Below are 57,671 nucleotides of genomic sequence, written 5' to 3' on the forward strand. Positions count from 1 at the left end.
ACGCATCCCATGCTCTCAATCGGCGGGGTGCATTCGCTCTGCGATGCGAATACATGTTCTTTCAATCCTGAGATGCAGTCTGGATGGGCCACCCCGAGAAATCAAGCCGACCGATCCGGCGTTCAATGGCCGGCCCTCACGGGCGCAAACGAATGTGCTGAGCAATCTGGGCCGAAAACCGCTCCTGCACGCTCGGCTGTCATCATCCGCGAAGGCGGATGATCCAGTATTCCAGAGACGTCCGTTGGATACGGAGAAGCCGCGGCGTACTGGATGCCCGCCCCCCGTGCGCAAGTGCGCACTAGGCGGGCATGACAGTATGCCTTATGATTTCGCCGGCGCCGGCGGCCCATACGCCTCGCCGTCCTTCGCCGCCTTCGGCTCCCGGTCTCCGCCCAGCACACGCTGCACGGAGACGAAAAACACCGGCACCATCAGCAGCGCCAGGATCACCACCGCGATCATGCCGCCCATCACGATGCTGCCGAGCGCCTGCTGGCTGGCGCCGCCCGCGCCGTGGGCGATGGCCATCGGCAGCACGCCGCAGATGAAGGCGAGACCGGTCATCAGGATCGGGCGGAAGCGCAGGCGGCAGGCCTCGATGGTGGCTTCCACCAGCGGCTTGCCTTCCTTGCGCAGATCCTTGGCGAACTCGATGATCAGGATCGCGTCTTTCGCGGCAAGGCCAATGATCGTGATCAGACCGACGGTGAAATAGACGTCGTTCGGCAGGCCGCGCAGCATCGCGGCGACCACGGCGCCGACGATGCCGAGCGGCACGGTGAGCAGCACCGCGAGCGGAATGGTCCAGCTCTCGTAGAGCGCGGCGAGACAGAGGAACACCACGAACACCGACAGCGCGAGCAGGAACGGCGCCTGCGAGCCCGACAGCTTTTCCTGGAGCGACTGTCCGGTCCATTCAAAGCCGAAGCCGCGCGGCAGCTTGCCGGAGAGCCGCTCCATCTCGGCGATGGCATCGCCCGAGGTGAAGCCGGGTCTGGCTTCGCCGGAGATGCGCACCGCCGGATAATAGTTGAAGCCGGCAATCTGCGTCGGCCCGCGCGCCCATTCCACCGTGGCGAAGGACGAGAACGGGACCAGCTGGCCGCGGCTGTTCTTGACGTTGTAGTTGAGGATGTCCTCGGTTCGCATGCGATCGCGGGCATCCGCCTGCACCACGACGCGCTGCATGCGGCCGCGGTTCGGGAAGTCGTTGATGTAGTTCGAGCCGAGATTGGTCGAGATCGTGTTGTTGATGTCCTCGAAGGTCACGCCGAAGGCGCCGGCCTTCTCACGGTCGATCATGAGATTGACCACGCCCGCCTCGGGCAGGCCTTCGACATAGACCTTCTGGAGCACCGGACTTGCATTGGCTTGCGCGATCAGCTGGTCGGCCGCGCGCATCAGGGCCGGGTAGCCCTTCTGGCCGCGGTCCTGGAGCCGGAACGAGAAGCCCGAGGAGTTGCCGAGATTGTCGATCGGCGGCGGCTGCAACGCTGAGATCTTGGCGTCGCGGACCGATGACCCCAGATCGCGGTTGATGTCGGCGACGATGGCGGCGGCCGAATCCTTCGGCCCGCGCTCCGACCAATCCTTCAAGGTGATGAAGGCCTGCGCGGTGTTCATGCCCTGGCCGGAGAAGCTGAAGCCGGTGAGGAAGGTGACGTTGTCGACGCCCGGCCGCTGCGCCAGGTATTTTTCGACCTTCTCGATCACGGCCTCGGTGCGGCCGTAGGACGAATCCGACGGCGTCTGCACGTCGGTGGTGACGAAGCCCTGGTCGTCGACGGGCAGGAAGCCGCCGGGCAGGCTGACGAAGGCCCAGGAGAGACCGACCAGCAGCGCCACATAGACCATCATCAGGCGGCCGGTGCGTTTCAGCGAGAAGCCAACGGTGCGGGAATAACCTTCCTTGCTGCCGTCGAGCATGCGGTTGAACCAGCCGAACACGCCCCTCTTCGCATGGCCGTGGCCGGCCGCGACGGGCTTGAGCAAGGTCGCGCACAGCGCCGGCGTCAGCGACAGCGCGAGGAAGGCGGAGAAGCCGATCGCGGCCACCATGGTCACCGAGAACTGGCGGTAGATGATGCCGACCGAGCCCGGGAAGAACGCCATCGGCACGAACACCGCCATCAGCACCAGCGTGATGCCGATGATGGCGCTGGTGATCTGCGACATCGCCTTGCGCGTCGCTTCCTTCGGCGACAGGCCCTCCTCGGCCATGATGCGCTCGACGTTCTCGACCACGACGATCGCATCGTCGACGAGGATGCCGACCGCGAGCACCATGCCGAACATCGAGAGCATGTTGATGGAGTAGCCGGCGAGCAGCAATATGGTGCAGGCGCCGAGCAGCGCCACCGGCACGACGATGGTCGGGATGATGGTGTAGCGGATGTTCTGAAGGAACAGGAACATCACCACGAACACCAGCACCACGGCCTCCAACAGCGTCATCAGCACCTTCTTGATCGAGGCCTCGACCACGGGCGTGATGTTGTAGGGGATCTCGTAGGAGATGTTGGCCGGGAAGAAGCGCGACAGCTCCTTCATCTTTTCCTCGACCGCGCTGGCGGTCGCCAGCGCATTGCCGGTCGGCGACATCAGCACGGAGAGGCCGGCGGTCGGCTTGCCGTCGAGGCGCGTGTTGAACTGATAGCTGAGGCCGCCGACCTCGATGCGCGCGACGTCGCGCAGGCGCACGGTCGAGCCGTCGGCGTTGGCGCGCAGAATGATGGCACCGAATTCGTCCGGCGAGGAGAGCTGGCCCTTGACCAGCACCAGCGCGGAGGTGCGCTGGGTCGACGTCGACGGCTCGGCGCCGATGCTGCCCGAGGCGACCTGCGCGTTCTGCGCGGCGATCGCCTTGTTGACGTCGTCGGCGGTCAATCCGTAGCCGACGAGTTTCGCAGGATCGACCCAGACGCGCAGCGAACGCTCGGTCGAATAGAGCGTGGCGCGACCGACGCCGGGAATGCGGCGGACTTCGCCGAGCACGTTGCGGATCATGAAGTCGCCGAGGCCGACCTCGTCGAGGCTGCCGTCGGTCGAGTTGAGCGTGATGATCTGCAGCACCGCGCTGGAGGCTTCCTCGATCAGGATGCCCTGCTGGATCACGGCGCGCGGCAGGCGTGCTTCGACGCGCTTGATGCGGTTCTGCACCTCGACCGAAGCCGCGTTCGTGTCCGTGCCGGGCACGAAATTGGCGATGATCTCGACCTGGCCGAGCGAGTCGCTGGTCGATTCGAAATTGAGGATGCCGGAGGCGCCGTTGAGCTCCTCCTCGATCAGACGCGTGACGCTGTTGTAGAGGTTTTCAGGCGAGGCGCCGGGATAGCTGGTCGAAATCGAGATCGATGGCGGCGCGATGATCGGATATTGCGCGATCGGCAGCAGCGGCACCGCGATCGCGCCGATCAAGCAGATGAACAGCGCGACCACCCAGGCGAAGATCGGCCTGTCGATGAAGAAATTCGGCATGTGCCGCTTTACCCTCGTTGTTTCGTTGGTTCCTCATGGTGAGGAGCGCGGAACGCGCGCTCCGGACGATGCTGCGCATCGCCTCGAGACCCATGAAGGCCGGACTTTCTCCCGCGGCCATCCTTCGAGACGTCCGCTTTCAGCGGGCTCCTCAGGATGAGGGGCCAGCGCCGTTGCGAGTTACCGCGTGAGCTTCTGGGCGTGCCGGTTGTCGGCGGTGGCATCCGCCTCCGACCAGGATTGCGGCTTGACCCTGTCGCCGGCCGCGAATTTCTGGAACCCTTCGACCACGACCTTGTCGCCGGCCTTCAGGCCTTCGGTGACGAACCAGATGCCGTCCTGCACCGAGCCGGTGCGCACCGGCTGGACCGCGATGTGGTTGTCGTCCTTGACGACGAACACCTCGCTGCCGCCGCCGCCATTGCGCTGGATCGCCTGCTGCGGCACCGCGATCGCGTCGCTGTCGAGGCCCTGGTCGATGCGGACGCGGACATACATGCCCGGCAAAAGCTCGCGCTTGGGGTTGCCGAACTCGCCGCGCAAGGTGACCTGGCCGGTATGGGCGTCGACCTTGGCATCCGAGAACAGCAGCTTGCCGTCGAGCGAATAAAGGGTGTTGTCGTCGAGCACGAGGCGCACCTTGGCGGCATCGGCCGCGATGCGATCGAGATCGCCGCTCTCGAAAGCGCGGCGGAGCTGGTTGAGCTCGTTCACCGACTGGGTGAAGTCGGCATAGATCGGATCGAGCTGCTGGATGGTGGCGAGATTGGTTTCGTTCTGCACGACCAGCGCGCCCTCGCTGACGAGGGCGGCACCGACCACGCCGTGGATCGGCGCGCGCACGGTGGCATAATCGAGATTGAGTTTCGCGCGCGCGAGATCGGCCTTGCGGCCTTCAACCTCGGCATGGGCCTGGCGCTCGCCCGCAATGGCCTTCTCGTTCTCCGCTTCCGGCGCGGCACGCTGATTGGTCAGGGTGGCGATACGGTGCGCTTGCTGTTTGGCCTGCATCAATGCGGCCTCGGCCTTGGCGAGCCCGGCCTCGTTGGCCATCACCTCGACCTCGAACGGACGCGGATCGATGCGGTAAAGCGGATCGCCGGCCTTCACCTCGCTGCCCTGGCGGAACAGGCGCTCGACCACGATGCCGGAAATGCGCGGCCGCACGTCGGAGACGCGGGTGGGCGAGATGCGGCCGGGCAGCTCGCGCACAACGGCGCGGGCTTGCGGCTTCACGATGACGATGCTGACGTCAGGATCGACAGGCTGCGCGGCGGAGATGGCGGAGCTGGATTCGTCGCAAGCACCGAGCAGCGGCGTAAGGGCCGCGAGCATGATTGCAACGCATGCCGATCGCGCGCGAAGTCCTGACATGAAGTTAAGTGCCCCGATTTGTTGAAACTGATCACGCTCCGCGCGAGGCCCTTTCTGGGCGATTCCACGTCGCTGACGCCCTCAAAATAGAATGGACGTGCTGCGACGCAACGCATGTTGCGGGCGGCTCAATGTCACACGGCCTATCCTACTGACGTATTAAGGCTTTTGGGGGCTCACTGGATTGTGAGTCGGGTTCCATCGCGGCGTGCTGCGACGGAACATCGCAATTACCCCGCGGCCTTCATCCGGTAGCGGCTGACGCCCCATTCGGTTCCATCGGCGTAGCCGAACAGGCCCGAGGCCGCGAGGAAGAACCAGCGCCAGCGCCGCATCCAGACAGCAGTCTCCTCGCCATGGACTTGGCGCAGGGAGGATTCGATCGTGTCGCGATGCGCGTCGAAATTGGCGAGCCAGTCGTTGGCGGTCCGCTGATAATGCGTCCCGCTCCAACACCATTCCTTCTCGATCGTGAAGATGTCGCCGAATTGCCTGACGAGGTGATGGCTCGGCATCAGCCCTTCCGTGAAGACGTGCTGGGCGATCCAGTCGTCGCGATCGGTCCGGTTGCACAGATGGGAGCCGGAGCGATGGGTGACGATGTGCATGAAGAAGCGCCCGTCCGGGGTCAGCCATGATCGCACGCGCGTCATCAGCTTGCGCCAGTTCATGATCTGCTCGAACATCTCGATCGAGATGATGCGATCGAATTGCCCGTCGGGGGCGAACACGTTCATGTCCGCGGTGACCACGCGCAAATTGAGCAACCCGCGCCGTTGCGCCATGTCTTCGACATAGGCGCGCTGGGCCTGCGAGTTCGACACCGCCGTGATCCTGGCGTGCGGAAACTGCCGCGCCATCCACAGCGACAGCGAGCCCCAGCCGCAGCCGAGCTCGAGGATGGTCTGGCCGTCGGCAAGGCCGGCATGCTCGACCGACTGGCGCAGCGCCTCCTCCTCCGCCTCCTGGAGGGTGCTCGCATCGGTCTTGTAGAAGCAGGACGAGTATTTGAGGTTGGGGCCGAGCACCTGCGCAAAGAACGAAGCGGGCACCTCGTGGTGCCCATCATCCGCGTCGCCAGCGATCGGCCGCAAGATCATCCGCCCGGCAAAGGCGGCATCGTCGGCCGCGCCCAGCGTGGACAGGCGCGTCGCTGAGCGCGAGCACAGGCGCTGGATCCCGGCGCGGATCACCACGTCAGGCAGCGGCACCCGTTCGGCAGTCCCGATGATGGCGGAAACGACGCTCATGCGACCACTCCGTCTCCGGGCGGCAAGGGCCAAAAATCCGGGCTAAGCCTGTGAAATGCCGAAGTTCGGCAAGATACGCAGGTATCAAAGCGCGGTTTCAGCATTGGGTTCCGCATCGCCCCCCGAAATCGGCGCATCCGGCGCTTTTTTTGGGCTGGCGCTGTGCCATAGTGCGCGCCGCAAGCAAGTTCGTAACGGATGATACCGGCCATGCCGTCTGGCGCCTCGCCCCGCTCTTCCATGGACATCGAATACACCAAGCTGTCCTCGCCCAGCGTCTTCCTGGTGCGCATGCTGGTCTTCCTGGTGCTCTGCACCCTGGTGGGCGTGGTGCTCTACAAGCAGATCATCCAGGCCTTCTTCGCCAATCCCGGGCTCAATGCCCTGATCGGCGGCGTGCTGTTCATCGGCATCATCCTGGCCTTCCGGCAGGTGATCCGGCTCTATCCCGAAGTCTCCTGGGTCAACAATTTCCGCATCGCCGATCCCGGCCTCGCGCCCGCCCGGCACCCCAAACTGCTGGCGCCGATGGCGATGATCTTGGGCGGCGAGCGCACCGGGCGGATGTCGATCACCCAGACCACCATGCGGCATCTGCTCGATTCGATCGCGACCCGCCTGGATGAAGCCCGCGACATCTCCCGCTACATGACCGGCCTGCTGGTGTTCCTCGGCCTGCTCGGCACCTTCTGGGGCCTGATCGAGACGGTGGGCTCGGTCGGCAAGGTGATCGACGGGCTCAAGGTCGGCGGCGATTCCGGCGCGCTGTTCGACACGCTGAAGGAGGGCCTCGCCGCCCCGCTCGGCGGCATGGGCATCTCGTTCTCGAGCTCGCTGTTCGGCCTCGCCGGATCGCTGGTCCTCGGCTTCCTCGATCTGCAATCGAGCCAGGCGCAAAACCGCTTCTACACTGATCTGGAAGACTGGCTCGCGACCACCGTGCGCGAATACGGTCACGGCGAAGTGGCGGTCGCGTCGGGCGGCGGAAGCGGGGTCGCCAGCGGCGAGCTTCAGGCCGCGGTCGAACGCTTACGCATCGTGCTGGAGGAAGGCACCGCCAGCCGCAGCACCACCGCGTCGATGGCGAGCCTTGCCGAGGCCATCCAGGCGCTGGTCTCACACATGCGGACCGAGCAGCAGATGATCCGCGAATGGGCCGACGGCCAGGGTGAGCAGAACCGCGAGATCCGGCGCCTGCTGGAGCGCATCGCGCGTCAACCCGAGAAGGGTTAGCAGCATGGCCTTAGCGCGCGGCCGCCGCGGCGATACCTCCTTCAATTACTGGCCCGGCTTCGTCGACGCGCTGTCGACGCTGGTGCTGTCGATCGTGTTCCTGCTGTCGGTGTTCCTGGTCGTGCAGTTCTTCCTGTCGCAGGAGGTCACCGGCAAGGACAAGGCGCTCGAGCAGCTCAATGCCAAGATCGCCCAGCTCAACGAGCTGCTGTCGCTGGAGAAGCTCGGCAAGCTCACGCTCGACGACCAGGTCTCGTCGCTGAAGGCCGGCCTCGCCTCGGCCGAGACCGAGCGCGATCGCATCAAGGGCCTCTATGACGGGCTCGCCGCCGCCGGGAACGACGCGCAGGGCAAGACCTCCGAGCTCGGCAAGGCGCTGGACTCGGAAAAGGCGGTCTCGGCGCGGGCGCTGGCGCAGATCGAGGTGCTGAACCAGCAGATCAGCGCGCTGCGCCGGCAACTGGCGGCGCTCGAAGAGGCGCTCGACGCCAGCGAGAAGCGCGACAAGGAATCGCAGAACCGCATCGCCGACCTGGGTTCTCGCTTGAACGTAGCCTTGGCGCAGCGCGTGCAGGAATTGTCGCGCTATCGTTCGGAATTCTTCGGCCGGCTGCGCGCCATCCTCGGCAACCGCCCCGACATTCGCATCGTCGGCGACCGCTTCGTGTTCCAGTCGGAAGTGTTCTTCGACACCGGACAGGCGATGCTGCTGCCGGAGGGCCGCGCCGAGCTCGAAACCCTCGCGACTGCGCTGATCGAGCTCGACAAGAAAATCCCGAACGAGATCCCCTGGGTGCTGCGCGTCGACGGCCACACCGATGTGCGTCCGGTCAACGGCCCGAACTTCAAGTCGAACTGGGACCTCTCCGCGGCCCGCTCGATCTCGGTGGTGCAGTATCTGGTCTCGCTCGGCGTGCCCGCCCAGCGCCTCGTCGCCGCCGGTTTTGGTGAATTCCAGCCGCTCGACACCGCCAACACCGAAGAAGCCTACAAGCGCAACCGCCGCATCGAGCTGAAGCTGACGGAGCGGTAGTGAGCGCGCTCCACCTCCGCCCCTACCGGCCCGAGGACGAAGCTGCCTCGATCGACCTCTGGCATCGCACCTGGCAACAGGCCTATCCGCAGATCGATTTTGCCGCGCGGCTGGACTGGTGGCGCGAGCGCTGGCGCGAGGATCTGGTGCCGAACGCGGCGATCGTCGTCTCCGAGCAGGATGGCGCCCTCACCGGCTTCGTCACCATCGACGGCGACGGCTATCTCGACCAGCTCGTGGTCGATCCCGATCGCTGGGGTTCGGATGCAGCGCGGCTGCTGGTGGATGAGGCCAAGCGCCTGTCACCGTCGGGCATCACGCTGCTCGTCAACAAGGACAATTCCCGCGCCATCCGCTTCTACGAGCGCAACGGCTTTGCCCATGAGGGCGAGGACGTGAACCCGACCTCGGGACGCCCTGTGCTGAAGATGGGTTGGCGGGCGTGATTCCGGCGGGCGTGATTCCTGTCACGCCGGGATCCTCTCGCGTCCGTTATTCGTTGTCGCCAGAGTAGCGATGGCAAACGGATGGAGACGGTCAATGCGGCTGAGCGATCTGGCCAAGGGATCTTCGGTCTTTCTGAGCGTCATCGTCGCAGGGTATCTGTCGACGGCCTATGTCAACCAGCGTCTTGCCGCGCCGGCGAGTCCGCCTGCTTCGACGAGCAATCCCGATCCAACGATCGGCCCGGCGTCATCGGCCTGCGTCAGTGAGGACGGCAGCTGGAAGAACTGGCTGTGGCCGAACGTGCCGGCGCTGTCGCCGAAGTGCAAATGATATCGGCAAGGCAAAATGCACGGAGGCGACGCCCGACCGGCGTCCTGGGGACCCGCCTTCATCGGCGTGGGCATCGCAACGGGGACATTTGACGAAGGGACTTTCACGATCGCCAACGGCGGCACCGTTTCAGGCCGTGACGACGACCATTGGCGTGCCCCTATTTGTTGGCCGCCGATCAACGACAGCTGCAATTGGGACAACCTTTCGATCTTCCGCTCTCACCCTAGCGGCGTTCCGAGCCGATCGGCTGTTCGGGGGAACCTTGTCCTGAACCGGGGGCGCCGATCGGCTGACCGTTTGCACTATGGCCGACACCGACGCCCGGCGCACTCACGGCGCCCGGGGCTGTGCCGGCGGGGGCGGTGTTGGCCCCGGTCACAGCATTCGTTGTCGCGCTGCTGTTATTGGCGTTCGTCTGAGATTGTCGAGAGTTATTGGCATTCGGATCCGATGGCGCCGGGGATGTTCCAGTGCTTGATATCCCGCCGCTCGATCCGTTTGGGTTGAAGTAGTTCGTCGGATGATTTGGCGTCGCCTGCGGCTGGCTCGAATTGGACGTCGATGAGTTCGCGGAACTGGCACCGGCAGACGTACCAGCCGAGCTGCCTCCCGACCCCGTAGCAGCACTGCCTGCCGATGAGCTACTGCCGCCTGCGCCGGCCGCTGCTCCCCCACCCGCGCCGCCGGCTCCACCTCCAGCCCCTTGGGCGAACGCAGATGATGAGAAGGCAGCGCAGGAAAGCGCAACAATGAGAATTTTACGGTTCATGACAGTCTCCCTGGAACAGAGAAACAATTTGCGTGCTGGCCTGGTGGTTCCTCCGCAGCGAAAGTTAGACCGCGCTTTGGCAGATCCGCTCGCTGCGTAACCGTCCACCTCATCGTTGACGGCGATCCCGGATGGGCGAGGCAGAATTGGAGAATCTTCGAGGCAGGTCTGAACCTACAAAAGTAACCAGTTGATCACCTGCCAACCGACCCACACCATAGCGGTGATCCACCCCATCATGGCGATGCCGACCAAACCGAAGAAGGTGATCGGAAGAAGCGATTCGCCCAGCCGCCTGCCCTCACCAATCGAAGCCAATTCCCCGGTTCTCTCGAGCATGTCGATTCGATCCTGTCTTTTGGCGGAGAAGCAATAGCTGCGGGGCAAGGCGGGCGACCAGTCCCTGCGATTAACCTCACGGGTCAATCTCAAGGTACGTCACGTGAGGATTGGTCGGAGGTCTTCTCGTCAGATCGCGGCTGACGCGCGAAAGATCGGACCGTCCGTACGGCGACCACGCCCGCCGACTTCAAGTAATTCGGATCCGATAATGTCGTGGAGGCCGTTGTCGAAATCCAGCAGCCGCTTGCTCATACTCTGGGCGGTATCAGGCTGTGACGCGCGATGATGTTCCGAGGGTAGCTTCGCGCGCGTGCTTCTCGCTATTTCGATGGAACCAGTGGCGTTTGCTCCGCGGTAGATGGACGAAGCCCAAAACTGGTTCGGGCATCTTCGGTATGCCACGGTCGCCAAGCCGGCTCAGCAGCGACGCGCCGCGCATCTTCAACCCGTTCCGCCGCGATCTTTTCGCGATGAGTCAAACCGGTCAAAGAATCTCGTTCTTCAACTTCGGCCGCGAAGCTGGAACTGGTCGCTATGGCAAGTAGCGCGAAGGCCAATCTAAGTCTCTTCATTGCAGGAGCATATACGAGTTGCCGCGATAAAGGCCGCCTTTGTTCAACCGCAATTGAACCTACTCCCCGGCACGGGCGCGCAAGGCGGAGAATGACACGGTCATCACGACGACCACCTCAGAACCTCACCCTCCCCCTCGAAGCGCCTTACTGGATCGTTCGTGAGCGTCAACAATTCTTGACGCGTTTTCGCGGTTTCGTGACGACAGCGCGCCAAGCAGGTGGCCGTATGCGTCACCTTGGCGCGGCTCCTGGCAAGCGGTCGCGCGGCCGAGAGCAATCAACAAATCAAACTCAGAGACGGAGAGGTGTCCCCGATCAAATGCAAATCGAAGCTGGCCGGCCTGAGGAAACGAAAAGCAGAACGATCAATGTTGGCTCAGATTCGGCGGAGAAGCCAAGTGCTCCGCTGCAACTCCATGTCTGCAATTTCATGGACTGAGCCGAACCAGGATCGCCTGAGAATTGCGGCCTCGTCTCCCTCAATTTACGCCCCCTCGAACTGCAACCTCGCCAACCGCGCATAGAGCCCGTTCGCAGCCACCAGCTCCGTATGCGTGCCCTGCTCGACGATTTTGCCCTGGTCCATCACCAGGATGCGGTCGCACGACAGCACGGTGGCGAGGCGGTGGGCGATGACGAGCGTGGTGCGGTGGCGCATCAGCTCTTCCAGTGCGGTCTGCACCAGCGTTTCGCTTTCGGCATCGAGCGCGGAGGTGGCTTCATCGAGCAGCAGCAGCGGCGCGTCGCGCAGGATGGCGCGGGCGATGGCGATGCGCTGGCGCTGGCCGCCGGACAAGGTCACGCCGCGCTCGCCGAGCGGAGTGTCGAAACCTTCGGGCAGGCGGCGGATGAACTCGGCGGCGTGCGCGAGCTCGGCGGCGCGCTCGACCTCGGCATCGGTCGCATCGGGCCGGCCGAAGCGGATGTTCTCGCGGGCGCTGGCGGCAAACACGTTGGAGTCCTGCGGCACCAGCGCGATGCGGGACCGGAAATCGCGCGGATCGGCAGATTTGACCGGCACGCCATCGAGCGAGATCGCGCCGTTGCGCGGATCGTAGAAGCGCAACAGCAGATGGAAGATCGTGCTCTTGCCGGCGCCGGACGGACCGACGATCGCAACCTTCTCGCCGGGGCGCACGGTGAACGACACGGTGTCGAGCACGTTGACGTCGGGACGCGCGGGATAGGAGAAGCTGACGTGGTCGAAGCCGACCTCGCCGCGCGCCGGCACCGGCAGCGCGCGCGGCGATGCCGGCGCCTTGATCTCGGGCTGCACGTGCAGGATCTCGAACAGGCGCTCGGCCGCGCCTGAGGCCGCGGACACCTCGCCCCAGACTTCGCTGAGCTGGCCGAGGCCCGCCGCGGCGAAGGCGGCGTAGAGCACGAACTGGCCGAGCCGGCCCGGCGAGATCGTGCCGATCAGGACGTCATGCGAGCCGATCCAGAGGATTCCGACCACGCTGGCGAACACGATGAAGATGACGATCGCGGTGAGCACCGCACGCGCCTGGGTCGAGGTGCGCGCGGCTTCATAGGCCTGCTCGACCTCGCCGCCAAAACGCTTCGCGGCCAACCCTTCGCTGGTATAGGCCTGCACGGTGCGGATCGCGCCGACGAGCTCGCCGGCATAGGCGGAGGCTTCGGCGAGCGTATCCTGCGCATTGCGCGACAGGCGCCGCACCCAGCGCCCGAACGCGACCAGCGGCAGCACGATCAGGGGAATGGCGAGCAGCACGAAGCCTGATAGCCGCGGGCTGGTGATCACCATCATCGCGGCCGCGCCGAAGAACATCATCAGATTGCGCAGCGCGATCGAGACGGACGCGCCGACCGCGGACTTGATCTGCGTGGTGTCGGCGGTGAGCCGCGACACCAGCTCGCCGCTGCGCGCGGAATCGAAGAAGGCCGGCGAGAGCGAGAGCAGATGGGCGAACACGTCACGGCGCAAATCGGCGACAATGCGCTCGCCGATCGTCATTACGAGGTAGTAGCGCGCGGCACTTGCGAGCGCGAGCACGGCGACCACCGCGATCATCACCGAGAAGTAACTGTTGATCAGCGCGATGCCTTCAGGCGTCAGGCCGAAATCGATCATCCGGCGCACCGCGATCGGCACCAGCAGCGTCGTCAAAGCCGCTACCGTCAGCGCGACGAAGGCCAGCGCCGCGCGGCCGCGATAGCGGGCCACATAGGGCGCGAGCGCCAGCAGCGGCCGCAGTTTGGCGCGGCCCTTGGCGGGCTGCTCGATCAGTTCGGCTTCGATCGACGGGGCTTCTGCTGGCCCGGTTTCAAGCCGTTCTACTGCGCTCATGGGATCCGACCGTAAGAGAGGAGTCCGTTCCAAATAGGCCGGAGGAGCGGGAGTGGCAAATCCGGGATGTCCCTTAGGGGACGGCCCGGTTCTCCTGTCCCCACAATGGCTTGTTTTAAAGGGGCCTGTGGGTTATAGAGCCGCCAAATCCGTCATTCGATAGCCACTCAAGCAAGGCGCCGGGCGCCCTAGGAATTGCCATGAAAGCCGAAATTCATCCGGATTATCATACGATTAAGGTCGTGATGACCGACGGGACCGAGTACCTGACCCGCTCCACCTGGGGCAAGGAAGGCGACACGCTGAACCTCGACATCGACCCGAAGTCGCACCCGGCCTGGACCGGCGGCAACGCCCAGATGCTCGATCGCGGCGGCCGCGTCTCGCGCTTCCAGAAGAAGTTTTCGGGCTTCCTCAAAAAGGATTGATCCTGCCCGCAAGGCTGGAGACGAAAAACGCCCCTGGGAAACCAGGGGCGTTTTTGTTTTCGGGGGCTGCCGTCGCGCCGCTACCAGACCCGTCATCCTGAGGTGCGAGTGGCGCGATGCAAAGCATCGCGCCGGGAGCCTCGAAGGATGAACGGCCGAGATGCAGCCGGGCCGTCGCCCTTCGAGGGCCGCTGAAGAAGCGGCCACCTCAGGGTGACGGTGTCAGAGTTGCTTGAAACTTACCGCTCGAACGCGGCCTTCAGCGCGTTGAGATGCGGCACCAGCGGGTTGCCGATCGCGGGCACCTCGGCCGGCGGAGTGTGGATGGTGGTGTCGAGCCGGCGGACGCGGGTCTGAAGGCTCATCGAGCGATGGATCAAATCCTGGAGCTGCGAGGGCAGCTTGTCGATGGTGTCGGACGCGCCGGGATCGGCGGCGGTGAGCTTGACCTTGGTCTTCTCGCGGTTGGCCTGGACCAGCGTCATCTCGCCTTCCTTCACCGCGCGGTGCAGCAACAGCCACGAGGCGAGCTGCATCAGGCGGGTGGTGAGGCGCATGCTCTCGGTCGCGTAGGTGAGACTGACGGCGCGGTCGAGCGCCTTGGCTTCGGTGCGGCCGGCGCCGTCGAGATAGGCGGCGGTCTCTTCGACGAGGTCCATGCCCTCGCGGAACAGGACGCCGAACGCCGCAGAATTGGTGAACCGCTCACTGAGTTGAACGAGAGCACCTTCGGCTTGCAAACGTTCCATGGTTAACGCCCCTTACGCAACTGTTTACCTGTCCGGCTTGGCACCGGCTTTATGATGAACAAATCATTGCGCGCCGGAAGCGCCGAGTCCAGCGGCAAGCGCGGATATGGTTTCCACGGGTCTTTCCTCGAAATTCAACCGGAGTGAGAAGCAAAAAAAGAGCCGCCGGAAAACCGGCGGCTTTGAAAGTTGATAACAGGGAGGCGTCAAACAGAGTGGACAGGAGCCACTCGGTGTCCAAACAAGGACAGTTCCAAGTCATAAAGCGAAAAGCTTAATGGCGAGTAAACGAACGAATTCCTTGAGGGTTCATTAGCCATGTCGGCCAGAGGCCGAGTGAGGCTCATGCCCCGGACGCAGTGCGGCGCGCAGCGATGCACTGCTGAGCCGGGGCCCATCTCACCGCGTACCGTGTGGCTTTCTGGGTCCCGGTTCTGCGCAGCAGCGCTTACGCGCTGCGGCGCGCCCGGGACACGAGAGTTCGTTACTTCTTGAAAAAACTGTCCGCCGCATTGCGCGAGGCGCGTTTTTTGGTGGCGGCTTCTTCGAGCCTGGCGATCTCGGTGTTCAGCAGGGTCACGCGCTCGGTCAGCTCCTCCACCGACAACAGTGAGAGATCCTGTCCGATGTCATGGCTGATCTTCCTGCGCGGGCGATCGTCGTCTTCCGTCGGCATTGTCGTTCCTCCTGCGTTCGCATCACAAGCGGCTGAGGCGGTTGCCAGTCCGGATCGCGCTGGCTAAGCAATGGCCTCGTTTCCTCCCGCACCTTTGCTCAAGGACACATCATGGACAAGCTGCCCGCGCAAATGACCGTGGTCGCCATCTCCAAGCCCGGCGGACCGGAGGTGCTGGTGCCGGAACAACGGGCGCTGCCGCAGCCCGGCCCCGACGAGATCCTGGTCAAGGTGCAGGCCGCGGGCGTCAACCGCCCCGACGTGGCGCAGCGCTCCGGCGCCTATCCGCCGCCGCCCGGCGCCAGCGACCTGCCCGGCCTGGAGATCGCCGGCGAAGTGGTCGCCGTCGGCAGCAACGCCAAGCGGCACAAGATTGGCGACAAGGTGATGTCGCTGGTCGCCGGCGGCGGTTACGCGCAATATTGCATTGCCCAGGACGGCCAGGCGATGAGCGTGCCGCCGTCGCTGTCGATCAAGGAAGCCGGCGCCCTGCCGGAAACCCTGATGACGGTCTGGCACAACGTGTTCGAGCGCGGCGGCCTGAAGGCCGGCGAGACGCTGCTGATCCATGGCGGCTCCTCCGGCATCGGCACCATGGCGATCCAGCTCGCAAAGGCGTTCGGCGCAAAAGTGTTCGTCACCGTGGGATCGCAGGACAAGTGTGATGCCTGCCTCAAGCTCGGGGCCGACCGCGCCATCAACTACAAGACCGAAGACTTCGTCGCCGTGGTCAAGGAAGAGACCAACAAGGCCGGCGTCAACCTGATCCTCGACATGGTCGCCGGCGAGTATGTCGACCGCAACTATGACGCCGCCGCGGTCGACGGCCGCATCGTGCAGATCGCGACCCTCAACGGCCCCAAGATCACGGTGAACATTGCCAAGGTGATGGTGAAGCGCCTCACCCATACCGGCTCGACGCTGCGCCCCCGTAGTAATGCGGACAAGGCGGCGATGGTGGCCGCAATCGAGGCGAAAGTGATGCCGCTTCTGCGCGAAGGCCGCGTCAAACCGCTGATGGACAGCACTTTCCCGCTGGAAAAGGCAGCCGACGCGCACCGGCGCATGGAAACCTCCGCACATATTGGCAAAATTGTGTTGGAGGTCTAGGCCGCTGACCCACCCGACAAGCCGGAAACCCTTTGATTTTCCTTGCTTTCGTGGCATCTATCGCGGTGCGCCGAACCATGTCTGTCCGGCCTGAAATCGTCTTCACCTGAAGAGTTTGCGTCGAACGCGGAGAACTGACCTTGCGTCTGATCAGGTGCCTCGCGCCCATAGCGCTGGGCCTCATGATTCTCGTCGCCGCGCATCCCGCGCGCGCGCTCGACGCCGTCAGCGTCCGCGGTGACGCGCCCGCGATCGACCTCACCGGCGTGCTCGAGCATCAGCGCAGCGACGCCGACCGCATCCAGGTTTCGACCGCGCCCGGCACCGACGGCATCGTCCGCCGCATCGAGGTGCGCGCCCGTGAAGGCGGCCAGAACTGGGTGGTGTTCGCGCTCGCCAACAACACCGACGACCAACTCGACCGCCTGATCGTCGCCCCGCATTACCGCATCGTCTCCTCGGGGCTGCTGTGGCCCGACCTCGGCCTGTCGCGCATCGCGACCATCACGCCCTCCACCGGCGACCGGCCGGAGCGGCAGGAAAGCCCGACCGCCGACGTGTTCCGCATCACGCTCGACCCCGGCGCGGTCATCACCTTCGTCGCGGAGCTGCGCACCGACAAGCTGCCGCAGCTCTATCTGTGGGAGCCGGAAGCCTACAAGGACAAGGTCAACTCGTTCACGCTCTACCAGGGCATCGTGATCGGCATCTCCGGACTGTTGGCGCTCGTTCTCACCATTCTGTTCGTGGTGAAGGGCAGCATCATGTTCCCGGCCGCCGCAGCGCTGGCCTGGGCGGTGCTGGTCTATATCGGCGTCGACTTCGGCTTCTGGGGCAAGGTGCTCGACATGTCGAACAACGCCGAGCGCATCTGGCGCGCGGCGGGTGAAGCGATCCTGGCGGCGACGCTGCTGGTGTTCCTGTTCGCCTATCTGAATTTGAGTCGATGGCATGTGCGCTATTCGCACATCACGGTGGGCTGGCTCGCGTTCCTCGGCTCCCTCGTCGCGCTCGCTCTGTTCGATCCGGCCGTCGCCTCCGGCATCGCGCGCATCTCGCTGGTGCTGATCGCCTTCGCCGGCTTCGCGCTGATCGTCTATCTCTCCACCCACGGCTTCGACCGCGCGGTGCTGCTGATCCCGACCTGGTTCCTGCTGGTGGTCTGGGTGGTCGCGGCCGGCATGACGGTCGCCGGCTCCGTCACCAACGACATCGTCGGCCCGGCCCTGCTCGGCGGCCTCGTGCTGATCGTGATGCTGATCGGCTTCACGGTCATGCAGCACGCCTTCGCCGGCGGCGGCGCCACCACCGGCGTCGTCTCCGACATCGAGCGGCGCGCGCTGGCGCTGGCAGGCTCCGGCGATCTGATCTGGGACTGGGACGTCTCCGCCGACAAGGTCTTCACCAGCCCCGAGACCGAGGCCCTGCTCGGCCTCAAGCGCGGCACGCTGGAAGGCCCCGCGGCCTCCTGGCTCGAAGTGCTGCATCCGCTCGACCAAGACCGTTTCCGCGCCGCGCTCGACAGCGTGCTCGACCAGCGCCGCGGCCGCCTCGTGCAGGATTTCCGCCTGCGCACCCCCGACGGCCACTTCATGTGGTTCGCGCTGAAGGCGCGCCCGGTGGTCGGCTCCGACGGCGAGGTCTCGCGCGTCGTCGGCACGCTCACCGACGTCACCGAGCTGCGCAACGCCGAGGAACGTCTGCTGCACGATTCCGTGCATGACAACCTCACCGGCCTGCCCAACCGCAAGCTGTTCATGGACCGGCTGGGTGCGGTGGCACATTTCGCCAAGACCATGCCGACGCTGCGGCCGACGCTGATGGTGATCGATCTCGACCGCTTCAAGCAGGTCAACGATTCCGTCGGCATCGCGGTCGGCGATTCCATCCTGTTGACGCTGGCCCGCCGCCTCACCCGCATCCTGAAGCCGCAGGACACGCTGGCCCGGCTTGCCGGCGACCAGTTCGGCCTGATCCTGCTGTCAGAGCAGGATCCGGCCCGCATCACCGCCTTCGCCGAGACCATCCGCAAGACCATCCGCGCCCCGATCGCCTTCAACGAGCGCGAGATTTTCCTGACCGCCTCGATCGGCCTCGCCTTGTCTGATCCGCAGACGCAATTGACGGACGAGATCATCAAGGACGCCGAGCTGGCGATGTATCATTCCAAGCGCATCGGCGGCGACCGCATCGACGTCTACAAGCCGGCGATGCGCGCGCGGAAGACCGACCGGCTGACGCTGGAGAGCGAGCTGCGCCGCGCCATCGAGCGGCAGGAGCTCACGATCCTGTACCAGCCGATCGTGCGGCTGGAGGATCGTTCGGTCGCGGGCTTCGAGGCGCTGGTGCGCTGGGATCATCCGAAGCTCGGGCGCATGGCGCCGTCGGAATTCATCATGATTGCGGAAGAGACCGGCCTGATCGTCGATCTCGGCATGTTCGTGCTCGACCAGACCGCCAAGCAGCTCTCGATCTGGCAGCGCGCGATGCGCTCGCGCGAGCCGATCTTCGCGAGCGTCAACGTGTCGTCACGGCAATTGCTGCGCCACGATTTGATCCATGACATCCGCACCGTGCTGTCGCGCTCCTCGGTGGCGCGCGGCACGCTGAAGCTGGAATTGACGGAATCGCTGGTGATGGAGAACCCGGAGCACGCAGCCCAGATGCTGACGCGCATCCGCGAGCTCGGCACGGGATTGTCGCTCGACGATTTCGGCACCGGGCATTCGTCGCTGGCCTATCTCCAGCGCTTCCCGTTCGACACCATCAAGATCGACCAGTCCTTCGTGCGCACCACCAACCGCGGCACACGGCCGGTGATCCTGAAGTCGATCATCGCGCTGGCGCACGACCTCGGCATGGACGTGGTGGCCGAAGGCGCCGAGACGGATTCCGACGCGGTCGAGCTCTACCAGATGGGCTGCGAATACGCGCAGGGCTTTGCATTTGGCGAACCGATGGACGCCGATGCCGCGATGCGGCTGCTGACCGAAGTGCGGCTGGAAGCGGCGAGCTGATCGTCCACGAGTCCGGTCTCGTAGGGTGGGCAAAGGCGCACTTGCGCCGTGCCCACCAATCTTTCCGATTACGACGAGATGGTGGGCACGCTTTGCTTTGCCCACCCTACGAGACCACGACGCCCTATCCCGGCCTGCGCCCGTCCTTCCTCAGCTTCGTGAACCGCACGCTCGCGCCGTCCGGCATTCGCATCGCCTTGAAACCCGCGGCGATGCAGGCTTCGCGCTGCGGCATCTGGATGTCGGGGCTGCGCTGGGTGTCCCACCATGAGGCACGGTTGGCCGCGCGCGGCAGCGCCGCGCCGATGATCTCCTCGATCTGCTCATAGGTCAGCACGAATTCCGCCTGCTTGTGCCGCATCAAATAGTCGCGCAGTGCGTCGTAGTCGTTCACGATCGTCCTCTCGTTCGATACCCAAATTCGCTCAATGGGGTCTGCCAAAAAGCGTCAGCTGAATACACTCTTTCTTAACTCATTGCGGCAGCGCCGTCCCGGCTTAAACACTACGCAAGATTTCGGGCGCATCCACTAGTGTCGGGAGCAAACGATGCTGTCTGGATGGCGCGACGTCACGGCCCGCCGGCCTTGGCGCATTTCGGCGAAGCTGCTGATCATATCGTCCATCGTGACGGTGATCGGCTTTTCCGCCATTTGCGTCAACGTCATGCTCGACATGCGCCGCGGCGAGGAGGCGCTCGCCCGCCAGACGCTGGAGAATCTCGCGACCTCCATCGACTCCGACATCAGCCGCAACATCGAGATCTACGACCTGTCCCTGAAGGCGGTCGCCAGCAACATGCTGCTGCCCGAGGTCAACACGGTCTCCAAGGCGATCCGTCACCTGATCCTGTTCGACCACGCCACGACGGCGAAGCACTTCGGCGCCATCCAGGTGTTCGACGCCGAGGGCAATCTGACCATCGATGCCTCCACGCTGGATCCGGTTCCGCAGAACCGCGGCAGCGAGGACTATTTCTCGGTTCACCGCGACAATCCCGGCGCCGGCCTGTTCATCAGCCGTCCGAGGCTGTTTCGCGGCGCCTATTCGATCGTGCTGAGCCGGCGCATCAGCGACACCGACGGCGGCTTCCTGGGCGTCGTCGCCGGCTCGATCCGCTTCAGCTATTTCCACGAATTGTTCGAACGGTTGACCCTCGACCCCGAAGACACCATCACCGTGCTCAAGCGCGACCGCACCATCATGATGCGGCGGCCCTTCGACCTTGACGTCATCGGCAAGAATTTGAACGAGCATCGGGTCTGGAAGGCCGACAATCTCAGGGTCGGCTCGGCCTTCTCGGGCCAGGGCCCGGTCGATCCGACGCCGCGCCTCTATGCGCGCAGCGGCGACAGCGGCCCGTTGTTCGTGGTGGCGGGCAAGCCGCTGAGCGCCGTGTTCGCGCTGTGGCAGCGGGAGGCTTTTCGCATCGGCGCGGTGGTGCTGACGCTTGCACTGTTCGTGCTGGGATCGACGCTCGTGCTCGCGCGCGAGATCCGCCGGCGCGCCGAGGCCGAAAACAAGCTCGAGGAGATGGCGACGACGGATGCACTCACCGGCCTGAAGAACCGCCGCAAGTTCGATTCCGTCATCGAGGTGGAATGGCGGCGCGCGATGCGCCAGAAGACGCCGGTCGCGCTGTTAATGATCGATGCCGACCACTTCAAGGCCTATAACGACACGTTCGGCCACCAGGCCGGCGACCAGGTGCTGGTCGGCATCGCCATCTGCATTTCCGATTCCGTGAGCCGCGCCGGCGATTGCGCCGCGCGTTATGGCGGCGAGGAATTCGCCGTGCTGCTGCCGGACACCTCGGCCACCGACGCGTTCAAGGTCGCTGAGGCGATCCGCGGCAAGGTGCAGGGCTGGTCCGACGACCAGACGGCCTCGACGGTGTCCTGCGGCATCGCGAGCTTCGTGCCCGCAACCGGCATGGACTGGGCGATCCTGGTCGCCGCCGCCGACAAGGCGTTGTATGCGGCGAAAGCCGGCGGGCGGAATCAGTCGGTCGTCGCGAGCCTGCCGAAGCTGTCGCTGGTGGCGTGAGGGGCCTCCTCCGTCATTGCGAGCGAAGCGAAGCAATCCAGACTGTCTCCGTAGAAACAGTCTGGATTGCTTCGTCGCTTCGCTCCTCGCAATGACGAGCGGGGGAAAGGCGAGACCTACTGCCCCAGATACTTCTTCATCTCCGCAATCAGCCCGTCACGCAGCTCCGGCCGCTTCAGGCCGTAGGCGATGTTGGCACGGAGGAAGCCGGGCTTGGAGCCGCAATCGTGGCGCTCGCCCTCGAACTCGACGCCGTAGAATTTCTGCGATTTGGCCAACCCGATCATGGCGTCGGTGAGCTGGATCTCGCCGCCGGCGCCGCGCTCCTGGGTCTCCAGGATCTTGAAGATCTCGGGCTGCAGGATGTAGCGGCCGGTGATGGAGAGGTTGGAGGGCGCGGTGCCCTTGGCCGGCTTCTCGATCATGCCGTCGACCTCGAACATCTTGCCGGTGCGCTTGCCCACGCCGCAGATGCCGTATTGATGGGTGAGATGGTCGGGCACCGCCTCGACCGCGATGACGTTGGATTTTTCGCCGAGCGACGACGCCGTCTCGATCATCTGCTTCAGACAGCCGGTCGGGTTGAGCACGAGCTCGTCGGGCAGCACGACCGCGAACGGCTCGTTGCCGACGATGTCGCGCGCGCACCAGACCGCGTGACCGAGGCCGAGCGGCGCCTGCTGACGGGTGAAGCTGACGGCGCCGGCTTCCGGCTGGTTCGCCGCCAGGATTTCCTGCTCGGCCTTCTTGCCGCGCTGGCTCAGCGTCGCGTCGAGCTCGAACATCTTGTCGAAATGATCTTCGATGACGTTCTTGTTGCGGCCGGTGACGAAGATGAAGTGCTCGATGCCGGCTTCCCGCGCCTCGTCATAGACGTACTGGATCAGCGGCTTGTCGACGATGGTCAGCATTTCCTTCGGCATCGCCTTGGTGGCGGGCAGGACGCGGGTACCGAGGCCGGCGACGGGGAATACGGCTTTGCGAATTTTCATGGGATCGATCGAATACCTGAGGACGTGAAGGGAGCAATGGTCTCTTGCTAGCTTGTTTGCAGCCGCTAACAAAGGCGGATGTGGGGCCTCCCGATCACAGAGTTAAGAAAAAAGCAGCCACTAAAATTTCACCTTTGTTAAGCTATTGGCAACGGGTCCCGGGCCTCCTGATGGCGGATATTTGGCCGGACGGGTGAGGTATGATGCAATCAGTGGCAGCGCTGGCGAAACGTGCTGGATTTGTGACCAACGTAACAATCGTTGCGGTCGCCTTGCTGTTGCCTGCCGCCGCGCACGCACAGGCGCAGAACGGCCTGTCGAACCTGTTCGGCGGCATTTTCTCCGGCCCCAATGCCGCGCCCGCGCAAGCCCCGTCCAGCCCCGGCGGCCCCCTGCCCTGGACCGGCGAGGACGGCGCCTCCGGCCATCCGCTGATGACGGCGGCTGCGATCCGCGAGGCCGCCTCCAATTTCAACAATTGCGTTGCAGGGATGTGGCCCGATGCCGCACGCCGCAACATCACGCAGGAGAATTTCCAGCGCTTCACGACCGGGCTGTCGCCTGACCTGCGCATCATGGACCTGATGGATTCGCAGCCGGAATTCACCAAGTCGATCTGGGACTATCTCGACATCCTCGTGAACGACAACCGCCTCGCCAAGGGCCGCGAGGTGCTCGCCAAATACAAGGCGCAGTTCGAGGCCACCGAAAAGGCCACTGGCGTCGACCGCTACATCATCGCCTCGATCTGGGGCATCGAGTCCAATTACTCGACGCAGATGGGCGACCGCAGCGTGCTGCAATCGACCGCGACGCTCGCCTGCATCGGCCGCCGCCAGGCCTATTTCAAGGACGAATTCCTCTCCGCGCTGGAGATCGTCAATCGCGGCGATCTCAGGCCGGAGCAGATGCGCGGCTCCTGGGCCGGCGCGTTCGGGCCGACCCAGTTCATGCCGACCGCGTTCAAGCGCTTCGCCGTCGATGGCGACGGCGACGGACGCCGCGACGTCGTCGACAATCCGACCGATCTGATTGCGTCGACTGCCAACAATCTGAAGAAGGACGGTTGGCAGGCCGGCCAGACCTGGGGCTACGAGGTCGTGGTGCCCAAGGGCTTCAACTACATGCTGGCCGACCGCGCCAAGGCGATGACGATGGCGCAGTGGGAGAAGCTCGGGCTGAAGCGGCCGGCCAACCAGCCCTTCCCGCATCCGGCGGAGAAAGCCTATCTGCTGGCGCCGGCCGGCGCGCAGGGACCGGGCTTCCTGATGCTCCAGAACTACCGCGTCATCATGAAGTACAACCCGGCCGAGGCCTACGCGCTGGCGATCGGCCATTTCGCCGACCGGCTGCGCGGCGGCCAGCCCTTCGTGCAGCCCTGGCCGCGGCAGGAGCGCGAGCTGTCCCGCACCGAGCGACTGGAACTCCAGCAGCTGCTGGCCCAGCGCGGCTTCTACAAGGGCACCCCGGACGGCCAGTTCGGCGGCCAGACAAGGGAAGCGCTGCGCAATTTCCAGGCCTCGATCGGGGTGCCCGCCGACGGGTTTGCCTCGTCAGACGCGCTGGACCGGCTACGCGGGCGGTAAAATCGCGCCGAAAGTAACCCTGAACAGGGATTTTGGCAGCCAGCCTTGACGGAGGCGGCTGTTCCCCGGCGTATGGGTCAGGAATCTTCAAGAGAACAAGAATCTTCAAGAGAATCTGCCACGGAGTTTGCCCGTTTGGCGCCCGATTCCGTTAGTATATCGAGCCTGTTCCGATCCCCATTGCGCGTGCCCGAGATCGCATGTCGAAGCATAAGTCCTTCTTCAAGGTGCTGACCGAGACCGGCCCGTTGATCGCGCTGGGGACGGCGCTCGCGATTCTGGTCTCGATCGCGGGACCAGCCTCGGCGCAGTTCTTCAACTTCCCCGGCTTCGGCGGTCCGCCGCAGCGCCAAGCCCCGCCACAACGCGGCGGCGGACGCGACGGCGGGTGGTTCGGCGGCGACTTCTTCGCACCGTTCCAGCAGCAACAGCCGCAGGCACCGCGCCAGGACTTTTCCCGCGCCCCGGCGCCGGCCAAGCGCGACACCATTCCGGACAAGAACGTGCTGGTGATCGGCGACGCCATGGCCGACTGGCTCGCCTACGGTCTCGAAGACGCCTACAGCGATCAGCCCGACATGGGTGTGATCCGCAAGCACAAGACCAATTCGGGCCTGATCAAGTACCAGCCGCGCGGCGAGCCCTCGGATTGGGTGGCGGCGGCAAAGGGTATCCTCGAGACCGAAAAGCCTGACGCCATCGTCGTCATGCTCGGCCTCAACGACCGCATGGCGATCCGCGAAGCCGCGCCCGACAAGCCTTCCGACAAGGACAAAAAGAACGACAAGGGCGCGCGCGGCAAGCCGCCGGCGAAGCCCGGCGACGCCAAGCCCGGCGATACCGCGGCGAAGCCGGACGACAAACCGGCCGACACCGACCTGCCGCAGGACGATGCCGACAACGCCGATACGCCGGCGGGCGGCGCGCCCGAGAAGACCGCGCGCAATCCGAACGGCCTCACTGAATTCCGTGACGAGCGCTGGGTCGAGCTTTACGGCAAGAAGATCGAGGAGCTTGCCAATGTCCTCAAGGCCAAGGGCGTGCCCGTGCTCTGGGTCGGCCTGCCCGCGATCCGCGGCCCCAAGGGCACGGCGGACATGCTGTTCCTGGATTCGCTCTATCGCGAAGGCGCGGCCAAGGCCGGTATCACCTATGTCGACGTCTGGGACGGCTTTGTCGACGAAGCCGGCCGCTTCCTTCAGAAGGGTCCGGATTTCGAAGGCCAGATCCGTCAGCTGCGCAGCGGGGACGGCGTCTATTTCACCAAGCCCGGCGCGCGCAAGCTTGCGCACTATGTCGAGCGCGAGATTACGCGCCTGCTTGCGGGGCGCTCCGGCCCGATCGCGCTGCCGAGCGAACCGGCGACGCCCGACACCAGCGCCGAGCCCGGCAAGCCCGCGCCGCGGCCGCTCGCCGGCCCGATCGTGCCGCTGGTTGCGGCCTCGATCTCGACCGATCAATTGCTGGGTGGACCGGGCTCCCGGCCGGCCTCCGTCGATGCGCTCGCTGCGAGGACGATGGTGAAGGGCGAACCGCTGGCCGCTCCGGCCGGCCGTGCCGACGACTATGCCTGGCCGCGCCGCGAAGTCGGCCGCGAGCAAGCCAAGGGCGATACGCCGATGGCCACGACCACGCCTGACGGCAATGTTGCTCCGGGCACTGCCGCAGCGATCGCGCCGCCAAAGCTGGCGCCGAAGAAGCCGCCGGTCGTGCAGCAACCGGCACAGGCCCAGCCGTCGTTGCGTGATTTCTTCGGCTTCGGTTCGCCGCAGCCGGCGCCGCGTCAACTCGCGCCCGCGCCGGGTCCGCGCAGCCCGAATCCGAACCCCGGGATCCCGCGTCCGCCGGGTAACGTCGGACGGGCGGCGGAAGTCCGGTAGTTGATCTCATGTCCCGGACGCGTCGCAGCACGTCTTAGTGATGCGATGCAGAGCCGAGACCCAGCACTTGCGGCAATCATAAAAGAACGGGCCCCGGCTCTGCGCAGCAGCGCTCTAGCGCTGCAGCGCGTCCGGGGCACGAGAGATGTGGCTTTGACTCAGCCGTAATTAATAACGCCAGCGCGGCGGCGGGCGGCGGGCGGGGCGCGACATCAGCAGCGCGAGTGCGAAGCCGATGCCGCCGGCGATCAGGAGTGATCCGAGCGGATTGTCCTGCACCTTCTGGGCAATCGCCTGCGAACCGTCGCGCAGGGTTTCGGCCGGCTTGTCGTAGGCGTCCTTGGCGTAGCTCGCCGCAGTATCCGTGGCGTCACGCACGGCGTCCTTGGCCTGGCCGTAGAGATTCTGCACGGTGCCTGCCGCTTCGCGGGCCTTGCCTGACGCCTGTGTCTGCGCATCGCCAGCGAGATCACCGACGGCGCCTTCTGCGCGTCCAGCGAATTCCTTGGCCGATCCAACGATCCGATCTTTATCCATGATGCTCCTCCTCGGGGGTCTGCCCAAGTAACCGATCAGGAGCGACGCGGTTCCAAGTCGGATTGAAAGTGTGTAGCCCGCCTACAGGATCAGCCCGCCATCGACGACCAGCGTCTGGCCGATGATGTAGGACGACAGCGGCGAGGCCAGGAACAGGGCCGCGCCCGCCATGTCGGCCGGCGTGCCCAATCGCCGCAGCGGAATGCGCGACAATGCGCCTTCGAGCCGCTTGGGATTGTCGGTGGTCACCTTGGTCATCTTGGTGTCGACCAGACCGGGCGCGATGCCGTTGACGCGGATGCCGTCCTCGGCCCAGGCCTCGCCGAGCGTCCGCGTCAATCCGACCGCGCCAGTCTTCGAGGCGTTGTAGCCGGGATTGCCCATGGTGGAGTGATAGGCCGCGGTCGAGGACACCATGATCAGCGCGCCCCTGGCATCCCGCAACATGGAATGAAATCGCGTCGCGCACGCCATCAGGCTCATCAGGTTGACTTCGACGACCTTGCGGAAGCCGCTCATCTCGAACTCGCCGCGGCGATAGAGCACGGCGCCTTGCGCGAGCACGAGGACATCGAGCCGGTCGAACGACGGCTTGAAGGCTTCGATCGCAGCGGGGTTGCTAACATCGAGCTGCGCGTAAGAAAGCCCCGCGAGATCGGAACCTTCATCGGCCGAATATTCCGCTGCATGAGCACGCGTGCCGCACACCGCAACATGCGCGCCTCTGGTGCGAAAGGCTTGCGCGATGCCGTTGCCGATACCGCTGGAGCCGCCGACGACCAGCACCTGCCTGCCCGAGAAATCCAGCTCGTTCGCCATCGCGGCCTCCCCTTTTGTTTTGCTTGTTTGACCTGTCTGCGGATCGGTGCCAGCCTTGTCAATCATAACAACAAACAAGACGCCGCGAGGAAACGCCATGTCCGACTTCAAGCAGCTCAGCCGCTCCGTAAAGGGCCTGACCGTTCTCGTCACGGGCGCTGCGAGCGGCATGGGGCGTGCGACTGCGCGCGTGTTTGCGTCCGAGGGCGCGAACGTCGCCGTCACTGATTATGACGAGCAAGGCGCGCACGCCGTTGCGAAGGAGATCGCAGCAAGCGGCGGCTCGGCGAAGGCGTGGAAGCTCGATGTCGCCGACGGCGGCGAGATCAAGCGGGTGGTTGGTGATGTCGCCGCGCATTTCGGCGGGCTCGACATCATCGTCAACAATGCCGGCATCTCCGTGCGCGTCGCGATCGATGACGAGGCCTATGAAGACGCCTGGGCCAGGGGCATCGCGGTGATGCTGACAGCGCATCCGCGCATCATCCGCGCCGCGCTGCCGCATCTGCGCAAGTCGCAATCCCCGCGCATTGTCAACATCGCGTCCACCGAAGCGCTTGGCGCCACCGGATTGCACAGCCCCTATTCGGCGGCGAAGGGCGGCGTGGCCAGCCTCACACGCTCGCTCGCCGTCGAGCTCGGCCGCGAGGGCATCACCGTCAATTGCATCTGCCCGGGGCCGATCCGCACCGCCATCACCGACCGCATCTCGGAAGAGCACAAGACGATCTATGCCAAGCGCCGCACGGCCCTCGACCGCTACGGCGACCCCGAAGAGGTCGCGCATATGACGCTGAGCCTGTGCCTGCCGGCCGCGTCGTTTCTCACCGGTGCGGTGATCCCGGTGGATGGCGGGTTGATGGCGAGAAACGCGTGAGAGCCATGCGCGGCCAGCGTTGACAACCACGAGTGCGGGAGTAGCTTTTTTACCGGCAGAGCGGGACCAACCGCTCGCGGTTCGCGGGAGAGACGCCATGACGATCGCCATCCGGCAGCTTCAGACGCATTTTGTCGGCGAGGTGTCCGGCCTCGATCTGCGAAAGCCGCTCACACCGGACGAGGCGCGCGAGGTCGAGGCCGCCATGGACAAATATGCGGTGCTCGTCTTTCACGACCAGGACATCGACGACGAGCAGCAGATGGCTTTTGCGCTGAACTTTGGCCAGCGCGAGGATGCACGTGGCGGCACGGTCACGAAAGAAAAGGACTACCGGCTCCAGTCGGGCCTGAACGACGTCTCCAATCTCGGCAAGGACGGCAAGCCGCTGGCGAAGGACAGCCGCGCGCATCTGTTCAATCTCGGTAACTGCCTGTGGCATTCCGACAGCTCGTTCCGTCCCATCCCGGCCAAGTTCTCGCTGCTGTCGGCGCGCGTGGTGAACCCGAAGGGCGGCAACACCGAATTCGCCGACATGCGCGCGGCCTATGACGCGCTCGACGACGACACCAAGACGGAGATCGAGGATCTCGTCTGCGAACACTCGCTGATGTATTCGCGGGGATCGCTCGGCTTCACCGAATACACCGACGACGAGAAGGCGATGTTCAAGCCGGTGCTGCAACGGCTGGTGCGGACCCATCCGGTGCATCGCCGCAAGTCGCTGTATCTGTCATCGCATGCCGGCAAGATCGTCAGCATGAGCGTGCCGGAGGGGCGGCTGCTGCTGCGCGATCTCAACGAGCACGCGACCAACGCGGACTTCGTCTACGTCCATAAATGGAAGCTGCATGACCTCGTGATGTGGGACAACCGCCAGACCATGCACCGCGTCCGCCGTTACGACCAATCCCAGCCGCGGGACATGCGCAGGGCGACGGTGGCGGGGACGGAGCCGACAGTGCAGCAGCAGGCGGCGGAGTAATATCTACTCAGCAACCGGTGTCATCGCCCGGCTTGACCGGGCGATCCAGTACTCCGAGACCGTTGCAATTCAATCGATGGGCCGCGGCGTACTGGATGCCCCGCCCCCCGTGCGCAATTGCGCACTAGGCGGGGCATGACAGCGAGAGAGACGCTACGCGTGCCCCGCCTCGTTCGAGAGCATGCCGGGGTCGATACCGATCTTCCGCAACGCACGTCCGTACTTCTCGTCGACATCGTCGCCGAAGATCAAATCCGAATCGGCGTCGCAATGCAGCCAGCCGTTGCTCTGGATTTCGGTCTCGAGCTGGCCCGGCGCCCAGCCGGCATAGCCGAGCGCGAGGATGGCGTGCTTGGGGCCGGAGCCGTTGGCGATCGCGCGCAGGATGTCGACGGTCGCGGTCAGGCAGACGCCGTCGTCGATCCGGAGCGTCGCGTTCTCGATGTAGAAATCGCTGGAGTGCAGCACGAAGCCGCGGCCCGTGTCGACCGGGCCGCCGCGCAGCACCTTCATGCTCTCGGCATTCTCCGGCAGCTTGATTTGCTCGCCCTTCCTGATGATGCCGAGCTGCTGCAACAGCTCGGGGAAGTCGATGCTGCCCGCAGGATGATTGACGATGATGCCCATCGCGCCTTCGGCGGAATGGGCGCAGAGGTAGATCACCGAGCGCTCGAAGCGTTCATCGCCCATCACGGGCATTGCGATCAGGAGCTGGCCATCGAGATATCCAGCAGAACTGGGGAGCGCGGGGCCCGGCTTGCGGGTGCTTTCGCCCGTCCTCTTGCCTGTGGGAGCCATCGGTGAAGCACTCCGGTTTCAATTCCTATCCTGATGTCGGGCCGGGCTGCTGTCAAATCAAGGGTTGCACGGACGTGATTCAAGTGCATCCATCACAAGCAATTCAATGGTTTGCCCCGGGGTGACCCTGTAAAGACGTGCCATGCTGACAAGAGTTCCCCTGCATGCGGCGATTGGCGTCGCGACAACCCTGCTTGCGTCGTCATTGGCGTTGGGGGCCTATGCCGACGATTCTTCGCCGTGGCAGCGCGACGGACATTCCGCGGTGCGGCTGCTCGCGGGATCACGCAGCGGTGCCGTGCTGCTCGGTGGTATCGCCTTCCAGATCCAGCCGGGGTGGAAGACTTATTGGCGCATGCCGGGCGATTCCGGCGTGCCGCCACGGTTCGACTTCTCGAAGTCGGACAATGTCGAAGCCGTGACAGTGATGTGGCCGGCGCCGCAAAAATTCCCCGACGGCGCGGGCGGTCATTCGATCGGCTATCACGACCAGATCGTGCTGCCGCTCCGCATTGTCGCCAAGGCGGCCGACAAGCCGGTGACGCTGCGCGCCGAGATCAATTACGCGGTGTGCGAAAAGCTCTGCATCCCCGTCGAGGCCAGTGCCGAGCTCGGCTTCAACAACGTCGCCTCGACCGAGGACGCGAATCTGCGTGCCGCGCTGGATACGGTGCCGAAGCCCGCTAATGTCGGCGATCCGAATCCGCTGACCATTCGCGACATCAAGCGCGACGGACCCAGGAATGTGGTTGTCGACGTGGTCGTGCCTGACAACCGCAACGTCAATCTGTTCGTGGAAGGGCCGACACTGGATTGGGCACTGCCGATTCCGGAGCCGGCCCAGCAAAGCCCGGCAGGCGTAAAGCGATTTTCGTTCGAGCTCGACGGATTGCCGCCGGGCGCCAAGCCCGATGGCGCCGCGTTGAAGTTCACGCTGGTCGGGCCGGAGAAGTCGTACGAGTTCAATACGAACCTGGAATAGGTCAGGACGCGGGGCAGACCTTCGAGGCCTGCTTTTCCTGCAATTTTTTCGTGCAATACAGGCTGCATCGCTGACCGCCGACTTTGGCGCAGGCGGCCAGGCACTTCTCGTACGAGCATCCCCACGTGTCCGCCCGCGCCGGAGCCGCGGAAGTGAGATTGACGCTAGCGATGGCAGCGAGAGCAGTCAGACACATCAGAAATCGACGCATAATTCGCTCCTCTTGAAAACCGGTGATCAACGCAAGCATGCCGCCGGGAGTCGAATATCGCCAAGATCTGGAAGTCAACAAATGTTGGAGACGATCCTCGACCAATCCGGCACCGGGCCGAAATGAGTGCGCATGCGGTCGGCAGCGCAAATTCCAAATGAACCCAATATGCGCGTATCCTAGCAGCGCGGCTGCGCTTCGCAAGACGGAGCGTGCTTCCGCGTGCAGGCCGCCGCCGGCAATGACGCGACGATCCAACCGAATCTTAACGAATGGTTGCTAAGCCCCAAGGCTGCAAAGCGCGGCTGCTGAAGCAAGCCTGCCGCAACATTCGGGATGCCCGGGGACTTTTCGAATTGGCCGTGATGGATGCAGAACCCGCAACGACCGCTCCGGCCGGCCTCATTGCACGGCTGCGCGCAAAACTGACGGGCGGGTCGAGCGAGGCGTCGCTGACGCGGCGGCTTGCGGGCACCATCTTCATCATCCGCGTCATCAGCGCAGGCCTTGCCTATTTCTCGCAGGTTCTGCTGGCGCGCTGGATGGGCACGTCGGACTACGGCGTCTATGTCTATGTCTGGACCTGGGTGCTGCTGCTCGGCAGCATGATGGATTTCGGCATCGCGGCCTCCGCGCAAAAGATCATTCCGGAGTACCGCACCAGCGGCGACCAGGCGCTGCTGCGCGGCTTTCTCTCCGGTAGCCGCTGGCTCGTCTTTGCGGTCTCCATGATGATGTCACTCGGGCTTGCCGGCATGGTCCGGCTGCTGTCGCCCTGGATCGAACCGGCCGAGGTGCTGCCGCTCTATATCGGCTGCATGACGCTGCCCGCCTTCGTCGTCGCCAACACCCAGGACGGCATCGCGCGCTCGCATGACTGGATGCAGCTCGGCCTGATGCCGCAATTCATCATCCGCCAGGGACTGATCATCGGCATCACGGCCTGCGCCTTCCTGCTCGGCTATCATCTCGGCGCCGTCGCCGCGATGGTCGCGAGCGCCGGCGCGGTGTGGATCGCGATGACCGGGCAGATGGTGGTGCTGAACCGCAAGCTCGCCGATCACATGGAGCCCGGGCCGAAGGCCTACGACGTCCGCGGCTGGCTCGCGGTGTCGCTGCCGATCCTGCTGGTCGAGAGCTTTTACCTGCTGCTGTCCTACACCGACGTGCTGGTGCTTCAGCAATTCCGCCCCTCCGACGAGGTCGGCGTCTATTTCGCCGTGGTGAAGACGCTGGCGCTGGTCTCCTTCATCCACTACGCGATGTCGGCGACGACGGCGCATCGCTTCGCCGAATACAACGCGCTCGGCGACAAGGCGCGCCTGTCGGCCTATGTCGCGCATGCCATCAACTGGACGTTCTGGCCGTCGCTGGCCGCGACCATCGTGCTGCTTGCGCTCGGCAAGCCGTTGCTGTGGCTGTTCGGGCCGCAATTCACGGTCGGCTACGACATCATGTTCGTCGCCGCGATCGGCCTCGTGGTGCGCTCTGCGATCGGCCCGGTCGAGCGCCTGCTCAACATGCTCGGCCAGCAGAAGATCTGCGCGCTGGCCTACGCACTCGCCTTCGTGATGAACCTCGTGCTCTGCATCGCCCTGGTGCCGCGCTACGGCGGCCACGGCGCCGCAGCCGCGACCTCGATCTCGCTCAGCTTCGAGACCGTGCTGCTGTTCTGGATCGTGCGGCAGCGGCTGGGGCTGCACGTGCTGGCGTTCGGTAAGTAGGTACTACGCACCTGCTCTTGCTCGCTTACCTTTGCTCGCTCCCTCAGGGAACGACTGTTTCACAGCGCACCCGAGAACAAGCTGAAACAGCTGCCCATCGCCGGCCGGCAGCATGATTTTTCTTATTGCGCTCAATCGGTTGCACGCCAGGGGAAACTTATTCTACGTCGTATTGCCCCACCGACGAGATAAACCTAAGATTCCGCAGACATGATCGATCCGCTTTATGTCGCCTCCGGTTTCGGCGTTGGCCTCCTTGTCGGGATGACCGGCGTCGGCGGCGGCTCGTTGATGACGCCGCTGCTGATCCTGCTGTTCGGCGTCCATCCCTCCACTGCCGTCGGCACCGACCTGCTCTATGCCGCCGCGACCAAGACCGGCGGCAGCGTGGTGCACGGCTGGTCGCGCAGCGTGCACTGGCCGGCGGTGCTGCGGCTCGCCTGCGGCAGCATTCCAGCGAGCGCGCTGACGCTGCTCGTGCTGTGGAAGCTCGACCTCAAAAGCGCTTCCGAGCGCAATCTCGTCAACCTGGTGCTGTGCTTCGCGCTGCTGCTCACCGCGACCTCGCTGATCTTCCGCAAGTCGATCATGGAGCGCTATCGCAAGCGCCTCGAGCAGGTCGATGAACGCACCACGGCGATTGCGACCGTCGTCACCGGCATCGTGCTCGGCGTACTGGTGTCGATTTCATCCGTCGGCGCCGGCGCGGTCGGCGTCACCGTGCTGCTGCTGCTCTACCCGCGCCTGCCGATGGCAACCATCGTCGGCTCCGACATCGCGCATGCGGTGCCGCTGACGCTGGTGGCGGGTATCGGGCACTGGCTGCTCGGCTCGGTCGACTGGACCCTGATGGGCGTGCTGCTGCTGGGCTCGCTGCCCGGCATCATCCTCGGCAGCTACAGCGCGACGCGTGTGCCGGAGACGGTGCTGCGCGTGGCACTCGCCTGCGTGCTGATGGTGGTTGCAGGCAAGATCCTGTTCGCGGAGTTGAACTTGTCATCCGCGATCGTGACGGCGCTGGCGTGGGGGCATTGAGCGAAGACCGCGCGGAAATCTCGTGGGGTGGGCAAAGCGAAGCGTGCCCATCACCTTTTCGATCGAGAGAGATGGTGGGCACGGCGCTTTCGCGCCTTTGCCCACCCTACGGATCGAACCCTTACTCCGCCGTCCAGCCGCCGTCGATCGACAGGTTGGTGCCCGTGATCTGCGCGGCATCGTCGCCGCAGAGGAACAGTGCCAATGCTGCGACCTGCTCGGAGGTGACGAACTCCTTGGTCGGCTGGGCGTCGAGCAGCACGTCGTTGATGACCTGCTCCCGCGTGAGGCTGCGCGCCTTCATGGTGTCGGGGATCTGCTTCTCGACCAGCGGCGTCCAGACATAGCCGGGGCTGATGCAGTTGCAGGTGATCTTGTGGGTCGCAACTTCGAGCGCCACGGTCTTGGTGAGACCGGCAATGCCGTGCTTGGCCGACACATAGGCCGACTTGAAGGGCGAGGCGACCAGCGAATGCGCCGAGGCCGTGTTGATGATGCGGCCCCAGCCCTTCTTCTTCATGCCGGGGACGGCGGCGCGAATGGCATGGAAGGCCGAGGACAAATTGATTGCGATGATCTGGTCCCACTTCTCGGGCGGGAATTCCTCGATCGGGGAGACGAACTGGATGCCGGCATTGTTGACGAGGATGTCGACCGACCCGAAGCTCTTCTCGCCGAGCGCGATCATGCCGGCGATCTCCGCCGGCTTGGTCATGTCGGCGGGCGAATAGACCGCCTTCACGCCGAAATCGGACTCGATCTTGGCACGCTCCTTCTCGATGTCCTCCGGCGAACCGAAGCCATTGATGACGACATTTGCGCCCGCGGCCGCGAAAGCGCGCGCATAGGCAAGGCCGATGCCGCTGGTCGAACCCGTGACGACGGCGTTCTTGCCTGACAGACTACCCATTTTATTCGCTCCTTTTTGGCGGGGGCGCGGTGACGTCCCCCGTGAGATCGTAGGTCACCATGGTCTCGCCGGACTGCGGCTTCTCGAGCCAGTCCTTGTGGCGCATCGACAGATGCACGTCGCGCACGCCGGCTTCCCAATGCTCGACCATGGCGACATGCGAGAAGTCGTAATCCTTGGACGAGGATTCGTAGTTCTTGCTGCGGTAGATCAGGTGCACCACGGTGACGGTGCTTTCACGCGATACCTTCGCAAGGAATTCCACGGAAGGATCGTTCTTGAGATAATCGGGCAATTTCGAAATCAGGTCGCGCACCGCCCTGCGGGCGTTGTGGATCTGCTTGTTCTTGTCGGTGTTCATCCGGGTGCGGCTGGAGAAGCGGATGTCCTTCTCGCGCTCGGTGGCCTCGAGCAGCGAATTCGGCAGATCGCCGCGCGCGGAAAACAGATCGACCTGGAAAATCAGCATGTCGCGATCGAGTTCGGCATCGAGCACGTAGTCAAGCGGTGTGTTGGAGGCGATGCCGCCGTCCCAATAATGCTCGCCGTCGATCACGACGGACGGAAAGCCCGGCGGCAGCGCGCCGGAGGCCATGATGTGCTCGGGGCCGAGCTTCTTGCCGAGCTTCTTGAACTCGAAATTATCGAAATATTTGAAGTTGCCCGAGGTGACGCCGACCGCACCGACCGACAGGCGCGTCTTCAGATCGTTGATGCGGTCGAAATCGACCAGACGCTCCAGCGTCTTCTTCAGTGGCGCGGTGTCGTAGTAGCTCTCGGCCTGCGGGCTGCCGGGCGGCCACAGCGGCGCAGGCGGAACGCGCGGAATGAAAAAGCCGGGCACGCCGAAGGTCGCGATCAACGCGGCGCTGGTCGAGTTGAACAGCTCGCGGCTGTGATCGCTGGTGCCGAACGGCTTCCACGGCACCGGCGCGGAGACCATCTCCCAGAATTCCTTCAGCCGCTTGACGCGGGTATGGCCCTCGTTGCCGGCGATGATGGCGGCGTTGACCGCGCCGATGGAGATGCCGGCAACCCATTCCGGCTCGAAGTCGAAATGGCACAGCGCCTGGTAGGCGCCGGCCTGATAGGAGCCGAGCGCACCGCCGCCCTGGAGCACCAGGACGCGTTGCGCCTTCGCGGGGACTGTTGCGATTTCCGGGCTATGATCGGTCATGTGGGAACATTAACAAAAGACGGGCCACCGTGGCGACAGTCCGCCGCGGCGTCAATGCATCCCGGGATCAAGTCTGGCTTATCGGTCCGTCGAGGCCAGGATCATGGTCCAGAACACCTTGTATTTGGTGCCCGGAGCATAGCCCGCCGCAATGCCCAATTTTGTGACACCGTTCTTGAGCATGTTGGCGCGGTGGGGCGGCGAGTCGCGCCAGCCGGAAAACGCTTCCGCCAGCGTATGATAGCCGGCCGAGACGTTCTCGACGGCGACCGTGGCCGGATATCCGCCGGTGGCAAGACGCTTGGCCAGCGGCGCGCGGACGTCGTGGTCCATCTTGTTGGCCGCGGCCATGGCCTGGGACTGGGATTCGGCAAGCCGCATCAGATCGGGGTCGACCGCAACGGTGCCGAGCCCGTTGTTCTGGCGGTATTGCGAGATCATGATCGCGGCCGCCTGCGCGTCGAGCTTGGCGCCCGGAACGGCCATGTCGGTGTACATCGACGGCTGCTGGACCGGCGCTTCGTTGCCGGCGCAGCCGGCGAGAAGCAAAGTGATAGCTATCGCGGCCGCAGCGCGCATGAATCGGAGCCCCCAGAGGAAGGGCCGTTGTTGCATACCAACCGTGGCTGAAAGGTGAATTTTGAGGAAAATTCGACCTGTCGGAGGCGGCTCAGGCGCCCGCAAATACCCGGTAGCGGCGGGGTTCGAGGCCGATCGTGTCCCCTGCCCGCAATTCCCTGTCGCGGGGGGCGTCGATCTCGATGGTCTCGCCGCCTGACAGCACGACCTCGGCCCGCTGCACGGGGCCGAAATTGCGGACATGTTGAACCGCGCCCTCGAAAGCACCGCTGCCGGGCGGGCCGACCAGCATGTCATGTCGCCGCACGAACAGCTTTGACGCACCAGGCGCAAGCCCGTCCGCCGCAAGGCGAAGCGGCTGCTCGCCGAGCCGGATCACGCCGCCCTCGACCTGGACCGGGAGCTCGATGGATTCGCCGATGAAGCTGTGAACGAAGGCGGTCGCCGGGGTCTCATAGACATCGTTGGGCGAGCCGATCTGCTCGATCCTGCCCTTGTCCATCACCACGACGCGGTTGGCGACTTCCAGTGCCTCTTCCTGGTCATGGGTGACGAAGATCGAGGTGACGTTGATCTCGTGATGAAGCGAGCGCAGCCATCTCCGCAGCTCCTTGCGCACCTTGGCATCGAGCGCGCCGAAGGGTTCGTCGAGTAGCAGGATGCGCGGCTCGATCGCGAGCGCACGGGCGAGTGCGATGCGCTGGCGCTGGCCACCGGAGAGCTGGCTCGGATAGCGGTCGGCCAACCAGTCGAGTTGCACGAGATCGAGCAGCTCCTTGACGCGTGCGCGAATGGTCGCTTCGTCCTTGCGGATCGCGCGGGGCTGCACGCGCAGGCCGAAGGCGACATTCTCGAACACCGTCATGTGACGAAACAGCGCGTAATGCTGGAACACGAAGCCGACGTGACGTTCGCGCGCGCCCTGCGCCAGCGCATCCTCGCCGTTGAAGGCAACGTCGCCCGCATCCGGCCAGTCAAGGCCTGCGATAATCCGCAGCAGAGTGGTCTTGCCGGAACCGGAGGGGCCGAGCAGCGCCAGCAGCTCGCCGTCATTGACCTTGAGGTCGACGCCGTCGAGGGCCTTGAAGCTGCCGAACTTCTTGACGAGATTCCTGACTTCAATGGTCATTGACGTCTTGTCCTTCGTCGAGGTGACTTTCGAGAACGGTCTTGGCGATCAGCGTGATCAGCGCCAGCATCGCCAGCAGTGAGGCGATCGCGAACGCCGCGACGAACTGGTACTCGTTGTAGAGAATCTCGACCAGCAGGGGCATCGTATTGGTCTCGCCACGGATGTGGCCTGACACGACCGAGACCGCGCCAAACTCGCCCATCGCGCGCGCGTTACAGAGGAGAACGCCGTAGAGCACGCCCCATTTGATATTGGGCAGCGTGACGCGGAAGAAGGTTTGCAGGCCCGACGCGCCGAGCGAGACCGCGGCCTCCTCCTCCTGCGTGCCCTGCTCCTGCATCAGCGGGATCAACGCGCGCGCCACGAACGGGAAGGTCACGAAAGTGGTGGCAAGCGCAATACCGGGCACCGCGAACAGGATCTGGATGTCGTGATCCCGCAGCCAGTTGCCGAAATAGCCCTGCGCGCCGAACAGCAGCACGAAGACGAGGCCGGAGATTACCGGGCTCACCGAGAACGGCAGATCGATCAGCGTGATCAGGAAGGTCTTGCCTGGAAACTCAAACTTCGCAATCGCCCAGGCGGCGACGAGACCGAACACGAGATTGAGGCCGACCGAGATCGCCGCGACGATCAGCGTCAGCTTGATCGCACTCAGCGCCTCCGGCTCGGCCAGTGCCGAGAGATAAGCGAGAACCCCCTTCGAAAAGGCCTGCGCGAACACCAGGACCAGCGGCAGCACGACGAAGACGCTGAGGAAGATCACGGCCAGCGCGATGATGACGATGCGCACCGCGGGCGGCTCGGTGCGGAGACTGTCGCGGGCAGCGGCAGCGTGGGCACGCGCGCGCGCATCGGGTGAAGCCAGCGAGACGGGTTCTGCGATCTGCATCGTCATGATCTGCCCCTCACCGCACCGGGATCCGGCTCTGCGCCCAGCGCTGGAGCCGGTTGACGGCAAAGATGATGACGAAAGACACGACCAGCATGACCACCGCGATGGCGGTCGCATCGGCGTAGCGGAACTCGGACAGCCGGATCACGATCAGGAGCGGCGCAATCTCGGAGATGTTGGGCAGATTGCCGGCGATGAAGATCACCGAGCCGTATTCGCCGACCGCGCGCGCGAAGGCGAGCGCGAGGCCCGTGAGCAGCGCCGGTGCGAGAGAAGGCAGGATCACGCGGGTGATGGTCTGCCAGCGGCTGGCCCCCAGGCTGCCTGCGGCCTCCTCAATCTCGGGGTCGAGATCCTGGAGCACCGGCTGCACCGTGCGCACCACGAAGGGAATGCCGATGAAGATCATGGCGACGAAGATGCCGACCGGCGTGAACGCCACCTTGATGCCGAGCGCGGCAAGCGGCGCGCCCAGCCAGCCCTTCTCGGCGAACAGCGCAGTCAGCGCGACGCCGGCAACCGCCGTCGGCAGCGCGAACGGCACGTCGACGATCGCATCGAAAATCCGCCGGCCGGGAAATCGATAGCGCACCAGCGCCCAGACGATGATGCTGCCCATGACGAGGTTGACGCAGGCCGCGGCAAAGGCGAGGCCGAAGGAGACCCGAAGAGCGTTCAGGGTGCGGCGGCTGGAAAGAATGTTCCAGAACTGCTCGGGGCTGAGCTCGAGCGATTTGAGGAACAGCCCGGCGAGCGGAATCAGGATGATGATGGACAGCCAGGACAGCGTCAGTCCCATCGTGAGACCGAAGCCCGGCAATGTCCGTCGTCGTGCTGCGATTGCGCTCACCAGGCCCCCTGTTAAAGCCCCTCCGCCAGCGCCCGATCAGTTCTTGTAGATCTGATCGAAGACGCCGCCGTCGGCAAAATGTTCCTTCTGCGCCTTGGTCCAGCCACCGAACACATCGTCGATCGTGAACAGCTCGACCTTTGCAAAGGACTTTTCATACTTTTTAGCGATCTCGGCGTCGCGCGGGCGGTAGAAGTTGCGCGCGGCGATCTCCTGCCCCTCCTTGGTGTACCAGTACTGGAGGTAGGCATCGGCGACGTTCCGGGTGCCCTTCTTGTCGGCAACCTTGTCGACGATCGTGACCGGCGGCTCGGCGAGGATCGACAGCGGCGGCGCCACGATCTCGAATTTCTCCGGACCGAATTCCTTGAGTGCGAGGAACGCCTCGTTCTCCCAGGCGAGCAGCACGTCGCCGACACCGCGCTCGACGAAGGTTACGGTCGCGCCGCGCGCGCCGGTATCGAGCACCGGAACCTGCTGGAACAGCTTTCCGACGAACTCCTTGGCCTTGTCGGCCGAGCCGTACTTCTTCTGTGCAAAGCCCCAGGCCGCCAGATAATTCCAGCGCGCGCCGCCCGACGTCTTCGGGTTGGGCGTGATGATGGCGACGCCCGGCTTGATCAGATCGTCCCAGTCCTTGATGCCCTTCGGATTGCCCTTGCGCACCAGGAATACGATGGTCGACGTGTAGGGCGATGAATTTTGCGGCAGACGCTTCTGCCAGTCGGTCGCGGTGAGACCCTTGTTCGCGACAGCGTCGATGTCATAGGCGAGCGCGAGCGTCACAACGTCGGCCTGCAATCCGTCGATCACCGCGCGTGCCTGCGATCCGCTGCCGCCATGCGACTGCTTGATCTCGACGCTCTTGCCGGTTTCCTTCTGATACGCGCCTGCGAACGCCTTGTTGAATTCGACGTAAAGTTCACGCGTCGGATCGTACGACACGTTCAACAGGTTGATGTCGGCGGCGAGAGCCGAGCCGGCCAACAAGCCTGTCACGAGCAAACCTGCCGCCAGCGGAACGATACGGCGCATCATGTCCATCTCCATTCGCCTCGACAACACCCGCGTCATCGATGGCATCCGGGCATAACTCAGGGCGAAACGCGTTCGAGTCAACGGAACCGGATTTTCTTGTTTGCAGCGTTGCAGTTTGACTGTGCTACGAAGTCTTCATCGTGTGGATGCCGCATTCTGTCTTCGCGCGGCCGCGCCATCGACCCGCGCGTGCATCCTCGCCTTCGGCCGTTCTGCTGGTGCAAGGCATACACCCAACCGACAGGAAACCGGAGGCGGCCAGTGGGTGTCGCGGCAATTTGGCGCGGACGAAAATCGCTTCGAGTTCCTCGCGCGAGACGTTGGCGAATGGATTGAACTTCAACCGCACGCCGTCGTCTTCGACCACCGGAATGTCGGCGCGCGTGTTGCCCTGAAAACGCTTGCGGCCATTGAGCCAGGCATCGAACGGTTTCAGCGCGCGCGACAGCGGCTCCACTTTACGAATACGGCAACAGGCGTCGGGATCGGAGAACCAGAGGTCGCGCTCGGGATCGTCGCGCGACAGCGTCTCCTCGGCAGGCCTGATCGAGCGAACGTCCTTGAGACCCAGTGTTTCGATCAGCGTGTCGCGATAGGCAAGCGTTTCCTCGAACAGCCAACCCGTATCGAGGAAGATCACGGGGATGGCCGGATCGACGTCCGCCATGACCTTCAGCAAGGTCGCCGATTCCGTGCCGAAGGACGACACCAGCGCCAACTTCTCGCGCCCGACCGTCTTCAGCGCCGCCGCGATGACTTCGGCGGGCGAGGCATCGCGCAACGCGCGATCGAGCTGCTCCACCGAAGGCAGCGCAGGGACCGGCGTTGAGGAAACCTGAGGCGCGACTGCGTTCACGTGCCGACACCTTCGGAGTGACGCAACTGCATGCGCCGGTGCAGCGCCGTGATGCGGCCATCGCCGGTCGGCTGGTAGAACACCGAATAGCGCTTCGCGGTCTGCATGAAGGCTTCCGCGTCGGCCTGCTTCTTGACCTCGAACGAATCGAAGCCGGCACGCAGCATGAACACGAACTGATCGCGCAGGATCTGCCCGGTCGCTCGCAAATCGCCGCGATAATTAAAGCGCTCGCGCAGCAGCCGCGCCTGGCTGTAGGCACGTCCGTCGCGGAACGTCGGGAACACCAGCGCAACCGTGGCCACCTTGCCGAGATACGGCACCAGCTCGTCGATGTCGCGGTTGTTCGGCCAGATCACGCCGACCTTGCCGGCGCGCTTGAGCAACGTATCCGCTTCGCCGACGAAGCGCTCGGCCGGCACCAGGATGTCGCCGCTCTCGGGCAGCGGCGTATCGACGGCCAGCTTGACGAAGCCGTCGTCGACGATTTTTCCGCCATTAACGAGTGGCATAGACGCGCTCCTTGAAGGGCTCGACGCCGAGGCGCTTGACCGTGTCCATGAACAGTTCTTCGGGCCGCTCGCGCAACGCCAGATAGGCTTCCACGACGTCTTCGATGACGTCCGCGACCTCGTCGAACTTCACGCCGGGGCCGATGAGTGTGCCGAGCGCGGCGCCCTCGTCGGCGCGGCCGCCGATGGTGATCTGGTAGACCTCCTCGCCGTTCTTCTCGACGCCGAGAATGCCGATATGGCCGACATGGTGGTGGCCGCAGGCATTGATGCAGCCGGAGATGTTGATGTGCAGACGGCCGATCAGATTGGCCAGCTCATGGTTGGCAAAGCGCCGCGTCAGCTCCTGCGCGATCGGGATCGAACGCGCATTCGCCAGCGAGCAATAGTCCAGCCCCGGGCAGGCGATGATGTCGGTGATCAAATTGACGTTCGGGGTCGCCAGCCCAAGCTGGTCGAGCGCCTTCCACAGCGCCGGCAAATCACGCTTGGCAACATGCGGCAGCGCGAGGTTCTGCTCGTGGCCGACGCGGACCTCGCCGAAGGAATATTTGTCGGCGAGATCGGCCAGTGCATCCATCTGCTCGGCCGTGGCATCGCCGGGGGGCGCCCCGATCGGCTTCAGCGAGATCGTGACGATGGAGTAGCCCTGCATCTTGTGCGGGGCGACCGAGTTCTTGCGCCACGCCTCGAAATCGGGATCGGCCGCGGCCTGGCGCAGCTCGTCCGGATTGTGCGGCAGCTTCTCATAGGCAGGATAGGCGAAGCGCGAGCGGATGTCCTCGATCACTTCGTCGTCGATCTGGAGCGAGGAGTTGCGGATGTGCTGCCACTCCTCCTCGACCTCGCGCGAGAACTTCTCGATGCCGAGCTCGTGCACCAGGATCTTGATGCGGGCCTTGTAGATGTTGTCGCGGCGGCCGTACTGATTGTAGACGCGAAGGATCGCCTCGATATAGCTGAGGATATCGCGGCCGTGGACGAAGTGCTTGATGGTCTTGCCGATGAACGGCGTGCGGCCGAGACCGCCGCCGACCAGCACTTCAAAGCCGGTCTCGCCCTTCTCGTTCTTGATCAGCTTCAGCCCGATGTCGTGGATCTTGATCGCCGCGCGATCGTGGTCCGACGCGGTGATCGCGATCTTGAACTTGCGCGGCAGGAACGAGAATTCCGGATGCAGCGTGGTGTGCTGACGGATCAGCTCCGACCAGATGCGGGGATCCTCGATCTCGCCCGGCGCGACGCCGGCCCACTGGTCCGAGGTGACGTTGCGCATGTTGTTGCCGGAGGTCTGCATCGCGTGGATGCCGACTTCGGCCAGATCAGCCAGCGCATCCGGCAATTCGGCGAGCTTGATCCAGTTGAACTGGATATTCTGCCGCGTGGTGAAGTGGCCGTAGCCGCGGTCGTATTTGCGCGCGACATGGGCGAGCGCCCGCAACTGGTTCGTCGCCAGCGTCCCATAGGGAATCGCGACGCGGAACATGTAGGCGTGCAGTTGCAGATAGACGCCATTCTGAAGACGCAGGATCTTGAACTCGTCCTCGGTGAGCTCGCCCGAGAGGCGGCGCTTCACCTGGTCGCGGAACTCCGAGACGCGCTCGTTGACGAGCGTGCGGTCGATTTCGTCGTAAGCGTACATAAGCGAATGCCTTAAGCCTGGGCCGGCTGTCCGATGGTGAGGCCGGTGCGGCGGATCTGTTCGCGCAGATTGCCGGGTTCGATCTTGCCGTCCTCGCCGACCTGCACCGGGGCGATATAGGGGCCGATCGCGCCGACGTCATCGGCCACGGACTCCGCAAGCAACGCTTTTGCCTCGTCGGAGGTGCGCACGATCGCGGCTTCCGAGAGGTCCGCCGACCAGCTCTTGGCGCCGGTGCGGTACACCACGATGCCGTCCCAGGTGCGGTTGGCGGTCACGACCGAGGGGCCGGCGATCTTGATCTTCTTCTGTTCGAGCGGGGAGGTCATTCGGCTGCATCCAATAGGTCAGAGATGATTTGTTTGGGAGTTTCGCGGCGAAGCGAGCCGGCATGCCGGACCACGTCGCCGATGACGAGGATGGCGGGGCCGCCATGGGTCCGCCGCACGAGTTCAGGCAGATCGCGCAAGGTGCCGATCGCGCCTTGGGCATCCGGCCGCGTGACGCGGGCGAACACGCCGACCGGCGTCTCCGGCGAACGGCCGGCGGCAAACAGCCCGGCGCGGATCGCGGGCGCTGCGGTCATGCCCATGTACACCACGACGGTCATTCTGGTGTCTGTCATTGTGGACCAGTCGACGACTTCCGCGTCCCGCGCCTTGTGCGCGGTGAGGAAGGTGATGCGGGTCGCTTCGTGACGGTAGGTGAGCGGCACCTCGAAGTCGGCGGCGCCGCCGAGGCCTGCGGTGATGCCGGGAATGATCGAATAGGCGATGCCGGCGGCGCGCAGCGCTTCGACCTCTTCGCCGCCGCGGCCAAACACGAAGGGATCGCCGCCCTTCAACCGCACCACACGCTGGCCGGATTGCGCCGCTTCGATCAGGCGCTTGTTGATGGCGTCCTGGCCGATGCCGGGCTTGCCGATACGACGACCGACCGGAACGCGCGTGGTGTCGCGGCGGATGCGGTCGAGAATCTCGGGGGAGACCAGCTCGTCATGGAAGACGATGTCGGCATCCTGCAACGCCCGCAACGCCTTGATGGTGAGAAGGTCGGGATCGCCGGGTCCCGCGCCGACCAGCGCGACCGAGCCTTCCGGCTTGTCGGCACGCGCGAACGCAGAGTGATCGGAAATCGCCTTGAGCGCCGCATCGGCCTCGCTCTTGCGGCCGGCGAGCACGGCGGCGCCGATCGGGCCGTCGATGACGCGCTCCCAGAAGCGGCGGCGCAGCGGAAACTCGGCAATGCGTTCGTTGATGGATTTGCGGAAGCCGCCGATGAACTCGGAGAGCTCTCCGATACGTGCCGGAAGCAGCGCCTCGATCTTCTCGCGCACGCGTCGTGCCACCACCGGAGACGTTCCGCCGGTGCCGACCGCGACCACGACATCGCCGCGATCGACGATGGCCGGGAAGATGAAACTGGAATGCTCGAGATCATCCATGACATTGACAGGCAGGCCGAGCGCCTTGGCCCGGACCGACATGGCCACGCCGATATCACCCGCGCCGGCGCAGACGATCGCGATGACGCCTGAGAGATCGGCAGTGAGCGGATCGCCGGTGACGATCTCGACGCGCGCCGCATCCTCGGAGCCAAGGCCTAGTTCCTGATTGCCGTCGATCGCATGCACGCGCAGGCGCGCACCGGCAGCGGCGAGCACGCGCAGCTTGGCGCGCAAAAGCTCACCCGCGCCGATGAGGACCACCGGACCGGCCTTGAGATCGAGGAACACGGGCAAGAACCGCATACGATACTCGCTTACCCCACATCCGGGGTTGACTGGAATTATTTTCTATATATGTGTCGTTTCGAGCGCGCAAAGAGAAAATTTTTTCTTCTCTTCCGCGCCGCAACTATAGAAAATTCGCCTCCAAACGCAAAGTGGCAGAGATGCATCTTCTCAGGACCGATTCCGGTGCAGATGGACGGGACTCCCGCCCCCCCGTTTCCGAGCAAATTCCCCTCGGGCTGACCGCCCCCAGCATGGACCATTTGGACCAACTCGAGGCGCAGAGCATCTATATTTTCCGCGAGGCTTTTGGCCGTTTGAAGAAGATCGCCCTGCTGTGGTCGCTCGGCAAGGACTCCAACGTCATGATCTGGCTGGCGCGGAAAGCCTTTTTCGGCCGCCTTCCGTTCCCGGCCCTCCATGTCGATACCGGCAAGAAGTTTCCGGAGATGTATCGCTTCCGCGACCATTACGGCAAGAAATGGGATCTCGACCTGCGCGTCGAGCCCTGCCCGCCGATCGATGCCGTCGACCCAACGCTGCCGCCGGCCGCCCGTTCCGCCGCGCGCAAGACCGAGGGCCTGAAGATGGCGCTCGGCAAATACGGCTTTGACGGCCTGATCGCAGGCATCCGCCGCGACGAAGAAGCCACTCGCGCCAAGGAGCGCGTGTTCTCGCCGCGCGGCCTCGAAGGCAATTGGGACGTGCGCGACCAGCCGCCGGAGTTCTGGGATCATTTCAATGCATCGCCTCCGCAGGGCGCGCATTTGCGCATTCACCCGATCCTGCATTGGACCGAGTCCGACATCTGGGCCTACACCAAGCGCGAGAACATCCCGATCATCCCGCTCTATCTCTCGCAAAACGGCAAGCGCTACCGCTCGCTGGGCGATCAGGACATCACCAATCCGGTTGCTTCGACCGCATCGAACATCGACGAGATCCTGGCCGAGCTCGAGCAGACCAAGGTGCCGGAGCGCGCCGGCCGCGCGCTCGACCACGAGACCGAGGACGCTTTCGAGCGCCTGCGCGTCGCCGGCTATCTCTGATCAAGGACGCGAGCGTCGTATGAACATGATCGTCACCCCCGCTTCGCCCGCCACGCCGAACGGCACCACGCGTCCGCAAGTGCGCATCGTCATCGTCGGCCATGTCGACCACGGCAAGTCGACGCTGGTCGGCCGCCTGCTGCACGAGACCGGCAGCCTGCCCGACGGCAAGCTCGACATGCTCAAGGCCGTCAGCGCACGGCGCGGCATGCCATTCGAATGGTCGTTCCTGCTCGACGCGCTCCAGACCGAGCGCGACCAGGGCATTACCATCGACACCACACAGATCCGCTTTCGCACCAATTCGCGCGACATCGTCCTGATCGACGCGCCCGGCCATGCCGAATTCTTGCGCAACATGATCACCGGGGCGTCGCAGGCCGACGGCGCGGTGCTGATCATCGACGCGCTCGAAGGCGTGCGCGACCAGACCCGCCGACACGGCTATCTCCTGCATCTGCTCGGCGTGAAGCAGGTCGCGGTCGTCGTCAACAAGATGGACCGCGTCGACTTCTCCGCTGATCGCTTCAAGGAGATCAGCGACGAAATCTCCGCGCATCTCAACGGTCTCGGTGTGAAGCCCACGGCGGTCATCCCGATCTCCGCGCGCGATGGCGACGGCGTTGCCGAACGCACCGATCGCATCGGCTGGTACAAGGGACCGACCGTGGTCGAGGCACTGGACCAGCTCGAACCGGCACGGCCGCTGGAAGCCCTCGCCCTGCGCCTGCCGGTGCAGGCGATCTACAAGTTCGACGACCGCCGCATCGTCGCGGGCCGGATCGAGTCCGGCAGCCTGATTGCCGGCGACGAGGTCGTGATCATGCCGGCCGGCAAGATCGCGAAGATCAAGACGGTCGAGAGCTGGCCGGTGACGCCGGTCGCTGGGCGCCAGGGCGCGGGCCGCTCGGTCGGCATCACGCTGGACCGCGAATTGTTCATCGAGCGCGGCGACATCATCGCGCACGCCAACGCCGCCCCGCGCGAGACACGCCGTCTGCGCGCGCGCATCTTCTGGCTCCACGACAAGCCGCTCGCCAAGGGCGACCAGCTGCTGGTGCGGTCTGGGCCGAAGGAAAGCCGCGCCACCGTCGTCGCCATCGAGAAGGCCGTCGATCCCGGCGAGCTGTCGAGCAGCGAGAACAAAGCGATCGGCCGCAACCATGTCGGCGAGATCGACATCTCCCTGTCGACCCCGATTGCCACCGATCCCTATACAGAGAATCCGCGCACCGGCCGTCTCGTGATCGAGGTGTCCGGCCGCATTGCGGGCGGCGGCCTCGTGCTGTCGGTCGATGCCGGCCAGCGTGCCTTGCCCGTCGACATCGTACCGGTGGAATCGGCGCTGCGGCCCGACGAGCGCTCCGCGCGCTACCAGCACAACGGCGCCGTGGTCTGGCTGACCGGCCTGCCGGCCTCCGGCAAGTCGACGCTGGCCAAGGCGCTGGAGCGGCGTCTGTTCACCAATGGCGGCTCGCCGATCCTGCTCGACGGCGACACGCTGCGCGCCGGGCTCAACAGCGATCTCGGCTTCTCCGCCGCCGATCGCAGCGAGAACATCCGCCGCCTCGCCGAGGTCGCGACGCATCTCGCCCGCAACGGCCACATCGCGATCGTCGCCGCCGTCTCGCCCGCCCGCGAGGACCGCGCCACCGCGCGCCGCATCGCCGACACCGCATTCCGCGAGATCCATGTCGCGACGCCGGCAGAAGTCTGCGAGGAGCGCGATCCCAAAGGCCATTACAAGAAGGCCCGAGCCGGCGCGCTTGCCTCCTTTACCGGCATCGGCAACGACTACGAAACGCCGCAGGCGGCCGAGCTCGTGATCGACACCTCGACGCGGACGGTTGCCGAAGCGGCCGACGAGATCGAACAGATGCTGAAAGCTACCGGCGTGCTGTTCGACGAAGTCGTGGACCTCGCCGCGAATATTTGAGGCCGTCCTGATACCCCGCTGTCGTCGCCCGGCATGACCGGGCGACCCAGTATTCCAGAGACAGCGTTGGGTTACCGAGAAGCCACGGCGTACTAGATTCCCCGCCTTCGCGGGGAATGACACCGGTGTGTGCCGCCCCCACCTCGCCTTGACATTTTGACAACTTTTGGGGGTCTTCTCACCGCCCCGATTTTGGGGCTAATAAGGCCTCGAAAGCCGCTCCCTGTGGGCGCATTTTGCTGCTGTCGGGTCAAAAGCAGCCAAAAACAGCCATTTCCAACAAGAAAGACCATCATGAAACGCGTCGACGCCCACGGATTGAAGATTGCACCCGTCCTGTTTGACTTCATCGCCAAGGAAGCGGCCCCGAAAACGGGGATCGCGCCGGATGCGTTCTGGGCCGGGGTTGCAGGCATCATCAAGGAGCTGGGGCCGAAGAACCGCGCGCTGCTCGCCGTGCGCGACACGCTGCAGGTCAAGATCGACGACTGGCATCGCGCCAACAAGGGCAAGGCGTTCGACCTCGGCGTCTACACCGCGTTCCTGAAGGAGATCGGCTATCTCGTCCCGGAGCCTGCAACGCAGAAGGTCGAGACCGCCAATGTCGATGACGAGATCGGCAAGATCTGCGGCCCGCAGCTCGTGGTGCCGCTGACCAACGCGCGCTACGCGCTGAATGCCGCGAACGCGCGCTGGGGCTCGCTCTATGATGCCTTCTACGGCACCGACGCGATCCCGCACGATCCCTCCGAAGCCGGCAAGGGCTACAACAAGGCGCGCGGCGACAAGGTGATCGCGAAAGCAAAAGCCTTCCTCGATGCCGCTGCGCCGCTCGCAACCGGCAGCCACACCGACGTCACCGCCTATAGCGTCGTCGCGGGCCAGCTCGCGGTGAAGCTGAAGAGTGGCAACGCCACCGCGCTGAAGAACGCGGATCAGTTCGCGGGCTTCCAGGGCGACGCGGCCGCGCCGAGCGCCGTGCTGCTCGCCAACAACGGCTTGCATGTCGAGGTCAAGATCGACCGCAGCAGCGTTATCGGTAAGGACGATCCGGCCGGCGTCGCCGACATGATCATGGAATCTGCCGTGTCCACCATTCTCGACATGGAAGACTCGGTCGCCGCGGTCGACGCCGAGGACAAGGTGCTGGTCTATCGCAACACCCTCGGCCTGATGAACGGCACGCTGTCGGCGGATTTCGAAAAGGGCGGCAAGACGCTGACGCGCTCGCTCAATACGGACCGCAGCTACAAGACGCCTGACGGCAAGGGCGAGATCAAGCTGCATGGCCGCAGCCTGCTGCTGATGCGCAATTGCGGTCACCACATGTTCACCGACGCGGTGCTGGACGAGAAGGGCGAGGAGATTCCGGAAGGCCTGCTGGACGCCGCCGTCTCGGGGCTTCTTGCCGTTCACGACCTCAAGGGCAACTCCAAGGTCAAGAACAGCCGCACGGGATCTGCCTATATCGTCAAGCCGAAGATGCACGGCCCGGACGAGGTGTCGCTGACCTGCGAGATCTTCGACCGCGTCGAGAAGATGCTGGGATTGCCGGAAAACACGCTCAAGGTCGGCATCATGGACGAGGAGCGGCGGACGACCGTCAACCTCAAGGCCTGCATCCAGCGCGCCTCCAAGCGCATCATGTTCATCAACACCGGCTTCCTCGACCGCACCGGCGACGAGATCCACACCTCGATGGAAGCGGGTCCGATGATCCGCAAGAACGAGATGAAGGCGCAGGCCTGGATCAAGGCCTATGAGGATTGGAACGTCGACATGGGCCTGAGCTGTGGCCTGCCCGGCCACGCCCAGATCGGCAAGGGCATGTGGGCCGCCCCCGACAAGATGGCGGACATGCTGACGCAGAAGCTCGCCCATCCGCAGGCCGGCGCCACCACCGCCTGGGTGCCCTCGCCGACGGCCGCGACCCTGCACGCCCTGCACTACCACCAGGTCAACGTGACCGCGCGCCAGCAGGAACTGACCAAGGGCGGGCCGCGCGCGAAGCTCTCCGACATCCTCACGATCCCGGTGTCGAAGTCGAACTGGGCGCCCGACGACGTCAAGCAGGAGATCGACAACAACTGCCAGGGCATTCTCGGCTACGTCGTGCGCTGGATCGACCAGGGCGTCGGCTGCTCCAAGGTGCCCGACATTCACGATGTCGGCCTGATGGAAGACCGCGCCACCTTGCGCATCTCCAGCCAGCATCTCGCCAACTGGCTGCACCAGGGCGTCATCACCGAAGCGCAGGTGATGGAATCGCTCAAGCGCATGGCCGTCGTCGTCGACAAGCAGAACGCGGGCGATGCGATCTACAAGCCGATGGCCCCCGCCTTCGACGGCGTGGCCTTCAAGGCGGCCAGCGACCTCATCTTCAAGGGCCGCGAGCAGCCGAACGGCTACACCGAATACATCCTCACCGCCCGCCGTCGCGAGGCCAAGGCGGCCGGTTAAGTCCGGTCAGTCCAACACCAAAAGCCCCGGCGCGAGCCGGGGCTTTTTTGTTGGGCAGCGAAGCCCGCTAGAACACCGCGAGATATTTCAGCAGCGACACGATGCCGATGATGATGACGACGACGCGTGCGATCTGCTTGGCGCGACCGTCCATCGGCAGCATGTTGATGAGATAAAGCACGAGGATGATGACGAGAAAGGTGACGAGTACGCCGACCAACATAGCAAGGCCCCCTTCAGGCAAATTGCTGACGGTATCCTAACGCCCATCCCCCAATTCCGGTTCCACCAAGGCAACCCACTGCAACTTCTAGTAATTCCGTACTTCTACGGCCGGAACCGCTGCCTAAAACTTTACCCTTTTCGTTTCTGATGCGGAAACCGTTTGGGCCAGGCGCCGCAGACGGCATGCGATTGCCGATCTGCCGCGTCCCCGTTTGTCGATGTTGCCCGGGCGTCGGCGCGTACTTTGAAAATGGGACTTGGGGGACTTCGATGCTCAATCGTTTGACCGTATCCGCGCTGCTGAAGGCGGTGATCGCGATCACGTCGGCCTGCGTGGTGATCGCGCTTTCGCTCACCGCCTACGCATCCTGGGACCGCCTCAAGACTGCCAACCGCATCTCGCAGATCGCGGATGCCTCCGCCGATCTGTTCAAGTCGATGCACAATCTGCGCACCGACCGCTCGACCACCAACCGGCTGCTCAACTCGACCGAGCCGATGGATGCCGAGATCGAGAAATATCTGCGGGCGATCCGCGACGCCGAGATGCCGGCGATGGCCCGCGCGCTGGAGCTTTTGCCCGCCATGGAGTTTGCGCAATCCAGCACGCTCGTGCCGGAGCTCTCGCGCCTGTACAAATCGGCAAGCGAGCAGCAGAAGCAGTTCTGGGAAGACGTCGCCAAACCCAAGGACCAGCGCCGCCCGGGCCTGCCGAAGGAATACATGGAGACGACGGGTAGCCTGCTCGAAACGCTCGACAAGCTCTCGAACGTTCTGGCCGCGACCGTCAACCACCAGGACGCCGCGATCGACCAGCTTCTGGCGATCAAGCAGAACGCCTGGCTGTTGCGCAACACCGGAGGCGAAGCGTCGCTGATCATCTCGACCGGGCTCAACGCCGGCCGCATCGCGCCGGAGACCCGCCTTGCCTATACCCAATTCGTCGGCGGAACCGCCGCCATGTGGAAGGCGCTGGAATTGTCGGCGTCGGGCATGCAACTGCCGGCGGCATTGTCTGCCGCCATGACTGCCGCCAAGACGGCCTATTTCGATCCGCAATATCTGGCCCTTCGCGATCGCCTGGTCAGCGTGCTCGCCAATGGCGAAAAGGCCGAAATGACCGCGAATCAATGGACCCCGGTCACGGTAGGCCGCCTGTCCAGCGCGGTGGCCGTGGCCGAGACCGCGCTCGATGCCGCCAAGAGCCATACGCTGGAGCAGCGCAGCGCAGCTCAAGGCGCCCTCGTCATGCAGCTCGCGCTGCTGGCGCTCGCCATCGGCCTTGCCGCCGGCGCGATCATGCTGGTCAACCGCCGCGTCATCACCCCGCTCAACACCATCCGCGACGCCATGCTGAAGGTCGCCGGCGGCGACCTTGCAGTCGACAGCGGCTATCTCGATCGCCAGGACGAAATCGGCGCGCTCGCCGGCGCGCTGGAGACGTTCAAGCAGCAGGCGACCGAGAAGCTCAAGATCGAGGAGCACGAGCGCGAGCGCAATGTCGGTGCGGCTGCCCGTCAGCGCGCCGTCGAGACCTTTGTCGGCGAGTTCGAGGGCGCGGTGCGCAAGACGCTCGGCGAATTGAGCGAGGCCTCCGGCGAAATGCGCAAGACCTCGGGCGATCTGTCCAACGTGTCGCGCCAGACCAACGACCGTGTCCAGGTCGCGGGCAAGGCCTCCAACGACGCCTCGATGAGCGTCGACAGCGTGGCCGCTGCCGCCGAGGAGCTTTCCGCCTCGATCAACGACATCAGCCAGCAGGCCGCCCACGCCGCAGGCATCGCCAGCCGGGCGGTCAACCAGGCCCGCGAGACCGACGGCACCGTGCAGGGACTGGCACAGTCCGCCGGACGCATCGGTGAGGTCGTCGGATTGATCAACACGATCGCGGCACAGACCAATCTGCTCGCGCTCAACGCCACGATCGAAGCCGCACGTGCCGGCGAGGCCGGCCGCGGTTTCGCGGTGGTCGCCTCCGAGGTGAAATCGCTGGCAAGCCAGACCGCAAAAGCAACCGAAGAGATCTCCGGCCAGATCGCCGACATCCAGAGGGTCGCAACCGACGCCATCAACGCGATCCAGACCATCGGCGGCATCATCGGTGAGGTCAACGAGGTCGCGACCGCGATCGCTGCTGCCGTCCAGGAACAGGGCGCGGCCACCCAGGAGATCACCCGCAGCACGCAGTTTGCCGCGCAGGGCACCAAGAACGTCTCTGACAACATCACCGGCGTCAAAGCCGATGCGGACGCTGCCGCGGCCGCCGCGGACAACGTCAAGCACGCCTCCGAGATGCTGGAGAGCCAGAGCCGCCAGCTCGGCCACGAGGTCAGCGACTTCCTCGGCAAGATCCGCGCGGCGTAAGGCGCAGGCTGTCCGCAAGCACCGCTGCAAGCGCCCACGTCGTCCTTCGACGTGGGCGCAACGCTTTGGCAACCGGCCTGCCATTACGCGTGCCGTAATTTTACGGCAGGAACACTGTCTAAGTTTTTACCCTTTTCGGTCCAAATGAGGTTTCAGACGACTGCCTTGAGGCAGCGCGTCTGCGTGCATCCCCTTGGTCGTTCGAAGTTCGCAGGGGCTGCCGTTTGGGGCCACGAACTTCGAAACGCGCACCGGGGTGTCCAATGCTCAATCGCCTGACCGTATCCACGCTGCTGAAGGCGGTGATCCTTTCCACCGCGCTCGTCGTCGTCGTCGGCTTCTCGATCAGCGCATGGAGCTCCTGGGGCCGGCTCGAGCAGGCCAACCGGATCGTCGCGGTCTCCGCCGCCTCGGCCGAAGTGTTCAAGGCGATGGCCAACATCCGGGCTGACCGCTCGACCAGCAACCGCCAGCTCACCTCCGACGTCGCGATGGACAAGGACATCGAAAAATACATCCGCGAGATCCGCGAGGCTCTGATGCCTGCGCTGGCGCGGACGCTCGAGCTGTTGCCCACCACCGACCTCGTCCAGCGCGAGACGTTCCTCTCCGAGCTCGGTACGTTGAACAAGACGCTGCTCGCAGCACAGGCCGAGTTCTGGATCGAGGCCGTCAAGCCCCGCGCCGACCGCCGCGTGGGCCTTGCCAAGGAATATGTCGCGACCGAGGACACGCTGATGGCGCGGCTCGACAAGCTCGCCGGCGCGCTCGCCGCCAGCGTCAACCACCAGGATGCGGCCATCGACCAGCTCCTGACCATCAAGCAGATGGCTTGGCTGCTCCGCAACACCGCCGGTGAATCCTCGCAGCTCGTCGGCAACGCGCTGGGCAGCGGCAAGATCGCGCCCGAGGTGCAGCTCGCCTACACCAAATTCGTCGGCGGCACCGATGCCGCCTGGACCGCGATCGAGCTTGCCGCCTCGGGCATGCAGCTGCCGGCCGCGCTGAGCGCCGCGATGACCGAGACCAAGTCGACCTATTTCGATCCGCAATATGCCGCCACGCGCGACGGCGTCATCACGGCCATTGCCAAAGGCGAGAAGCCGTCGATGACCGCCAATCAGTGGAGCCCCTATTCAGTGCCCCGCATGATGAGCGCGGTGAAGCTCGCCGACGCCGCGCTGCAAGCTGCCAAGGATCACTCCGCCGCCCAGCGCGCGGCCGCCGTGCAGTGGCTGGTCATCAACACCGCGCTGCTCGTTGCCGCAATCGTCCTGACCGGCGCCACCATGCTGGCGGTCAGCCGCCGCGTGATCACGCCGCTGCACAGGATTCGCGACGCCATGCTCAAGGTCGCCGGCGGCGATCTCGGCGTCGACAGCGGCTATCTCGACCGCAAGGACGAGATCGGCTCGCTCGCCGGTGCGCTCGAAACCTTCAAGCAGCAGGCGATCGACAAGCTCAAGATCGAGGCGCAGGAGCGCGAGCGCAATGCCGGCGCCGCCGCGCGCCAGCGCGCGATGGAGGCCTATGTCGGCGAGTTCGAGGGCGTTGTGCGCAAATCGCTGGGCGAATTGAGCGACGCCTCCGGCGAGATGCGCAAGACCTCGGGCGATCTCTCAAATGTGTCGCGCCAGACCAATGAGCGTGTCGAAGTTGCCGGCAGGGCTTCAAATGAGGCGTCCTCCAGCGTCGAGAGCGTCGCGGCCGCCGCCGAGGAGCTCTCGGCCTCGATCAACGACATCAGCCAGCAGGCCGCCCATGCCGCAGGCATTGCCAGCCGCGCCGTCAACCAGGCCCGTGAGACCGACGGCACAGTTCAGGGGCTGGCGCAATCCGCAGGCCGCATCGGCGAGGTCGTCGGCCTGATCAACACCATCGCGGCGCAGACCAATCTACTCGCGCTCAACGCCACGATCGAAGCGGCGCGTGCGGGCGAGGCCGGCCGCGGTTTTGCCGTGGTCGCGTCGGAAGTGAAGTCGCTGGCGAGCCAGACCGCAAAGGCGACCGAAGAGATCTCCGAGCAGATCGCCGACATCCAGAAGGTCGCGGGCGATGCGATCAACGCGATCCAGGCGATCGGCGGCATCATCGGCGAGGTCAACGAAGTCGCGACCGCCATCGCGGCGGCCGTGCAGGAGCAAGGCGCGGCCACGCAGGAGATCACGCGCAGCACGCAATATGCGGCCCAGGGCACCAAGAACGTCTCGGACAACATCACCGGCGTGAAGGCCGATGCCGACACCGCGGCCGGCGCGGCAGACAACGTCAAGCAGGCCTCGGAAACGCTGGAGACGCAGAGTCGTCAGCTCGGTCAGCAGGTGAGTGATTTCCTGGGCAAGATTCGCGCGGCTTAGGGCACGCCGGTACGCCACTCTCGGTGTCGTCCCCGCAAAGGCGGGGACCCATAACCACAGGGAGGGGTGTAGGGCGAAGCTCCACTCGGAGTCTTCGCAAAACTTCTTCCTGTGGTTATGGGTCCCGGGCTCGCGCTACGCGCGCCCCGGGACGACGGTGAGATTGAGACATCAGCATCGCATCGCAAGCAATGCCGCGCTCCTACTCCTTCGCCACCACCGGCACCTGGCGGAATCTGGCGCGCACCGAGTCCGGCAGCGGCGAGAAGTTCATCGCGACGCCGCGACGGTCGTTGGCGTTGCGGTTGGCGACGACGAGACCTTCGTTGCCCGCAACGATGTCGCCCTTGCGCAAGGTAGGATCGTCTTCGGCCTTGACCTGGGCAAGACCGACCGGATCCTTGCCGTTGCAAGTGCAGCCCGCGACGATCTCGTTGCGATAACGGAAGGCGTTCGGCAGTTCGGAATAGGACTTTCCCTTGTCCGTCGTGGCATTGTCGATATTGCCGCCATAGACCAGCGAGGTCTCCGACGTCGGGCAGAAGCTCTTGCAGGACTGGGCCTTGCTCTCGGCATCGTTTCCCTGCGCCGGGAAATAACGCCCGTCGCAGCCACGGACGCAATAGGCCGTGCCGCCGCCATAGGCGGCGCGCTGACGGGGCTGATCGTAACGGGGCCCATCTTCATTCGCGAACGGCATCTGGATTTGCGGCGCCGCGCGGCGTCCAAAGCCGCCGAACAACGCCGAGAAGAAATCTTCTGCATGCGCCGACGGCGTCAGGGCGAGACTGAGGGAGGCGACGGCGAAGACCGCCGCCGCGCTGCCGGCCAGTCTGCCGATCCAACGTTTCTTCATATCACCAACTCTTAGTTCACAGCCGATGTCGTGGTGTTCAGCGCCTGCCGGCCCGAGGGCATCGTCGTCACCACCGCACGCTTGCGGACGGGGTCACTGCCTTTCGCCATGATCGGCGCGTTCTTCGGCAGCACCACGACCTTGGTCCCGACCGTGACACGGCTGAAGAGATCGCTGACGTCCTCATTGGTGAGGCGGATGCAGCCGGAGGAAACGAACTTGCCGATGGTGGTGGGATCGTTGGTGCCGTGGATGCGGTATTCGCTGGATCCGAGATACATGGCGCGGGCGCCGAGCGGATTGCCGGGACCACCGGCGACGAAGCGCGGCAGATAGGGCTGGCGCGCAATCATCTCCGCCGGCGGATGCCAATCCGGCCATTCCGCCTTGCGCGTGACGGTCTGCACGCCCGCCCAGGTAAAGCCCTCGCGGCCGACGCCGACGCCGTAGCGGATCGCGCGGCCATTGCCGAGCACGTAATAAAGGAAGGTGTTGCCGGTATCGATGACGATGGTCCCGGCGGGCTCGCTGCGGTCGAAGCTGACGATCTGCTTGCGCAGCCGGTCGGGCAACGCCGCATCCTCGTCGGCGGCCTGCGGCTCTTCAGCATAGCCCCGCGAATACGTGGTCTGGTCTTGCGGATAGATCTGCGGCTGCATCGGCGCATAACCGAGCGTCTGGGCCTGTGCCGCGAACGGCACAGTCAGCAATGCTGTCGCGATGGCAAAAGCGGCGGCTGCGCGCGGCGAGAAGCGGCGACGGATCGAGGACGACTTGGTCATGTGCTGCCCCGTGGGATGGTGCATCAGCGTGATGCGGCTTCCCAACAAACGCAGCCAGGCCGACTCAAGTTCCCCCGCTTCGTGAAGCGACGAAGTCACAGTCAAGCGAGCGCAGGTTCACGAAACCGCGATGGAACCGGGGCGTTGATCGGACGTTTAACCCGTCATCATGGGCGCGCGGAAACTTCCGTGCGGGGAGAAATGTTGTGCGCGTCCTTCCCTCGGAAAGTCTGATCCCCGGCAAGAACGAAGGGACGCCGCTTCCCGAGAGACATGCCGAGCTGCCGCCGGTCATCCGCCGCACCGAATTCGTTGCCTTTGCGCTCGCCGGCCTGCTGCTGATCGCCGTCGTCGCAGTGCTCTACGTCGCCAGGCCGTTCTTCCTCCCGATCGTGATGGCCGTCGTTGCCGGTACCATGCTGTCGCCAGCGGCATCCTTTCTGGAGCGGCGGCGGATTCCGCGCGCACTCGGCGCGGTGTTGATCGTGATCGCGGTGACCGCGCTGGTCGCCTTCGTGTTCGCACTGATTGCGGCGCCCGCGATGGAGTGGAGTTCGCGCCTGCCGGAGCTGGGCGCGCAGCTCAAGGAGAAGATGCACGTCTTCGATCGGCCGCTGGCGCTGTGGAAGGAATTGCAAGCGATGGTCGGCGGCTCCGAAGGGCTGCCGAGCCTCCAGCTCCCGAAAATGGAATGGGTGCAGCCGACGCTGGAATTCCTGTC

General features: G+C 64.7%; 49 protein-coding genes (2 of these 49 only partly in view). 21 read left to right on the top strand and 28 right to left on the bottom strand.

Going from position 1 to position 57,671, the window contains the following annotated elements; all coding sequences use genetic code 11:
- The 4 genes from AB7532_RS31315 to AB7532_RS31330 form a co-directional block, all read right to left on the bottom strand.
- On the bottom strand, positions 1 to 6 hold the 5' portion of the coding sequence (locus AB7532_RS31315; protein WP_441238521.1) for an AAA family ATPase. Its footprint begins 1,119 nt before the window's first position; the window shows 6 of its 1,125 coding nt (coding positions 1–6); its start codon is at positions 4 to 6; the stop codon falls past the left edge of the window.
- Between the two features lie 318 nt (positions 7 to 324).
- Positions 325 to 3,480, bottom strand: a complete 3,156-nt coding sequence (locus tag AB7532_RS31320; RefSeq protein ID WP_441238522.1) for a multidrug efflux RND transporter permease subunit — start codon at positions 3,478 to 3,480, stop codon at positions 325 to 327.
- Between the two features lie 180 nt (positions 3,481 to 3,660).
- Positions 3,661 to 4,854, bottom strand: coding sequence for an efflux RND transporter periplasmic adaptor subunit (locus AB7532_RS31325; protein WP_441238523.1), 1,194 nt, complete (start codon positions 4,852 to 4,854; stop codon positions 3,661 to 3,663).
- Positions 4,855 to 5,084: 230 nt separating this feature from the next.
- Complete coding sequence (locus AB7532_RS31330; RefSeq protein WP_441238524.1) at positions 5,085 to 6,104, bottom strand: SAM-dependent methyltransferase; 1,020 nt, start codon at positions 6,102 to 6,104, stop codon at positions 5,085 to 5,087.
- A 210-nt stretch (positions 6,105 to 6,314) separates the two neighbouring features.
- Here AB7532_RS31330 and AB7532_RS31335 point away from each other — a divergent pair, with 210 nt between their 5' ends.
- From AB7532_RS31335 to AB7532_RS31350, 4 genes are all read left to right on the top strand, one after another.
- A complete protein-coding gene (locus tag AB7532_RS31335) occupies positions 6,315 to 7,337 on the top strand; it encodes a flagellar motor protein MotA (RefSeq protein ID WP_441238525.1) in 1,023 nt (340 codons plus the stop codon).
- 4 nt (positions 7,338 to 7,341) lie between these two features.
- Complete coding sequence (locus tag AB7532_RS31340; RefSeq protein ID WP_441238526.1) at positions 7,342 to 8,370, top strand: peptidoglycan -binding protein; 1,029 nt, start codon at positions 7,342 to 7,344, stop codon at positions 8,368 to 8,370.
- Complete coding sequence (locus AB7532_RS31345; protein ID WP_441238527.1) at positions 8,370 to 8,816, top strand: GNAT family N-acetyltransferase; 447 nt, start codon at positions 8,370 to 8,372, stop codon at positions 8,814 to 8,816. Before AB7532_RS31340 ends, AB7532_RS31345 begins: the two co-directional genes overlap by 1 nt.
- A gap of 94 nt (positions 8,817 to 8,910) precedes the next feature.
- A complete protein-coding gene (locus tag AB7532_RS31350; protein ID WP_441238528.1) occupies positions 8,911 to 9,147 on the top strand; it encodes a hypothetical protein in 237 nt (78 codons plus the stop codon).
- Positions 9,148 to 10,093: 946 nt separating this feature from the next.
- Here the strand turns inward: AB7532_RS31350 and AB7532_RS31355 are convergent.
- Together AB7532_RS31355 and AB7532_RS31360 are read right to left on the bottom strand one after the other, a co-directional pair.
- Complete coding sequence (locus AB7532_RS31355) at positions 10,094 to 10,258, bottom strand: hypothetical protein (RefSeq protein ID WP_441238529.1); 165 nt, start codon at positions 10,256 to 10,258, stop codon at positions 10,094 to 10,096.
- A gap of 1,062 nt (positions 10,259 to 11,320) precedes the next feature.
- The gene (locus tag AB7532_RS31360) at positions 11,321 to 13,147 is read right to left on the bottom strand and encodes an ABC transporter ATP-binding protein/permease (RefSeq protein ID WP_441238530.1); all 1,827 of its coding nucleotides are present in this window, start codon (positions 13,145 to 13,147) and stop codon (positions 11,321 to 11,323) included.
- 200 nt (positions 13,148 to 13,347) lie between these two features.
- Between AB7532_RS31360 and rpmE the strand changes: the two genes are divergently transcribed.
- A complete protein-coding gene (gene rpmE, locus AB7532_RS31365; protein ID WP_014439698.1) occupies positions 13,348 to 13,575 on the top strand; it encodes a 50S ribosomal protein L31 in 228 nt (75 codons plus the stop codon).
- Between the two features lie 239 nt (positions 13,576 to 13,814).
- Here rpmE and rcdA read toward each other — a convergent pair whose 3' ends face one another.
- A complete protein-coding gene (gene rcdA / locus AB7532_RS31370) occupies positions 13,815 to 14,324 on the bottom strand; it encodes a protease adaptor protein RcdA (RefSeq protein ID WP_441238531.1) in 510 nt (169 codons plus the stop codon).
- Positions 14,325 to 14,808: 484 nt separating this feature from the next.
- Positions 14,809 to 15,000, bottom strand: coding sequence for a DUF1192 domain-containing protein (locus AB7532_RS31375; protein ID WP_441238532.1), 192 nt, complete (start codon positions 14,998 to 15,000; stop codon positions 14,809 to 14,811).
- Positions 15,001 to 15,111: 111 nt separating this feature from the next.
- Between AB7532_RS31375 and AB7532_RS31380 the strand changes: the two genes are divergently transcribed.
- Positions 15,112 to 16,110, top strand: coding sequence for an NAD(P)H-quinone oxidoreductase (locus AB7532_RS31380; protein WP_441238533.1), 999 nt, complete (start codon positions 15,112 to 15,114; stop codon positions 16,108 to 16,110).
- A gap of 140 nt (positions 16,111 to 16,250) precedes the next feature.
- Positions 16,251 to 19,127: an EAL domain-containing protein gene (locus AB7532_RS31385; RefSeq protein ID WP_441238534.1), complete on the top strand. Its 2,877-nt coding sequence runs from the start codon at positions 16,251 to 16,253 to the stop codon at positions 19,125 to 19,127.
- A 124-nt stretch (positions 19,128 to 19,251) separates the two neighbouring features.
- On the opposite strand, the gene AB7532_RS31390 is transcribed toward AB7532_RS31385, so the two are convergent.
- Positions 19,252 to 19,521, bottom strand: a complete 270-nt coding sequence (locus AB7532_RS31390) for a DUF7662 domain-containing protein (protein ID WP_441238535.1) — start codon at positions 19,519 to 19,521, stop codon at positions 19,252 to 19,254.
- Positions 19,522 to 19,675: 154 nt separating this feature from the next.
- Here AB7532_RS31390 and AB7532_RS31395 point away from each other — a divergent pair, with 154 nt between their 5' ends.
- Positions 19,676 to 21,172 (top strand): sensor domain-containing diguanylate cyclase, encoded by a 1,497-nt coding sequence (locus AB7532_RS31395; RefSeq protein ID WP_441238536.1) that lies wholly within the window; start codon positions 19,676 to 19,678, stop codon positions 21,170 to 21,172.
- Positions 21,173 to 21,288: 116 nt separating this feature from the next.
- Here the strand turns inward: AB7532_RS31395 and galU are convergent, their stop codons facing one another.
- Positions 21,289 to 22,164, bottom strand: coding sequence for a UTP--glucose-1-phosphate uridylyltransferase GalU (galU, locus tag AB7532_RS31400; RefSeq protein WP_441238537.1), 876 nt, complete (start codon positions 22,162 to 22,164; stop codon positions 21,289 to 21,291).
- Between the two features lie 203 nt (positions 22,165 to 22,367).
- On the opposite strand from galU, the gene AB7532_RS31405 reads away from it, so the two are divergent.
- Positions 22,368 to 23,750 (top strand): lytic murein transglycosylase, encoded by a 1,383-nt coding sequence (locus AB7532_RS31405; RefSeq protein ID WP_441239392.1) that lies wholly within the window; start codon positions 22,368 to 22,370, stop codon positions 23,748 to 23,750.
- Between the two features lie 200 nt (positions 23,751 to 23,950).
- Positions 23,951 to 25,630, top strand: coding sequence for an SGNH/GDSL hydrolase family protein (locus tag AB7532_RS31410; protein WP_441238538.1), 1,680 nt, complete (start codon positions 23,951 to 23,953; stop codon positions 25,628 to 25,630).
- A 168-nt stretch (positions 25,631 to 25,798) separates the two neighbouring features.
- On the opposite strand, the gene AB7532_RS31415 is transcribed toward AB7532_RS31410, so the two are convergent.
- Positions 25,799 to 26,167, bottom strand: coding sequence for a CsbD family protein (locus tag AB7532_RS31415; RefSeq protein WP_441238539.1), 369 nt, complete (start codon positions 26,165 to 26,167; stop codon positions 25,799 to 25,801).
- Between the two features lie 81 nt (positions 26,168 to 26,248).
- Positions 26,249 to 26,986, bottom strand: a complete 738-nt coding sequence (locus AB7532_RS31420; RefSeq protein WP_441238540.1) for an SDR family NAD(P)-dependent oxidoreductase — start codon at positions 26,984 to 26,986, stop codon at positions 26,249 to 26,251.
- A gap of 97 nt (positions 26,987 to 27,083) precedes the next feature.
- Here AB7532_RS31420 and AB7532_RS31425 point away from each other — a divergent pair, with 97 nt between their 5' ends.
- Positions 27,084 to 27,863 (top strand): SDR family NAD(P)-dependent oxidoreductase, encoded by a 780-nt coding sequence (locus AB7532_RS31425; RefSeq protein WP_441238541.1) that lies wholly within the window; start codon positions 27,084 to 27,086, stop codon positions 27,861 to 27,863.
- Between the two features lie 97 nt (positions 27,864 to 27,960).
- Positions 27,961 to 28,848, top strand: a complete 888-nt coding sequence (locus AB7532_RS31430) for a TauD/TfdA dioxygenase family protein (protein ID WP_441238542.1) — start codon at positions 27,961 to 27,963, stop codon at positions 28,846 to 28,848.
- 153 nt (positions 28,849 to 29,001) lie between these two features.
- On the opposite strand, the gene AB7532_RS31435 is transcribed toward AB7532_RS31430, so the two are convergent.
- The gene (locus AB7532_RS31435) at positions 29,002 to 29,646 is read right to left on the bottom strand and encodes a YqgE/AlgH family protein (protein ID WP_441238543.1); all 645 of its coding nucleotides are present in this window, start codon (positions 29,644 to 29,646) and stop codon (positions 29,002 to 29,004) included.
- Positions 29,647 to 29,788: 142 nt separating this feature from the next.
- On the opposite strand from AB7532_RS31435, the gene AB7532_RS31440 reads away from it, so the two are divergent.
- From AB7532_RS31440 to AB7532_RS31450, 3 genes are all read left to right on the top strand, one after another.
- On the top strand, positions 29,789 to 30,628 hold the full coding sequence (locus AB7532_RS31440; RefSeq protein ID WP_441238544.1) for a protein-disulfide reductase DsbD domain-containing protein: 840 nt from the start codon (positions 29,789 to 29,791) through the stop codon (positions 30,626 to 30,628).
- Between the two features lie 567 nt (positions 30,629 to 31,195).
- Positions 31,196 to 32,563, top strand: a complete 1,368-nt coding sequence (locus AB7532_RS31445; protein ID WP_441238545.1) for a flippase — start codon at positions 31,196 to 31,198, stop codon at positions 32,561 to 32,563.
- A gap of 210 nt (positions 32,564 to 32,773) precedes the next feature.
- The gene (locus tag AB7532_RS31450) at positions 32,774 to 33,598 is read left to right on the top strand and encodes a sulfite exporter TauE/SafE family protein (protein ID WP_441238546.1); all 825 of its coding nucleotides are present in this window, start codon (positions 32,774 to 32,776) and stop codon (positions 33,596 to 33,598) included.
- Positions 33,599 to 33,719: 121 nt separating this feature from the next.
- Here the strand turns inward: AB7532_RS31450 and AB7532_RS31455 are convergent, their stop codons facing one another.
- From AB7532_RS31455 to cysG, 12 genes are all read right to left on the bottom strand, one after another.
- On the bottom strand, positions 33,720 to 34,508 hold the full coding sequence (locus tag AB7532_RS31455; protein ID WP_441238547.1) for a 3-hydroxybutyrate dehydrogenase: 789 nt from the start codon (positions 34,506 to 34,508) through the stop codon (positions 33,720 to 33,722).
- 1 nt (position 34,509) lies between these two features.
- Positions 34,510 to 35,685: a DUF3734 domain-containing protein gene (locus tag AB7532_RS31460; RefSeq protein ID WP_441238548.1), complete on the bottom strand. Its 1,176-nt coding sequence runs from the start codon at positions 35,683 to 35,685 to the stop codon at positions 34,510 to 34,512.
- 78 nt (positions 35,686 to 35,763) lie between these two features.
- Complete coding sequence (locus tag AB7532_RS31465; RefSeq protein ID WP_441238549.1) at positions 35,764 to 36,264, bottom strand: CAP domain-containing protein; 501 nt, start codon at positions 36,262 to 36,264, stop codon at positions 35,764 to 35,766.
- Between the two features lie 91 nt (positions 36,265 to 36,355).
- Entirely contained in the window at positions 36,356 to 37,393 is a 1,038-nt protein-coding gene (locus tag AB7532_RS31470; protein WP_441238550.1) for a sulfate/molybdate ABC transporter ATP-binding protein, read from the bottom strand.
- Positions 37,383 to 38,294 carry a sulfate ABC transporter permease subunit CysW gene (gene cysW, locus AB7532_RS31475; protein WP_441238551.1) on the bottom strand — a complete coding sequence of 304 codons (912 nt, stop codon included), beginning with the start codon at positions 38,292 to 38,294 and terminating at the stop codon, positions 37,383 to 37,385. The genes AB7532_RS31470 and cysW overlap by 11 nt, the downstream gene beginning before the upstream one ends.
- A 10-nt stretch (positions 38,295 to 38,304) precedes the next feature.
- Positions 38,305 to 39,141 carry a sulfate ABC transporter permease subunit CysT gene (cysT, locus tag AB7532_RS31480; protein WP_441238552.1) on the bottom strand — a complete coding sequence of 279 codons (837 nt, stop codon included), beginning with the start codon at positions 39,139 to 39,141 and terminating at the stop codon, positions 38,305 to 38,307.
- Positions 39,142 to 39,177: 36 nt separating this feature from the next.
- Entirely contained in the window at positions 39,178 to 40,191 is a 1,014-nt protein-coding gene (locus AB7532_RS31485; RefSeq protein ID WP_441239393.1) for a sulfate ABC transporter substrate-binding protein, read from the bottom strand.
- A gap of 112 nt (positions 40,192 to 40,303) precedes the next feature.
- The gene (locus AB7532_RS31490) at positions 40,304 to 41,035 is read right to left on the bottom strand and encodes a phosphoadenylyl-sulfate reductase (RefSeq protein WP_441238553.1); all 732 of its coding nucleotides are present in this window, start codon (positions 41,033 to 41,035) and stop codon (positions 40,304 to 40,306) included.
- Entirely contained in the window at positions 41,032 to 41,547 is a 516-nt protein-coding gene (locus AB7532_RS31495) for a DUF934 domain-containing protein (RefSeq protein ID WP_441238554.1), read from the bottom strand. Before AB7532_RS31495 ends, AB7532_RS31490 begins: the two co-directional genes overlap by 4 nt.
- A complete protein-coding gene (locus AB7532_RS31500) occupies positions 41,534 to 43,189 on the bottom strand; it encodes a nitrite/sulfite reductase (protein WP_441238555.1) in 1,656 nt (551 codons plus the stop codon). The genes AB7532_RS31495 and AB7532_RS31500 overlap by 14 nt, the downstream gene beginning before the upstream one ends.
- An 11-nt stretch (positions 43,190 to 43,200) precedes the next feature.
- Positions 43,201 to 43,518: a DUF2849 domain-containing protein gene (locus AB7532_RS31505; RefSeq protein WP_441238556.1), complete on the bottom strand. Its 318-nt coding sequence runs from the start codon at positions 43,516 to 43,518 to the stop codon at positions 43,201 to 43,203.
- Positions 43,515 to 44,939 (bottom strand): siroheme synthase CysG, encoded by a 1,425-nt coding sequence (gene cysG / locus AB7532_RS31510; RefSeq protein WP_441238557.1) that lies wholly within the window; start codon positions 44,937 to 44,939, stop codon positions 43,515 to 43,517. Before cysG ends, AB7532_RS31505 begins: the two co-directional genes overlap by 4 nt.
- A gap of 236 nt (positions 44,940 to 45,175) precedes the next feature.
- Between cysG and cysD the strand changes: the two genes are divergently transcribed.
- From cysD to AB7532_RS31525, 3 genes are all read left to right on the top strand, one after another.
- Positions 45,176 to 45,970, top strand: coding sequence for a sulfate adenylyltransferase subunit CysD (gene cysD / locus AB7532_RS31515; protein WP_441238558.1), 795 nt, complete (start codon positions 45,176 to 45,178; stop codon positions 45,968 to 45,970).
- Positions 45,971 to 45,989: 19 nt separating this feature from the next.
- Positions 45,990 to 47,906 carry an adenylyl-sulfate kinase gene (gene cysC / locus AB7532_RS31520; RefSeq protein WP_441238559.1) on the top strand — a complete coding sequence of 639 codons (1,917 nt, stop codon included), beginning with the start codon at positions 45,990 to 45,992 and terminating at the stop codon, positions 47,904 to 47,906.
- A gap of 294 nt (positions 47,907 to 48,200) precedes the next feature.
- Positions 48,201 to 50,366: a malate synthase G gene (locus tag AB7532_RS31525; protein WP_441238560.1), complete on the top strand. Its 2,166-nt coding sequence runs from the start codon at positions 48,201 to 48,203 to the stop codon at positions 50,364 to 50,366.
- A gap of 67 nt (positions 50,367 to 50,433) precedes the next feature.
- On the opposite strand, the gene AB7532_RS31530 is transcribed toward AB7532_RS31525, so the two are convergent.
- Positions 50,434 to 50,589, bottom strand: coding sequence for a Thivi_2564 family membrane protein (locus AB7532_RS31530; protein ID WP_084292245.1), 156 nt, complete (start codon positions 50,587 to 50,589; stop codon positions 50,434 to 50,436).
- A 272-nt stretch (positions 50,590 to 50,861) separates the two neighbouring features.
- Here AB7532_RS31530 and AB7532_RS31535 point away from each other — a divergent pair, with 272 nt between their 5' ends.
- Both AB7532_RS31535 and AB7532_RS31540 read left to right on the top strand, forming a co-directional pair.
- On the top strand, positions 50,862 to 52,955 hold the full coding sequence (locus tag AB7532_RS31535; RefSeq protein ID WP_441238561.1) for a methyl-accepting chemotaxis protein: 2,094 nt from the start codon (positions 50,862 to 50,864) through the stop codon (positions 52,953 to 52,955).
- Positions 52,956 to 53,218: 263 nt separating this feature from the next.
- The gene (locus AB7532_RS31540; protein WP_441238562.1) at positions 53,219 to 55,312 is read left to right on the top strand and encodes a methyl-accepting chemotaxis protein; all 2,094 of its coding nucleotides are present in this window, start codon (positions 53,219 to 53,221) and stop codon (positions 55,310 to 55,312) included.
- Between the two features lie 202 nt (positions 55,313 to 55,514).
- On the opposite strand, the gene AB7532_RS31545 is transcribed toward AB7532_RS31540, so the two are convergent.
- Together AB7532_RS31545 and AB7532_RS31550 are read right to left on the bottom strand one after the other, a co-directional pair.
- Positions 55,515 to 56,168, bottom strand: coding sequence for a DUF2865 domain-containing protein (locus tag AB7532_RS31545; protein WP_441238563.1), 654 nt, complete (start codon positions 56,166 to 56,168; stop codon positions 55,515 to 55,517).
- Between the two features lie 11 nt (positions 56,169 to 56,179).
- On the bottom strand, positions 56,180 to 56,950 hold the full coding sequence (locus AB7532_RS31550; RefSeq protein ID WP_441238564.1) for a L,D-transpeptidase: 771 nt from the start codon (positions 56,948 to 56,950) through the stop codon (positions 56,180 to 56,182).
- Positions 56,951 to 57,156: 206 nt separating this feature from the next.
- Between AB7532_RS31550 and AB7532_RS31555 the strand changes: the two genes are divergently transcribed.
- Positions 57,157 to 57,671 carry the beginning of an AI-2E family transporter gene (locus AB7532_RS31555; RefSeq protein WP_441238565.1) on the top strand. 598 nt of this gene lie beyond the right edge of the window, so 515 of the gene's 1,113 nt are visible here — the first part of the coding sequence; the start codon lies at positions 57,157 to 57,159; the stop codon falls past the right edge of the window.

It is taken from the genome of Bradyrhizobium sp. 930_D9_N1_4 (genome assembly GCF_052076015.1).
Classification (GTDB): domain Bacteria; phylum Pseudomonadota; class Alphaproteobacteria; order Rhizobiales; family Xanthobacteraceae; genus Bradyrhizobium.

Coding starts and splice junctions, on each gene's coding strand:
- AB7532_RS31460 (WP_441238548.1), bottom strand. CDS start 35,685: ATGACCGATCATAGCCCGGAAATCGCAACAGTCCCCGCGAAGGCGCAA.
- AB7532_RS31530 (WP_084292245.1), bottom strand. CDS start 50,589: ATGTTGGTCGGCGTACTCGTCACCTTTCTCGTCATCATCCTCGTGCTT.
- AB7532_RS31430 (WP_441238542.1), top strand. CDS start 27,961: ATGACGATCGCCATCCGGCAGCTTCAGACGCATTTTGTCGGCGAGGTG.
- AB7532_RS31355 (WP_441238529.1), bottom strand. CDS start 10,258: ATGCTCGAGAGAACCGGGGAATTGGCTTCGATTGGTGAGGGCAGGCGG.
- AB7532_RS31375 (WP_441238532.1), bottom strand. CDS start 15,000: ATGCCGACGGAAGACGACGATCGCCCGCGCAGGAAGATCAGCCATGAC.
- AB7532_RS31425 (WP_441238541.1), top strand. CDS start 27,084: ATGTCCGACTTCAAGCAGCTCAGCCGCTCCGTAAAGGGCCTGACCGTT.
- AB7532_RS31335 (WP_441238525.1), top strand. CDS start 6,315: ATGCCGTCTGGCGCCTCGCCCCGCTCTTCCATGGACATCGAATACACC.
- AB7532_RS31550 (WP_441238564.1), bottom strand. CDS start 56,950: ATGACCAAGTCGTCCTCGATCCGTCGCCGCTTCTCGCCGCGCGCAGCC.
- AB7532_RS31525 (WP_441238560.1), top strand. CDS start 48,201: ATGAAACGCGTCGACGCCCACGGATTGAAGATTGCACCCGTCCTGTTT.
- cysG (WP_441238557.1), bottom strand. CDS start 44,939: ATGCGGTTCTTGCCCGTGTTCCTCGATCTCAAGGCCGGTCCGGTGGTC.
- cysD (WP_441238558.1), top strand. CDS start 45,176: ATGGACCATTTGGACCAACTCGAGGCGCAGAGCATCTATATTTTCCGC.
- AB7532_RS31545 (WP_441238563.1), bottom strand. CDS start 56,168: ATGAAGAAACGTTGGATCGGCAGACTGGCCGGCAGCGCGGCGGCGGTC.
- AB7532_RS31505 (WP_441238556.1), bottom strand. CDS start 43,518: ATGACCTCCCCGCTCGAACAGAAGAAGATCAAGATCGCCGGCCCCTCG.
- AB7532_RS31435 (WP_441238543.1), bottom strand. CDS start 29,646: ATGGCTCCCACAGGCAAGAGGACGGGCGAAAGCACCCGCAAGCCGGGC.
- AB7532_RS31380 (WP_441238533.1), top strand. CDS start 15,112: ATGGACAAGCTGCCCGCGCAAATGACCGTGGTCGCCATCTCCAAGCCC.
- AB7532_RS31415 (WP_441238539.1), bottom strand. CDS start 26,167: ATGGATAAAGATCGGATCGTTGGATCGGCCAAGGAATTCGCTGGACGC.
- AB7532_RS31500 (WP_441238555.1), bottom strand. CDS start 43,189: ATGTACGCTTACGACGAAATCGACCGCACGCTCGTCAACGAGCGCGTC.
- AB7532_RS31340 (WP_441238526.1), top strand. CDS start 7,342: ATGGCCTTAGCGCGCGGCCGCCGCGGCGATACCTCCTTCAATTACTGG.
- AB7532_RS31350 (WP_441238528.1), top strand. CDS start 8,911: ATGCGGCTGAGCGATCTGGCCAAGGGATCTTCGGTCTTTCTGAGCGTC.
- AB7532_RS31405 (WP_441239392.1), top strand. CDS start 22,368: ATGCAATCAGTGGCAGCGCTGGCGAAACGTGCTGGATTTGTGACCAAC.
- AB7532_RS31455 (WP_441238547.1), bottom strand. CDS start 34,508: ATGGGTAGTCTGTCAGGCAAGAACGCCGTCGTCACGGGTTCGACCAGC.
- AB7532_RS31535 (WP_441238561.1), top strand. CDS start 50,862: ATGCTCAATCGTTTGACCGTATCCGCGCTGCTGAAGGCGGTGATCGCG.
- AB7532_RS31485 (WP_441239393.1), bottom strand. CDS start 40,191: ATGGAGATGGACATGATGCGCCGTATCGTTCCGCTGGCGGCAGGTTTG.
- AB7532_RS31540 (WP_441238562.1), top strand. CDS start 53,219: ATGCTCAATCGCCTGACCGTATCCACGCTGCTGAAGGCGGTGATCCTT.
- AB7532_RS31470 (WP_441238550.1), bottom strand. CDS start 37,393: ATGACCATTGAAGTCAGGAATCTCGTCAAGAAGTTCGGCAGCTTCAAG.
- AB7532_RS31395 (WP_441238536.1), top strand. CDS start 19,676: ATGCTGTCTGGATGGCGCGACGTCACGGCCCGCCGGCCTTGGCGCATT.
- AB7532_RS31320 (WP_441238522.1), bottom strand. CDS start 3,480: ATGCCGAATTTCTTCATCGACAGGCCGATCTTCGCCTGGGTGGTCGCG.
- AB7532_RS31410 (WP_441238538.1), top strand. CDS start 23,951: ATGTCGAAGCATAAGTCCTTCTTCAAGGTGCTGACCGAGACCGGCCCG.
- rpmE (WP_014439698.1), top strand. CDS start 13,348: ATGAAAGCCGAAATTCATCCGGATTATCATACGATTAAGGTCGTGATG.
- AB7532_RS31420 (WP_441238540.1), bottom strand. CDS start 26,986: ATGGCGAACGAGCTGGATTTCTCGGGCAGGCAGGTGCTGGTCGTCGGC.
- AB7532_RS31330 (WP_441238524.1), bottom strand. CDS start 6,104: ATGAGCGTCGTTTCCGCCATCATCGGGACTGCCGAACGGGTGCCGCTG.
- cysW (WP_441238551.1), bottom strand. CDS start 38,294: ATGACGATGCAGATCGCAGAACCCGTCTCGCTGGCTTCACCCGATGCG.
- AB7532_RS31325 (WP_441238523.1), bottom strand. CDS start 4,854: ATGTCAGGACTTCGCGCGCGATCGGCATGCGTTGCAATCATGCTCGCG.
- cysC (WP_441238559.1), top strand. CDS start 45,990: ATGAACATGATCGTCACCCCCGCTTCGCCCGCCACGCCGAACGGCACC.
- rcdA (WP_441238531.1), bottom strand. CDS start 14,324: ATGGAACGTTTGCAAGCCGAAGGTGCTCTCGTTCAACTCAGTGAGCGG.
- AB7532_RS31465 (WP_441238549.1), bottom strand. CDS start 36,264: ATGCGCGCTGCGGCCGCGATAGCTATCACTTTGCTTCTCGCCGGCTGC.
- AB7532_RS31495 (WP_441238554.1), bottom strand. CDS start 41,547: ATGCCACTCGTTAATGGCGGAAAAATCGTCGACGACGGCTTCGTCAAG.
- AB7532_RS31360 (WP_441238530.1), bottom strand. CDS start 13,147: ATGAGCGCAGTAGAACGGCTTGAAACCGGGCCAGCAGAAGCCCCGTCG.
- AB7532_RS31440 (WP_441238544.1), top strand. CDS start 29,789: ATGCTGACAAGAGTTCCCCTGCATGCGGCGATTGGCGTCGCGACAACC.
- AB7532_RS31450 (WP_441238546.1), top strand. CDS start 32,774: ATGATCGATCCGCTTTATGTCGCCTCCGGTTTCGGCGTTGGCCTCCTT.
- galU (WP_441238537.1), bottom strand. CDS start 22,164: ATGAAAATTCGCAAAGCCGTATTCCCCGTCGCCGGCCTCGGTACCCGC.